Raw genomic sequence first — 56,491 nt, forward strand, 5'->3', positions numbered from 1 at the left:
CTGGTGGGTGCTGAGGGGCTCGAACCCCCGACCTACGCCTTGTAAGGGCGCCGCTCTACCAACTGAGCTAAGCACCCGGCTGTAGTTGCCTGACGATACTGCTTTCTTCAAAACTGGTGTTTGTCTTCACACCTGAAGCGCCCGAAGTCTACAACAGTTTATTTCTTTTGCCTAGCTTGTCCGCAAAAAGACTTCAGGAAGACAGATTGCGATGATGGAAAGCCAGATGGTCGGCAATGAAACTGGCGATGAAGTAGTAACTATGGTCATAGCCGGCATGCCGGCGCAAGATTAATGGTTGCCCTGCATGGCGACACGCCGCCTCGAAGACTTCCGGCAGCAACTGCTGCGCTTCGAGGAATTGGTCGGCCAGGCCCTGGTCGATCAGGATGCCGTTCGGGAATGGCGTCTCCAGGCTTTTGGCCATCAACGTGCTGGCATCGTGCGCATCCCAGGTGCTCTGGTCTGCACCCAGATACTGACCAAACGCTTTCACGCCCCACGGACATTGCGACGGTGCTGCAATTGGCGCGAATGCCGACACCGAACGAAACACGTCCGGATGACGCAACGCCAGCGTCAGCGCACCATGCCCACCCATCGAATGGCCAAAGATACCGACCGCATCGGCACATGCCGGGAACTCCTGCACGATCAGGGGCAGCAGTTCGTCGACCAGATACGACTCCATCCGGAAATGGCTGGCCCACGGTGCTTCGGTGGCATCCAGATAAAACCCGGCACCATTACCAAAGTCCCAGCTGTCGGCGACACCGGCAATGCCGGTATCCCGCGGGCTGGTGTCTGGTGCGACCAGCATCATCCCGTGCTCGGCGGCGTAACGCTGCGCGCCGGCTTTCATCATGAAGGTCTCTTCGGTACAGGTCAGGCCCGCCAGGAAAAACAGCACCGGGACCGGCCCTTCCTTGGCTTGCGGTGGCTGGTACACCGAGAACTTCATCGGCAAGCCAATCGTCGTTGAGGCGTGCTGGTAAGACCCCTGCACGCCGTCAAAGCAGGCGTGTTCGCCCAGGCGTTCCATCAGTACAGCACCACTGAGCGGATCGACTCGCCGGCTTTCATCAGGTCGAAGCCTTCGTTGATACGGTCCAGCGGCAAGCGGTGCGTGATCAGGTCATCGATGTTGAGCTTGCCGTCCATGTACATGTCGACGATTTTCGGCACGTCGGTACGACCGCGTGCGCCGCCGAAGGCCGAACCTTTCCATTCGCGGCCAGTGACCAGCTGGAACGGACGGGTGCTGATCTCGGCACCGGCGTCGGCTACGCCGATGACGATGGCCTGGCCCCAACCCTTGTGGGTGCATTCCAGCGCCTGACGCATGACCTTGGTGTTACCGATGCATTCGAACGAATAATCCGCGCCGCCATCGGTCAGTTCGACAATGCGGTCAACCACGTTTTCGACATCCTTTGGATTGATGAAGTCAGTCATGCCGAACTTGCGCGCCATCGCTTCACGGGCCGGATTCAAATCGATACCGATGATCTTGCTGGCACCGACCATCTTGGCGGCTTGAATTACGTTAAGGCCAATGCCGCCGAGTCCGAATACGACCACGGTGGCACCGAACTCGACTTTGGCGGTAAAGATCACTGCACCCACGCCGGTGGTGACGCCGCAACCGATGTAACAGACCTTGTCGAACGGCGCGTCTTCGCGAATCTTGGCCAGCGCGATTTCCGGTACCACGATGTAGTTCGAGAAGGTCGAGGTGCCCATGTAATGGAACAGCGGCTTGCCGTCGATCGAGAAGCGGCTGGTTGAATCCGGCATCAGACCCTGGCCCTGCGTTGAGCGGATCGACTGGCACAAATTGGTTTTTCGCGAGAGGCAGAATTTGCACTGACGGCATTCCGGCGTGTACAGCGGAATGACGTGATCATCCTTGCGGATCGACTTTACGTCCGGGCCAACATCGACCACGATACCGGCACCTTCGTGGCCAAGGATGGCCGGGAAAAGGCCTTCCGGATCGGCACCCGAGAGCGTGTAGTAATCGGTATGGCAAATGCCGGTAGCCTTGAGTTCGACCAGCACTTCACCGGCGCGGGGACCGCCTAATTCAACGTCTTCGATGGTCAGGGGACGGCCGGCTTGCCATGCTACTGCTGCTTTGGTTTTCATTTGGTAACTCGCTTTTTGTCTGGTCTATCATGGATGGGCAATGCCTATTTCGAGACCATTATTACCGCAAAACCGGATCCTCTTCTCACCGTTCTTTTTTCCTGACACTTGGCCATGACCCTTTCTTCCGTAGTCACTCAACTGTTTCCACCACTAGTTCCATTTCGCAGTGGCCGCCTTGCCGTCGATACACGTCATGATTTGTACTGGGAAGAATGCGGCAATCCGGCAGGCATGCCGGTGCTGTTTCTGCACGGTGGACCGGGCGGTGGTATCTCGCCGCAGCACCGGCGATTTTTTGATCCGACGTTTTACCGCATCGTTCTGTTCGATCAGCGCGGTGCCGGTCAGTCGACGCCGCTGGGCGAATACCGCGACAACACGACACCCTTGCTGGTGGCAGATATCGAACAGTTGCGCACTTCGCTAGGCATCGCACGATGGCTGGTGTTTGGCGGTTCATGGGGTTCGACACTGGCGCTGGCCTATGGCCAGGCGCATCCGCAAGCCTGCCTTGGTTTTATCCTGCGCGGCATATTCTTGGGCTCGCAAACCGAGATCGACTGGTTCATTAATGGCATCAAATGGTTTTATCCGGAGGCGCATCAGCGCTTCGCCGAATTCATTCCGCCGGACGAACGCGACGACCTGATCCACGCCTACGGAAAGCGCCTGTTTAGCGACGATCCGGAATCCTATCTGCCGGCGGCGCGCAGCTGGAATCGTTACGAAAGCAGTTGCGTGTTCCTGTTGCCGCAAGACGATCAACCTGATTCGGATACGGTCAGTCTTGGTATCGGCCGGCTCGAGGCGCACTACATGCTCAATGCGTGTTTCCTGGCACCGAACCAGCTGCTCGATGGCATCGATGCGATACGGCACTTGCCGGCAGTAATCGTGCAGGGACGTTACGACGTGGTGTGCCCGCCGGTGTCGGCACATCGCTTGCATGCGGCGTGGCCGCAAGCACAACTAAAGATGATTGCCGATGCCGGTCATGCTGCGCTGGAGCCGGGAACGGCCAGCGCGCTGGTGGCGGCAACCGAAGCCTTCCGCTTGCGCGGGCATTTCAACTAAGCGACAGCACTACTTCATGCGCTTGTTCGCATCGGCGATGATGGTCGGGCAAGGTGATTGACTGTTGTCGCTTGGGGCGACCATCGCCAGCAAGGCGGCAAACGGATTGAGTAAACCCAGCCCGACGACGGCTGCACCGCGTACGGCCAGTGCACCCATGGCGACGCCGACCTGCGGGTTCTTGAAGGTGCCTTTCACGTACAGCGGCGAGCGCAAGGAAAATACCCGGAAGCCCTTGGTCTGCGGATGCACGTTCAGGTCCAGATGCTCGGTGCCGAGGTTGACGGTGCCATCGACATTGATCAGCGCATCGGTCGTGTCTAGCGCAAACACGCGTGAATCGAGCACGCCCTTCCTGACGATGAATTCGGCGGCGGCGCAATTGATCTTCACCGGCGTGTCGCCAAACAGTTTTCCAACGACGATGTTGGCGACGTTTAGCCCGGCCTGCTCGAGCAAGGTGCCGCTCATCACGCCATCGTTGAGCAACATGCGCAGCTCGCCGTCCAGTGTCGCGGCCAGCGCGGCCGGGGTGTTGCCGGTCGCCGCCAGTGACGCATCGCCATTGACCTGACCGAAACTCGTCTTCATTGGCTCGAAGCTCGGGAACAATTGTTTGAGCCGCAGGCCGCGTGCCGAAATGGTGAACTTGCCGCGCAGCGGATCAGCACTGCCATCGAGGGCGATCTTGCCAGTCAGTGTGCCGCCGGCGACGCCGAAGGCTAGCGGATCCAGCGTGAGCACGCCGTCATTCATGATGACGTGCGCCGACACATCATTGACCGGCAAGGCAGCATCACGAATGATCTGCTTGCCGACAAACTTGACATCGGCATCCATGGCTTTCCAGCGGTCGGTACGAAATGGCGTGACCGGAATCGCGCGGCCGGGTACCAGCCTGACGTCGGCTGAGGGCGCAGCGGTCTTGCTGGCACCCACCAGCGGTGCCAGGTCGGCGAACAGCAAGCGTTCCGAACGCACCGCGCCGGCCAGTTTCGGGCGCGCTCCTGCGGTGCTGTAGGTGAGCGTACCAGCCAGGTCCGAACCACCGACTTTTCCCGTGAATTGTTCATAGCGGAACACGCTGTCGGACTTGCGCAGCCGTCCGGTCAAATGACCGCTGGTCGAAAATGGCGGGGTGTCCGGTAACGCCACGCCGGTTAGCGGGTACAGGTGCGCCATGCTGCCTGACGCCAGCTGCAATTGCAGATCGAGTGCGGCCAAGTTGCCCGGGTCGGTGATGGTGCCATCAAGAACGATATGACTGTCGCCAACACGCAGGTCGGTCTGCAATGGAAATGGCCGGCTGGTATCAGTGAGCGACAGCACGCCGCCGAACTTGCCGCTGCCTTTGACGGCAGCCTTGTTGTACGTGCCGCTGACATCGAAGGCGAAGCCATAAGTGGATGCCGCGACCGCCGGCGCGTCCTTGTCGAGCAAGGCTCCGACCTCGACGGCATTGCCGGCAGGCCGGATCGTGGCGACGGCGTCGATCTTCTTGAGTTGATCCGTGAGGGCGACGGTGCCACTGGCAAAGCGGATCTGGTCGAGCGTCAGTGTCCATGCCGATGGCGTGTCCGCCGGGGGGGTGAGGATCCAGTTGACGCTGCCGTCGGCGCGTCGCTCCAGATCGACGGCCGGATTGACCAGCGTGATCGACGGGATGGCAATTTGCTGGCGCAACAGGGGCAGCAAGGCGATGTCGACATCGATCTGCTCGAGTGCGGCAAAATTCGGCTGGCGCGCCCAGTCAGGATTGGTGATCACCACATCGCTGGCGGTGAAGCGCGGCCACGGCAAGGTGCTGCGCCAGCCGGTGTCGCCGGGTGGACGATGCCAGCTGAGGTTGAGGTGGCCGCGGATCGCAAAGTCGCGTCCGATCGCTTGCGAGACCTTGTCATTGAGCCACGGGCGGCTGCGGTCCCAGTCCCACGTCAGCAGGACCGTTAGCATCAATGCCATCACGGCAGCGACGATGGCCGCACCGATCACGGCGATTCTGGCGGGCTTGTTCATTGTGATCATGCGACATTCCTGGAGGGGTAAGGTGAGGGCGCGGGTCAGTGAAGCCCGGCGCGCCGCTACGGTTTTCGCAGACGACTTATTTTTCAAGTTCGATAATGACGGCTTCGAGCATCTTGCGGATATCGGTCTGGACGATGGCATTGCCCACCAGCGGCGGCACGAAAAAATCCGGCTCGATAGCACCGGTGTAGTCGAGGCGGGTACCACTGACGCCCGCCTGTTCGGCCGGACTCATCGACCAGCGCGCACTGTACCGCTTCATGTCGCCCGAGACCAGGGCGACTTCGATGGATGAGGGGGGCTTTTCGGTGATCCGCACCTGCAAATGGATCGCGTGATGGAAGACAAAAAGTCCGCCTCGACCGTCCTGCTCCAGCAGTACTTCCGTGCCGTTGCGCGACAGGATGCGGGCGCGCAGCAGGTTCGGAACGTAGTCCGGCTGCCGTTCGTAATCGGTCAGAACTTGCCAGACCCGTTCCGGCGTTGCATTGGCAAACCCGCTGGCCCGGATGTCAAAGTAAGGCTGCTCTGCAGTATGGTTGCGCGTAACGGCGATATCAATGGGGGAAGCGGACACCGCCGGCGATGCCAGCATGGCGGCGGTAGCAACGAGCAGGGAACAGAGAGCGGCGATGGTCATGGTGGTCTTACCCGTTGGCATCAGAGGGACAACCTTAGCAGAAAAGAACTCCTGCTCGCCGTCTTGTTGCAGGGCAGGGAGAATGGCAACCGGATTGGTCGTGCCAAAGCGGATCGTCGAGGATGCGCGAGCCGTGTGCTCAGTGTGGCCTGGCGGATAACCGGATGACCGTTCATTAGCGCACCTCTTTTTTGCTACTGGCATCGCAGGATGGCGGTGTATCTTGTCTGTCCTCGATCACGTCGACGGCAATGCCAACGACAATTTATTTCAGGATTCCCATCATGAAAAAACGGTTTGCAATCTTCATGGCCGCGCTGGGTGCGGCACTCGCAGCCTGTACGCCGACCCGACTGCCTGGCCCCCGCAGCGACACGCTCGGCCAGCCAGCGAGTCCGCTGACTACCAGCACGCTGGAGGGATACAAGGAAGTGCTGGCGGAGCATATTTCAAATGCCAATGCCAGCCAGGTGTACGGCGGTCGGCCGCAGGCATTCCTGCGCTCGGTGATCGTGGTCAAGTTCTCTGTCGATGCTAGCGGCAAGCTGCTGCAGAGCGACATTATTCGCAGCAACCATGACAGCACGACCGATGCGATTGCGCTCGGCAGTTTGCGCGCCAGCGCACCGTTTCCGCGTCCGGCGCAGCAACTGCTTAGCCATGGTCGGCTCGAACTGTCAGAAACCTGGTTGTTCAATGCCGATGGCCGTTTCCAGATACGCAGCATCGCCCAGCCACAAATGAGCGAATAGCCGCTGAGGGTACTTGCGCCGGATATGTGTTCCAGCACATGTCGCCGTCGTCGCGCAAGACGGTAGAATCCGAGCTTACGCAGCGGGCACCCTGTCAACGGGGCGGCCTGCCAGATCAAACCAGATTCAGGAGCACCATGTCTGCCACCCCACGTGTTGAAACAGGTCGTCCGGCCAAGCTGTATTTTTATGCCGACCGGCACACGGCAGAGCGCGCCTTGCAGGTTGGGGAGTTTCGCCTGCGCTCCAGCGGCCAGGGCGACCCTGCTTCAGGGGCATCGCCGGCCAGCCAAATCCTGCCATTCGGTGCAACAAAGACGGTGGCAACGGTCGGATTCCTGACGCTGAGCCTGTCCACCGCTCTCAGCGAAAAACTGACCCGCAAGGATACGGCAGGACTGTGCTGCGTCGTCATCCACAACACGGAAGAATTCGGCGAGCGCTTGCACCGTGCCGTGCACAAGGCACTGCCGCAATGGGCCGGCATCGACGCGGCAGTGGCCTATGGAGCCCCAAGCGCATTGGGAGCGGCGTTCACCAGAGGACGTCATCTGGCGGGACAAAAAGAATGGCTGTTTGCCTGGCGTCCGATGCAGCCTGCGTTGTCGCTGAACCCGATCGTGATCCAGATTGGCAGCCTCGCTTCCTTCGCCGAATTGCGCGAACCTGAACAAGAAAGCAACCCATGAAAATTCTTGATGTCGATGTCGCGGTTATCGGAGCAGGCAGTGCCGGTTTGACGGCTTATCGTGCTGCCAGATCCCACGGCGGCAAGGTCCTGCTGATCGAACGTGGTCCCAACGGCACCACTTGCGCACGGGTTGGTTGCATGCCGAGCAAATTGCTCATTGCTGCTGCCGATGCCGCTTACCACGCCGCGGATGCCGCTGGATTTGGCGTGCATGCTGGTCCGGTACGCATCGATGGCGAGGCGGTGATGGCACGGGTGCGGGCCGAACGCGACCGTTTTGTCGGGTTTGTGCTGGAAGGCGTCGAAGCCATCGCGCCGCTTGATCGATTGACCGGCAGTGTCCGTTTTCTCGGTCCGCAGCAGTTGCAAGTGGACGAGCACACCGTTGTCAACGCGGCGCGTATCGTCATCGCGACCGGATCAAGTCCGCGTCGGCCGCCAGAGTTGCAGATGCTGGGCGATCGACTCATCGACAACGAGCAGGTGTTCGACTGGACCAGCCTGCCCGAATCGGTCGCCGTACTGGGCGCTGGCGTGGTCGGTCTCGAACTGGGGCAGGCGCTGCATCGGCTTGGTGTGCGGGTGGCATTGTTCGGGCGCGGCGACAAGCTGGGTCCATTGAGCGATCCGGAAGTGCGTCGCAGCGCGCTTGACTGCATTGGTGGCGAACTCGATTTGCGACTCGATAACCAGCGCTTCGATGCGCAACGCGACAACGATGGCGTGCTGGTGCAATCGGCTGGCAAGGATGGCGTTGTGCGGTGCGAGCATTTTGCGCTGGTCCTGTCGGCTGCAGGGCGTGTGCCTAACCTGGCCGGATTGCAACTTGAGTACGCTGGTCTGGAGCTCGACAAGCGTGGGGTACCGCACTTCGACCGCACCACCATGCAATGCGGTAGCAGCACGATATTCATTGCCGGCGATGCCGATGCCGAGTTGCCGTTGCTGCATGAAGCCGTTGACCAGGGGCGCATTGCCGGCAACAACGCCGGCGGCTTCCCGGATATCCAGGCCGGGCTGCGTCGCACGCCGCTCAGCGTGGTGTTTTGCGATCCGCAAATCGCGCTGGTTGGACAACGTTTCAGCGACCTTGTGCCGCGCCGCTATGCGACAGGCAGTGTGTCCTTCGTCGATCAGGGGCGCAGCCGGGTGATACGACAGAACCGCGGCGTGTTGCGACTGTATGCCGAGCTTGGCAGCGGCCGCTTTTTAGGTGCCGAAATGGTGGGTCCGCGGGCCGAACATCTCGCGCATCTGCTGGCGTGGGCTTGCCAGAATGCGATGACCGTGGCGCAGATGCTGGAGATGCCGTTTTATCATCCGGTGGTCGAAGAGGGCGTGCGCACGGCGCTGCGCCGCTTGCAAGTTGAGCTTGAACAGGACATTCCCGAGATCGAGCACTGTGCTGACTGCACGCCGGGTATGTAATTTGCCCGGGCTCAAATGATGGCGAGTGATCCGGTTCATGATGGGGCAGCTATCCTTGCGGTATCTGCCAATTAAGCGAGTTAGCGTACTGTGTTGCCTGCGGTTCCGGGTTATGGTGTGAACTGCCAAGAACTGTGTACCCTGCAGAAACGTTATTTTTACCTACAAGGAGTTTCATTATGCTGACATCCCATCTCAGAACTGGCCGTACCGATATGAAGACCCTGGTCCAGGATGCGCAAGACCTGTTTCGTGAAGCGACTTCCGCAACCGGTGTCAAAGCCGAAGAACTGCGTGGCAGAGGCATGGAATTGCTTGAAACCGCAAAGGTCCGGGCACATGACGCCCAAGTTGCTGCGGTCGAAACCGGCAAGGAAATCGCCACGAGCGCTGACGACTATGTGCATGAGAACCCTTGGCGCGCTGTCGCCGTATCCGCGACGGTTGGTTTGCTGGTTGGCTTGCTCATCGCGCGCAAGTAAGCCGGTTTTTTGCACCACATGGAAAACAAATCTCCCGGCACGGCCGTCCCGCCCCCTGGCCTGATCGTCGGCATGGCGGGCATGGCACGCAATTTTTTTGCGCTGATGGTCAATCGGATCGAGCTGGCATCGGTCGAGCTTGCCGAAGTGCGAACAAACCTGCTCAAGCTGATCCTGGTAGCCGCTGCTGGCGTCATCGCAGCATGCTTCGCGCTGGCTTTCTGGACCGGCTTGCTGGTCTATCTGAGCTGGGACGCGCTGGGCTGGAAAATCCTGCTGATCGTTGCAGCTGCCTTCACAGTCGTTGCCGTCGGAATTTTGTTCTACGCGAAATCGATGCTCAGCCAGGGCAGTCTGTCGATGCCTGCCACGCTGGCAGAGCTGCGTAACGACCGCGATGCATTGCTGTAATTACCGGAGCCCAGATGAACGATGAATCGCCTATCTCCAAGGTACTCACCCCGGCCCAGCGCAAGGAAAAGCTGATCCGCGAGGGGGCTAATTTCCGCGCAGGCATTCGCAGTTCGATCGAATTGGTCGGCAATAACTTGCAAACCGATACGCTGGCACGCAGCATCATTACCCAGTTGACGGGTACTGCCTATGCGGCTGTCGGGAGCCTGTTGCGTGTCAAGGGAGCGAATTTGCAGACGTTGTTGCCGATCGTTGTCAGCGGCATTTCGTTTGTGGTCAAAGCGCGCTTGCTGCTTCCGTTGTTGCGCACCACCGCCGTCGCTGGCGTGGTCGGTGCCGGTGCGTATTTCCTGTTGCGCCGTCGCAGTCGAACCAGCGAAGACGATAGCGTGTGAAAAGATAAGCAGCCAAAAAAAATGCCGACATGACGTCGGCATTTTTTTTTGACAGAAATAGTCTACTTGGCGGCTGCAATCATGTAGTCAACGGCAGCCTTGACTTCGTCATCGCTGGCGGACGATCCACCTTTGGCCGGCATCATCCCTGCCTTGCCCTGATAGCCCTTGATGGCATGCTCATGCAGCACGGCTGGGCCCTGCTTGATGCGCTCAGCCCAGGCCAGCTTGTCACCGAACTTCGGTGAACCAGCAATCCCTGCGGCGTGGCAAGCCATGCAAACACTGTCATAGATTTTTTTACCGGTATCAGCAGCCAGTTTGACTGGTTCTGCCGGTGTGGCCGGTGTTGCAGCAGGGGCCGCCATGGCCGCAGGTGCTGGTGCAGCGGCGTCTGCAGTCGGCGTCGCTGCAGCGGCAGGCGCGTCCGGTTCCTTGAACGTGGCACCAGCCTGGTTCGCCATGTAAGCAACGGCGCGAGCAACTTCAATGTTGTCGAGGTCGGCGTTACCGCCTTTCGCAGGCATACCGCGAATGCCATTGACTGCATGGGTCACCAGCGTGTCGTAACCTTGAGCAATACGTGCTGACCAGGCGGCAGTATCGCCGACTTTAGGAGCACCAGCGACGCCAGCGGCATGGCAAGCCATGCAGGCACCCTTGTAGACGGCTTCGCCGCTTTGCAGCACCTTGATGGCGTTCACATCCTTGAAGGTAAAGCCTTCGTCGGCGACGGGTCTGATCCGTGCCGAGATGGCCTGTGGCGTCAGTGCTTCGGAGCCGTCACCGACCTTGTTGGCATTGGAAACATACTGCACCAGCAAAACGATACCAATTATCGGAACAATAAAGCCGGCAACGACGGCTGCAATCAGTTGTTTCGGAGTTTTGATACCGCTTGAATGTTCGTCGTGTGAATCGCTCATGTTTACCTCAATGCAAATTTCGAAGCCGGTGGACGGTCTGGCGCATTGCTTGCAGCGCTAGACTTCGCAAAGGTCTGGATTATAGATGAGTTGGTATGTGTTTGGAACGAACAACGCTGCTATCCATGGACGGACGCGGCGAAAAACGGTATCCTTCAGCCCTCTTGAGGGTTCTCCTTATGCGGCTGTAGCTCAGTGGATAGAGTATTGGCCTCCGAAGCCAAGGGTCGCTGGTCCGATTCCAGCCAGCCGCACCACTTTCAAGAAATTGCATTATCTGCATTCACTGTCAAAGCACTAGCCCAGACGTATCTACTTCCTACCTAAAAAACGCTGCCAGCTTGAATCGCCAGCGGTGTTGTAGTGCCAATTTTGCATTTCTCTCTGCCATTAGTGAACGTGAATAGGGCACCATCAAATTAGCTGACCCTACTCAGGACGACAACGTTGTGAGTCAAGCGTTCGTGCAGCACGTTTTTCCAGTCCTGGTCGAGCCAATGTGCGACCTCGTCAAAGCCCGCCGTAATCCGCGCCAGCAGGCCATCAAGGTAGATTGCTGCCTCCTCCGCACCCGTAAAGCCAAACCGATGTGCGTCAGCCAGCACCGCGTTCCGAGAAATGTCGAAACGCCCCTGAGATAACTGCATGTGAAGACGAACTGGTGTTTCCACCGGGTTCGGCACGACGTCGAAAGCCGGCGCGAGCCGCCAGCAGCGGCCTTCCGCGCTGAAGACAATGGCATGATTGCGCAGATGGTCATCATCGTTGCCGCATACCGCATTGAACACCATGCGCCCAAACAGTTCGATACGGTCTTCAATTGGACCACCCGCCAACCGCAACTCTTCGGCTAAACGCGGATAGCTCCAGCGGTCTGTCTGGAAGAGCCCAGGATAGTCGGCCTGCAGCAACGATGCGGCGCTCACGCACATGTGGCGCTGCTGGCCGGTTCGGTCAAACCGTAGAACCCGTACCGCATTCCTGCCATCTGTGGCAGGGTGAAAGACAGTACTGGCAAAATTTAATCCACTTGCCGCGCCCCACTGCTGACCGACGTGCTCGAGCAGAGGAATGTTGGCAAGGTCTGATGCAATCTCCGGTTTAACCAGCCAAAACTGACCGTTGTCTCCTTGTACCGTGGTTTTCGGCCGCGCACCACCCACACTGGCCGTCTGGACCAACCTTGCACGAATTTTTGCGCGTATCGCAGGACGGCGCTCCGCAAGTGCCGTCAATTCTTCTATCACCTCACCGAGTTTAGGCAGTCCGGTGGTGCTCACTTTCGAGTCAGGGGGCCTGGCGCTTGGACCAATGGCAAGTGCACCCCAGCGATCAAGGTTGCTGGCTTTGAGCAAGTATCGTAGTGGCGGAGCATCTTCCGGCAGATTATGTTCCCGGCGCAGTAAAGCCTGGCCCCATGCGTCCGGGCAGGCATCGCGTAAAACGTCATGCAGGCCTTGATATCGTGGTGCCGAGACATCCGTTCCCGGCAAAAACGGCAAGTTTCGCGGGTCGATGGCCCAGGCAAGCCCTGCATCAATGTAAGAGGGGGCGTACTTGAAAAAACCTTCTCCGGGTTGGCCTGTCTTGTACCTGCCAACCGTGACCCATTCGCCATTATCTGGCCGCTGCAGATAGACGTATGTCGGCTTAGAAATACTCAGCATCGTCAGCTCCCTTGTCCTGCTGGCGCAACTTGACGCGCTGGCCGTAGTCGCCCTGCCAAAGTTTGGCAGGCAGTGCGGGTGCCGCCTGGTCGAGGATGCCTAGCGCAAGAAGCGCGGTCAAATAAGCACCTGCACCTGCACCTGGGTCCCCTTTTTCCAGCCGAAGCAGCGTCGTCCGGGAGATACCCAGTCGGGCCGACAAATCAGCGACAGCAATGCGCTGACGCAGGCGCTGCGTGGTAATACACTTGCCCCACATTGTGAGCCGGTCCTGCACCAGGGTTGGCCAACTTTCAGCCTTGGAGAGCTTCTTTGGCATGACTTACTCCGTTCATAGATAGGTCTTTATAACATGTAACGCTTTATCTACGAACAGTATTGCATGCCGGGTTGCACCATAGTTAAGGCGTTATGCCATATAGCGCCATATCTATGATGCCTGTCCGCAGACTTTTTGGCTGGTACCTTTTTGTTTGGCGGAAGGTTTAATGTGCCGTTTAGCCATATTCGTAAAAGAGAGTAAGCGTTATCCAGATCATCCTTCCTACACGCATCGGAGCACTACGGCGAATTTCTGGCCACAGGCTTTCCCTGGCAATGATGCCGCAAGGTGTGCTGCATTTCACCCTTCTGCGCAATGTGCTGAATTGTGGCAAAGTTTCTATAAAGAAAATTTGTCCTAATAATGAAACTTCGCAGAATGGCCCTGAATGAAAATGCAAAAGAAATCCGATCTTCCCACCAAGCTATGCGTTCGTTGCGGCTTGCCATTCACTTGGCGCAAGAAATGGGAACGGGTATGGGAAGACGTCAAATACTGCTCCGATCGCTGCCGTGAAAACAAAGGTGGCAAAGCATGAGCGCCGTTATCTACTGGTTCAGGAACGACTTGCGGCTGCTGGATAACCCGGCTTTTCTGTTGGCGTGCCGTGAAAGTAGCCAAGTATTGCCGGTGTTTTGCCATGATCCAGGGGACCGGGCCCTGACGCACTGGGGTTTTGAGCGAGTCGGTGCACATCGGCGTACTTTTGTCGCGGCAACATTGGCGGATCTGGGCGCGCAGCTCACAGCGCGGGGTAGTGCTTTGATAGAACTTGCCGGGCGACCCGAAGACGTGTTGTCGACCCTGGCGCGGGATCTGGGGATTACCCGGATCGTCTGCGAAGCGATCGCTGCGCCCGATGAGCAGGATGCCGTTCAGGCCCTGCGGGCAGCGGGTCTGACTGTCGATACGGTCTGGCAGTCCAGTTTGCTTGATCCGGATGCGCTACCGTTTTCTGCCCGGCAGTTGCCTGACATGTTCACGCTGTTCCGGCAAGCCATAGAAAAAGCCAACGTGGCACCCCCGGCACCGATGGATTTTCCGGAGACGATTCCACCGTTGCCGGTATGGATTGCTCCGCTTTCGCACCGCCACGATGCCATGCCGCCATCGCCGCCAGACGTCGATGCGCGAACGTCATTTCCTTACCAGTTAGCGGCGTGCGCCGGCGGAACAACCGCAGCGTTGGCGCACCTGCATCAATATATGGACCGCAAACTCGCACACACCTACAAGGACACACGCAACGGACTCACTGGTCTGGACTATTCCAGCAAGTTCTCGCCGTGGCTGGCCACGGGAGCCTTGTCGGCGCGCACGATCAACGCGGCGCTCGAACAATTCGAAAATGACTTCGGTGCCAACGACAGCACTTACTGGCTCTGGTTCGAGTTGATGTGGCGCGATTATTTTCGCTTCCTGCATCTGAAATATGGCCGCAAGCTGTACCGTTACCACGGCCTTGCCGAGGTCGGCAGCGCCAGACCGGTGCATGACGCCGCGCTATTTGCACGCTGGTGTCGGGGTGTGACCGGCGAGCCCATTGTCGACGCCGGCATGCGCGAACTGGCAGCCACCGGTTACCTGTCGAACCGGTTGCGCCAGATTGTGGCGAGTTACCTGATTCACGATCTGGACGGCGACTGGCGTGCCGGAGCCGCCTGGTTCGAGTCGCAACTGGTCGATTTTGATGTCTACAGCAATCAAGGCAACTGGCTCTACCTGGCCGGTCGCGGTACGGACCCGCGCGGCGGTCGCCGCTTCAATCCGCAAAAGCAAGCCAGGGACTACGATGCTGATGGCGCATATCGGGCATTATGGGAAACCGTCTGATCGGGACAAATCTCGGTTAGCGGGCGCAGGTGCATAATTTGCTTATGACAAGACACCGCCATTGATGCACCCGCCCGGTGCGCTCCTGGATGGTTTAAACGGGAGATAGCGTGCGCAAGCGATCATAGCAATAAGGCATCTGCGCATACACTATCGCCCGGAACACCCGCTCCGTCGCGACGAGGACCGATCTCTCCCCAGCCCTCTCATCGAAAGGTTTCACCATGGCGATTCGAGTCGCATTGCATCACAAGACCAGTTACCGCTACGATCGTCTCGTGAGTTTGTCGCCGCATGAGGTCAGGCTGCGTCCCGCCGCCCATGCGCGCACGCCGATCCTGTCGTACTCGCTCAATATCCTGCCAGATGAACATTTCCTGAACTGGCAGCAAGACCCGTACGGCAATTACATTGCCCGTGTGGTATTCCCGGAGCGCACCGCTGAACTGTCGTTCACGGTCGATCTGGTGGCAGACATGACCGTAATCAATCCGTTCGACTTTTTTGTCGAGCAGTATGCGGAAAGTTTTCCGTTCGATTACACCGAGCAGCTCAGCTTCGAGCTTGGTGCCTACCTGAAGATCGATGAGGCCGGTCCGCTGTTGCTGGCCTGGGTGGCGGAAGCCCGCCGCGCACTGGCCGCCAAGCCGATCGGGATTGCCGATTTTCTGGTTGCCTTGAATCAGCGTCTGCAAGGCGATATCGGCTACCTGGTACGGATGGAGCCGGGCGTGCAATTACCCGAAGATACGCTGACATTGCGCTCGGGCTCGTGTCGTGACAGTGGCTGGCTGCTGGTGCAGATACTGCGCCATCTCGGACTGGCCGCGCGCTTTGTCTCCGGCTACCTGATTCAGTTGACTGCTGACGTCAAATCGCTCGATGGTCCAAGCGGCACCGCAGTCGACTTCACCGATCTGCATGCGTGGGCCGAAGTGTATGTGCCGGGTGCTGGCTGGATCGGGCTGGATCCGACCTCCGGCATGCTTACCGGCGAGGGGCACATCCCGCTGGCTTGCACGGCCGTGCCGTCATCGGCCGCACCAGTGACCGGCCTGGCCGATTGGGCCAATGTCGAGTTCGACCATGTGATGACGATTACCCGCATTCACGAAGATCCGCGTGTCACCAAGCCCTACAGCGAAGCCGACTGGCAGCGCATCGACAAGCTTGGTGCCAAGGTGGATGCCGACCTGAAGAAGCAGGACGTTCGCCTCACGCAAGGGGGCGAACCGACGTTCGTCTCGATCGACGACATGGATGGTCCCGAGTGGAACACGCTGGCCCATGGCGACCACAAGCGCGCACTCGCCGGTGACCTGTCCCGGCGTCTGAAAAAACAGTTTGCTCCCGACGGCATGCTGCATTACGGGCAGGGTAAATGGTATCCGGGCGAGCCCTTGCCGCGCTGGGCGCTGAACCTGTTCTGGCGTATCGATGGTCAGCCGATCTGGCGCAATCAGGCGCTGTTCGCGACCGAAGACCACGACGATGGCTACACCGCCACCGAAGCCGGTACCTTCGCCCACGCACTGGCCGAGCGCCTTGCGCTGCATCCCGCTGCGCTGATTCCTGCCTACGAAGACGTCTGGCAGCAAGCCCAGTTTGAACAGCGCTTGCCGGACAATCTTGACCCGCTCAAGGCCGACCTGAAAGCACCGGAAGGACGTCGCCGGTTGGCCCGTCTGCTCGAAGAGGGCCTCGGTGAAATCGTCGGTTACGTGCTGCCGCTGGCACCGGCCAAGCAGGCCGGCCGCAAGCCGCGCGGCAAGGCGTTGACGGCCAGTACCGCTGCCTGGCTGACCAGCAAATGGCCGCTCAGACGCGAACACTTGTATCTGATCGGTGGCGAGTCACCGCTCGGCCTGCGTCTGCCGCTCGACACCTTGCCGTGGGAATTGCCCGACGAGATGGAGCCGGAATTCGATGTCGATCCGTTTGATGCCCGTGCCGATCTCGATAGCGCACCGGTTGTCGGTCACGCTGCCGTCAAGGTCAAACCGAAAGACAAGCCTTTACCGCGAGAAGTCATCCACACCGCGTTGTGCGTGCAGGTACGTACTGGCCGGTTGCATGTGTTCATGCCGCCGGTCAAGCGCATCGAAGACTATCTGGCGCTGGTCGCCATCGTCGAAGATACCGCCGCGCAGCTCGACATGCGGCTCTGGCTCGAAGGCTACACGCCGCCGCGTGACCCCCGCGTGAAGATGCTCAGTGTGACGCCAGATCCGGGCGTCATCGAAGTCAATATCGATCCATCGTCAAGCTGGAAGGAACTTGTCCACAAGACCACGATTCTGTATGCCGAAGCGCGCCAAAGCCGGCTCGGTACCGAAAAATTCATGCTCGATGGCCGTCACACGGGTACCGGCGGCGGTAACCACGCCACGCTCGGTGGTGCGACAGTCGAAGACAGCCCGATGCTGCGCCGTCCCGACGTGCTCAAAAGCTTGATCACTTATTGGCAAAACCATCCGGCGCTGTCCTACCTGTTCTCCGGGACGTTCATTGGCCCGACCAGTCAGGCGCCACGCATTGATGAAGCGCGGGACGACAATCTCTATGAGCTGGCCATCGCGTTCCAGCAAATGGAGAAGGTCTTGCCGACCACTGCCGAGAGCGATCGCCCGTGGCTGGTTGACCGCTTGCTGCGCAATTTGCTGGTCGATTTGACCGGCAACACGCACCGTTCGGAATTCTCGATCGACAAGTTGTACTCGCCGGATGGCCCGACCGGTCGGCTCGGACTGGTCGAATTCCGCGCCTTCGAAATGCCGCCGCACGAACGCATGAGCCTGCTGCAAATGCTGCTGTTGCGTGCGCTGGTGGCGCGTTTCTGGCGCGAGCCCTACCAGGGAAAACTGATTCACTGGGGCACGCAATTGCATGACCGCTGGATGTTGCCGCACTTCGTAGCCCAGGATATTCGCGACGTGGTGCAGGACTTGCGCGCCTCTGGCTATGCGTTTGAAGAGCGCTGGTTCGATCCGTTCGTCGAATTCCGTTTCCCGCGCTACGGCACGGTCGCATACCACGGCATCGAGCTCGAGTTGCGGCAAGCCATCGAGCCATGGAATGTGCTCGGCGAAGAAGTCAGCAGTGGCAGCACCGCGCGCTATGTCGACTCGTCGGTCGAGCGGATGCAGTTGCGGGTGCGCGGCATGGTCGATGGCCGGCATGTCGTGACCTGCAACGGCCGGCCGCTGCCGCTGTCAGCGACGGGTGTGCCAGGCGAATATGTGGCGGGTATCCGTTTCCGCGCATGGAGCCCGTGGTCGGCGCTGCATCCGTCGATAGGCGTGCAGGCTCCGCTGGTGTTTGACCTCGTCGATACCTGGAGCAGCCGTTCGATCGGTGGTTGCCAGTACCACGTCGTGCATCCGGGTGGCCGCAATTACGAAGGCTTTCCGGTCAACGGCAACGAAGCGGAAGCACGACGTTTTGCGCGCTTTGTCGGACACGGTCACACGCCAGGACCGATGACCGTGACGCCGGAACCGCTCAATCCGGCCTTCCCGTTCACGCTGGATTTGCGCTGGCAGTCATGATCAGGTCGGCTGCCTGGGCTTGTTAAGCCAAGCGGAGCAAGGATGCGCCACCCGGGACAGGCATGAAGCCGTCAGTTCCGGGTGACGCAGGGTGGTCTCGTTCACTGTGCTTTTGAAATACCTCGCCCTTGACGGCAATTTCTAGCGCAATAAACCGCGAACAGCCGCAGCGCTCCGTGTCTGCGCCAGCTGTGGCCGTAGCAATGGCTGTGCTTGTTCATCGAGCCTGAAGATGCTGACCACCTCGACCAAACTGGCGGCTTGCTGTTGCAGGATTTCGGATGCCGCTGCGGACTCTTCGACTAATGCGGCATTCTGTTGGGTCACCTGATCCATCTGGCCGATGGCCTGATTGACTTGCTCGATGCTGAGACTCTGTTCCTGACTGGCGGTGCTGATGTCGATCATGATCGTATTGACCTTCTGGATACTGGTCACAATGTCGGTCATGGTGGTACCTGCTTCGCTGGCCAGCGTGCTACCAGCGTCGATACTGGTGACCGACTCATTAATCAGTGACGAAATATCTTTTGCGGCCGCAGCGGAGCGCTGAGCGAGGTTGCGCACTTCGGCCGCAACCACGGCAAATCCACGGCCCTGTTCTCCCGCACGGGCTGCTTCTACTGCGGCATTCAATGCCAGGATATTGGTCTGGAAAGCGATGCTGTCGACCACACTGGTGATGTCCGAGATCTTGCGCGACGAGGCCGAAATCGATTGCATCGTCAGTACCACCCGACTGACCACTTCGCCGCCTTTGACGGCAATCGCTGACGAGTCCAGTGCCATCTGGTTGGCTTCTCTGGCACGCTCGACATTCTGCTTGACGGTCGTTGTCATGTTGAGCATCGAGGTAGCTGTTTGACTCAGCGCGCTGGCTTGATGCTCGGTACGGGCAGACAGGTCGATGATGCCGGTAGCGATTTCACGCGACGCCACTGCCATGGTGTCAATGCCGCTGCGCACGCTGGTGACCGCGTTATGCAGAATCGCGACGGCACCCTGCAGTGCCAGACCGCTGTCGCTCTTCGCTGCAATTTTTTCGGCACTCAGGTTGATGACGCCGCTAGCTTTTCCTGTCAGCGCTTCGACGCTGACGTTCAGTTCGGCGCTCTGCACGGCGTCCTTGTGCAGCATGACGGCCAGATACGCCAGCACACCGGATTCGACCACGACATAAGCAGCATGCGTTATCACCTTTCCCAGACCCGGATCGGTGAAGCACAGCACGCCGTAGCCCCATTGTTGCAAGTAATTAAAGCTCAAGTGGTGGACAGCGATGACCACGGCAGCCACCAAAATTACCGCCCAGTCGCGGTAGCACAGCAATACGGCCAGCAGCACAAAAATGCCAAAGTGGAGTTCGGTCATGCCTGCAGCTTGATGAATATGTAGTGCGGAAAATATCATCAGCGCAGCAGCAACGACGAGGCGTGTCATCAAGCTACCACCAGCAGCAAGGATTAGCGCAGTCGGTATCAGCACGGCCGGCAAACCGATCAGTAAGGCCCAGATCAGCGTGTCATGCATCCCTGACAGCCCCAGACTCATGACGAAAAGACCCCACAACACGCACAGCATCAAGCGGTCTGCCTGAACGTAATTTTTATTAAGAAAGGTGCTGATGTCAGACATGGGCGGATTCCTCAGCGTTGTCGATAAGAATGAGTGTTTGGATTGAAATGCCAAAGACATACTATTACATTACTAAAATACTCAAAGACAACAGTTCATCGAAGGTAATTTCTTTATATTGAGCGCCATTCTAGTGGGTCAAAAATTGACTTGACAGCAAAAACGAGCAGCAACTGAACGTTTTCTTTTGCCCCGCACGCAGGAAGAAATAGCCATCTGCCGAGCAAGCCTGCAGCACCGATGGCATCGAAAAATGCACGCGAAGTAAAAAGCCAGATCGATGATCTGGCTTTTTTTATTACAAGTAGTCGGGAGTCGGGGTGGCTCAATCAGCGCAACCCGACGACCGACTCGTTGATCAGGGCCGAGATGTTCTTGGCCGCGGCTGCCGAGCGCTGGGCGAGGTTGCGCACGTCGGCGCTCTGGATGGCATCGCCCTGCAGTACGACCGCGATGAAGATCAGTACCCCGGTTTCGACGACGACATACGCGGCATGCGAGATCACCATGCCCAGGCTCCGTAAAACAACTGACACCGTAGCCTTATTGCTGCAAATAGTTAAAACTCAGGTGGTGCAGGGCGATGACTACGGCCGCGACCAGAATCACCGATCACGAAAAATTGTTTATCAAAAGCAATCTCGCTGGCGAGAATAATAAGCGGGAATTGACTGCAAAGTGACAAGCCCGCGGCGACTGCCGTCATTTCGACTACCGTCATGTACGCTGGCGGCAAGTCGGAGTGCATGGTCATCGCTATTGGCCGGCGCGTTGCAGAACCTAATTATCAAGAGCAAGTGTGTCGTGCCGCGCTGTGCACAATGGAATTATTGATTGCAGGAGTTCACTCATCATCATTACAACTTGTTGCGGGTGGAGTCATGACTTTTTTTGCGCGTTTTAATGGACAGATCCGGTCATTATTCAGAGGGGTGGCCACAGAATCTGCAGGAAAAAAAAGTGACAGGTCGCCGTTGAAAGACCATCGCGCCGAAGCGGTACGCGAGGAAAAATATCGTGGCAGTGATGCGTCAGGTGAGTGTGGCGTGCGTGATTCGGCGATCCGCAACAGGTTGCTCGGACAGACCGGTATCGAAGGGGAAAGACGGTTAGCAAGTCCTTCCAGAGGTGCGCAAAGTGGCAGGGCGGCTGGAAAATCCGACGACACCGTCGGGGCAATTTTTCACTCGCTGATTAGCGCACAGAATGTACTTGGTACCGAGGCGCTGTCACTGCGAATGGATGAATTGGAAAACCGGTCCGATCCGGCCAAGCGAGCCAGACTCCTCGCCAATCGGAAACAGCAGGCCCGAAACATGGCAGTTCTTGACGGTTTGATTCTTGTTGGACAACAAAAAATTGAGAAGCTCAATTCTATTCAGGCGAGCGGTCGCCCTCTCAGTGTTCAGCAAGATGTGGAGCTTGCTGACCATAGACGCCTTGTCATCGAGATGCGGATGATGCGATGCACCCCGCATTAAAGCGCTGTCCGGTGGTTGTCAACGACGCTGTAGCAAACCGCTGATAGCAGTGCCGTTTCGTCATGCAACGGCGCATCCGGGTAGTAGCAGCACTACCAGTTCGGGCGTGGCCGGTCCTGGTTTGGTCGTGACATCCCCTTTCGTGAGGTGTGACTTCGGCGACGATCGCGGACGGATGAACTGGCTATGGCCCGATATCAACAGCAGGTCGGGGGCTCGAAAGATTTATATCGCATAACCAATTATTTCTTTGCGTCTACTATTGGTTTAGCCTAGCATGAATTACTAAAGCGCCAGGTGGTCGGCTTCCCGGCGGACATTCGTCACAAACCTGCGCTTCTATCAGAGCGTTATTTCGCGTGAGATTTTGCTGAATATGCTAGGAAAATCATGAAAAACCTACTTCGTTTGCTGGTCATCATCCTGTGCATGATGAGGACAGGCTCCACGATGGCCCAAGGGCAACAAGCCGAAGTGCGCGGTGCCGGTTCGACTTTTGCGGCCGGTGCCTACACTTCGTGGGGGAGTATTTATAGTAAGGAAAAAGGGGTGACAGTCAATTACCGTGCCACCAGTTCGGGCGATGGCATCAAACAGATACTTGCCCATGCAGTCGATTTTGGAGCGACTGATTTCGCGCTGTCTCCTGCAGATCTCAAGAAAAACGACCTGATCCAGATTCCTACTCTGGTCAGTGGTGTCGTTCCCGTCCTTAATTTAAGCGGCGTCAAAGCCGGTCAGCTGAAATTGACAGGGCCGTTGCTGGCGGCGATTTTTTCACGTCGCATCAGCAATTGGAATGACCGTGAAATCCAGCTTCTTAATCCAGCCATCAAATTGCCTGACGTACCAATCCGATGCATTGTCCGCTCCGACGAGTCCGGCACTACGGCAGGTTTCACCGATTATCTCAGCAAGGCCGATACCGATTGGGCGTTACGGTTTGGTACTGGCTTGCGAGTCAACTGGCCGGCCGGTGTGGTGCCGGCCAAGGGTAACGATGGCATGGCCACCACGGTGAGTGAAACCGCCGGCGCGATCGGCTATGTGGCGGCCAACCAAGCGGCCAAAAAAAAATTGGTGTACTCACTGTTGCAGAACCGTAGCAAAAATTATGTCGCCCCTACCGAAGAAACGCTGCTGGCAGCAGTCAAGTCGAGCCCCGCCCCACGTGATGGCGAAGCGCTGAATTTCGTTGATATGCCGGCTAGTAACGCCTGGCCGATCACCGACGCGACCTATGTACTCATCGAGCGCACACCTAAAAACTCGGCGCGGGTTGCCGGCGTATTGCGATTCTTTTACTGGTCATTCTTGCGCGGCGATAACATGGCCAGCGAGACAGGTTACGTGCCGTTGCCGGCGATGGTTCAGGCTCGCGCTGTCGGCAAATTAGGCCAAGTGCGCGACGCACAGGGGCATCCGCTGGATTTCATGAGCAGTGTTTGGAATACCACTCTGGTTCGCGCAAGCGGCAGTCCAGTCATCTCGGGAAAATTGGGCGGCTGAGAGGCGGTAAGACTCTCCCGCAGTATTATTTTTCCGTTGCTAGTGGTGCGCTACCAGGGCGGGCTCCCGGCACTGGTGAAGATGGACGTGCCAATCAGTCACCCGCGACCAGCAATCCGAGTTCCTCCGCGTCCAGATAACACCATTCCCCTTCTTCCAGTCCCAATCCTTCCAGCGTCAACTGGCCGATCGCCACGCGCTGCAGCGCCGCACAATGATTACCGGCAGCGGCCAGCATGCGCTTGACCTGGTGATATTTGCCTTGTTCGAGCACGATCTCGATGCGGTGGCTGTCGACCATGCTGCAACGAACGGCAGCCAGCGGTGCCGGCTCATCGTGCAATTGCACACCGGCCAGCAACAGTGCCACCAGCTCCGGCGTGACCGGTTCGGCGGTGGTCGCGACATACACTTTCGGGATATGGGATTTCGGTGACGATTGCGCATGGATGAACGGGCCGTGATCCGACATCAGCAGCAGGCCGGTAGTGTCGTGGTCGAGCCGGCCGACGGGTTGTACATCGCGCCAGGTAAAGTTTTCCGGCAGGATGCTCAGCACGCCGGGATGATGGCTGGGCTTGCGCGAGCACTCGAAATTGGGTGGTTTGTGCAGCGCCACGAAGACGTGTTCGTGGAAATCCCAGTCTTCGTCGAACAGGCGGAAGGTCAGGCCATCGGTATCGAACGTGGTGCGGTAGTCGGTTACGACGGTGCCGGCGACAGACACTTCGCCATCGTCGATCAGTTGGCGGCACCATTTTCGGGTGCCGAATCCCTGCGATTGCAGGAGTCGGTCGAGCGTCAGTTTTTTCATGGCGGGACTGTAGCAGAAGCCCGAAAATCAAGGCGAAAAAAAACCCGTCCGCAGACGGGCCGGGCGGGACGCAGTAACTTAACCTTGCTTGCGACGACGTGCCATGAAGCCCATCAAGCCGAGGCCACCGAGCATCAGTGCGTAGGTCGATGGCTCTGGTACGGCCGAGACCGAGACGTTGTCGAGGACGGCACCGCCGTAACCGCTAGCGGCACTAGTAAACGACAGCGTCGTTGATGTAGTGAGCGCCTGGAATTGCTGAGTAAAAGAGGTGTAAGTCGGGAACGTACCTGAGAATACGGGGCCTTGCTGAACACCGTTGACTGCCACAGTCATTGTTGGAGCTTGGTTGCTGTTTTGTGAAAGATCAAAACTCAGCGAGTAGAAACCGCCTGCAGTGGTGGCAAATGTCTGGGACAGCGAACCAGGACCAGGCGTACCCAACATGTCGATGCTGTTGCCGGAAATGGCACCATATTGGTTATTGTTGATGACGTCGACGGAGGTGCCGCCAATGGTCCAGCCTGTCAGTGTCGAAGCTCCTGCACCGAGTGTCGTAAAGCCGGTGAATGGGCTTCCGGTAAATGCTTCAAAGTCACCATTGGAAATCAGGTTTGGTGCTGCATGGGCGCTACCAAACGCGGCAACAGCGGCGAAGGTGCCGGCTTGGATCAGTTGGGATAATTTCATGGGAAACTCCAATAAATTTTAAACGAGGAAAATTCAGGGGGGCTGTCCCATCAAATAAGGAACTTAAGCCTTTGTTGTAACGCAGGCTGATAATAGTCGAGCATTAATTCAACGACAACATTGTTTGATGTTAAAAATGTCAACGATTGTTAATAAATTGTCTACTGGAAACAATTGCTTTAAACCAATTCGCCGCAACCGAACGCGGGCAAAAATGCTTCGATTTCCCACCATCACCGCTGGTCGAATTGCTGCCAGTATCGATGTCAAGGCGAAAAAAAACCCGTCCGCAGAGGGGCCGGGCGGTACGCAGTCGCTTAACCTTGCTTGCGGCGGCGTGCCATGAAGCCCATCAGGCCGAGACCACCGAGCATCAGTGCATAGGTTGATGGCTCCGGTACGGCCGAGACGGAGACGTTGTCGAGGACGGCACCGGAGTATCCGGCTACCGCGCTGTTAAAGGTCAGTGTGGTCGAGTCGGTGAGAGCCGCGAACGATTGCGTGTAACGCGTCGTTATACCTGTCCCAGAGTACGCAAAAGTATTGCCCGCGACATTGACGGTCATCGATGAATCGGCCGAGCCGCCCGGATTGCGCGACAGGTCGAAGACCAGCGAGTACAAGCTGCCAGCCGTGGTGGCAAATTGCTGTGACAGTGTGCCAGGACCCGGGGTGCCCAGCACGTCGATACTGTTGCCCAGGATCGCGCCATAGTTGCCGTTGATGACATCAATTGATGTGCCACCAATGGTCCAGCCAGTGAGCGACTTGTCACCCGCCAGGACTGTCACGAAGGGGGTGCTGAACGGGGCAAAGGTTTCAAAATCGCCGTTGATAATCAGTTCAGATGCGGCGTTGGCGCTACCAAAAACAGCAATGGTGGAGAAGGCGCCAGCTTGGATAAGTCGGGACAATTTCATGAGAAACTCCGATCAATTTCAAACGGGAAAGTTCAGGAGGCTGTCCCAACAAATGTGGAACTTAAGCCTTAACATTATTGCAACTTGATAGTAGGCTGATAATAATTAAATAGATACAATTTAAATACCAGTAATGTCAGGTGTTGTTAATAAGTTAATTAAAGATAAGGAGCCTATTCTGTCGGAGCAAAACGTCGTACCCAAACACCCGCGACCTCGACTAGTTCGTTGAACACGGCTGCCGGTCTGACCCACAGCGAGCCGTCAGGCGCACGGTAGACAATCATTGGCGTCAGGTCCGATTCCAGCGTCGCGGGACCAACCAGTTCGTAAACGCCGCCTTTGTAATGTCGATAGTGCATGGCACATCTCCTGAAATGAAGGACGTCAGACGCCGGTTTGCAGCAGGAAATCCGTCAGTAGAATTTGTTCAACCTTGTCGGTCTTCATCTCCCTGTTGACGGCTGCAGTCAGGGCAACCTGCAAGGCGGCCAGGCCACCTGGAAGATGTACTTGCTGGGCATCGAGCGAACGCAGCGTCGTTTCGATGACTGCGCGAATGGCGGGTTGGTTCTTGCTGGCCCACCCGGCATTTTCAGCACTGGTTTCCAGCGCCATGGTGGTGCCTACCGAATACTCATCGGTACTTACGACCATCGGTCCGACCACCGTGTAGTTCTGGCGCAGGACGATCCTGGCTTGCTCGTGCCGATAGAACCAGACGGCGGCAAAGGATGCCACCAGAAAGAAAATGATCAGCCCGATGGCGATGAGGGTAACTTTGTCGCGGGACTTGGGAGTGGCCATAAGTGTAGTCAGAAAGTGATGCGCGTATCGGAAAGACAGCCGCAAATCAGCGCCGAGTGTAGCGCACGCCCGGGGACGCTAGTGCACTGGTACGGTATCGGTTCGCGTCGCGTCGAGCTAACGCAGTATGTGGGGCAACGTACAGATTGGTTTTAATGCGTCCCGTATTGTTGTAATCGCAGATGCGACGCTGCAAACGCAGCTGTGCAAACTGTCTTTTTACCCATTTCAGGAGAATTCGCATGAACAAAAATCAAGTGACTGGTGAAATCAAAGACATAGCAGGCAAGCTTCAGGAAGAAGCGGGCAAGCTGGTCGGCAACAAGGAACAGCAAGCGAAGGGACTCGGCAAGCAGGTCGAAGGCAAGGCGCAAAAAGGCCTTGGCGATGCCGAAGAATTCATCAAGGACAAGACCAAGTAACTCTCATCGGCTAGCTCGGTGACCACTCCGAGTGCCCGCCCTGCGCGCTAAGCGCCGGGCGGGCACTTGCTATTTGACATGCATCATTCTTGTCGGCTCGGGTAGACTCGGCCATTCCTTTGCAACGAAAAACATTCATGCGCTTACCTGGAATCTCTGCCGACATTCCCCGCTACGCGGTTATCTGTGCGCTTCTTGTGCTGTTAGTGCTCGGGGGGTGGACGTTCGCCTCGCAGGTGGTGTTCGATCAGTCGCGCTGGATTCACTGGCTGGAGCAGCGCGCCACGGTGGCGTTGGGGCGCACCGTGCACATTGGCGCGCTATCTGTCCATGCGCTGCCGCTACCCGGGATCGACGTGTATCGCGTGCAGGTCGCCAATCCGGCTGGAGCGCAAGCGGCAATGTTGTTGCAGGCCGAGCAGGTCTCGATCCAACTGGCGCTGTGGCCGCTGCTGATCGGGCAGGTACAGTTGTCCGCACTGACGGTGCAAGGTGCGCATCTGGAGCTCGAGCAAAGTCATGCCGGCGCGGCCAGTTGGAGTGCCGCGTCGCTGGACCTGGACCAGCTGACCGCAGTCGAGGTGCGTCAGTCCAGCGTGCGTTATCGTCGCCCGCAATTCGACAGCGGCATCACGCACATCACGAATCTGAGCGTGCACAGCAAACCGGGCTGGCGTGAGATCGAGGTCGAGGCGCTGTTGCGCCGCGAAACGCGTGAGCTGATCGCCAGTGCGCGGCTCGACGAGCTGTCGGTACTACCCAGCGGCAGCATCACGCTCAGTACCGGATCGGCGCGCGTGACAATGGCAGGCCGTTTGCCGCTGCAGGCGGTGCTGACCAATGCCGCTGTCAAGTTACAGATTGATGCCCAGCGACCCACTGATTTACTGGCGTTCATCCATAGCGATGCGGACCTGCGCACCATTGCGCCGTTCTCGCTGCACGCCGACCTGCGCGAAGCGGGCGGCAAACTGAGTGCCAGCGCAATCGATGCTCGCCTCGGCAATCTGCATGTGACAGGCACTGCCCAACTTGATCCCGGCGGCAGCCGGCCGACCGTCAATGCACAGTTGTCGGCACCGCGGCTGGACTGGGTGGAACTGCTGGCTGATGCCGGGCGTACGCCATTTCCGCCAAAACCTGCCGGTGAGCTGTTCCGGAAGCAACCATTCGCCTGGCGTGCGCTGGCGGCAATGCAGGGCATGCAGGGCAGCGTCGCTCTGCGGATTGGTAGTGTGAGGACCCGGCCGGGCATCGAGTTGACCGATGTCAGCAGCAACTTGCTGATCGATGGCGACCGGCTGCAGCTCAGCGAGTTCAAGGCCGGCCTGCTCGGTGGCAAAGCCAGTGGCGACCTTAAATTGACGGCAACCGGCAAGCAGGCACACATGGTGCTGCATCTGGAAGACGTCTCGCTGCAAAAATGGCTGGTCGCCACCAGTGGCAGTGCGCCACTGACAGGCGGCCAGATGCAGATCGATGCACGGGTAGATGCCCATGGTGACAACATGAAAGAGATGGCGGCATCACTGACCGGCCCGGTCCGCATCCGGCTCGGGCCAGCCACGATCACCAGCCGCTCCGGTGCGACCGCCGAAGCATTGCTGACCGGTCTGATGCCGATTTTGTCGACCCGTAACGCCGACGGAATCGCGCTGGAATGCGCCGCTGCCAAGCTGGCATTCGTTGATGGCCGAGCTGTGGCCAGCCCGCTGGTCGGTGTACGCAGCCAGGCCAGCCAGCTGCTGACCAGTGGCATCGTCGACCTGCGCGAAGAAACACTCGACCTCAGTGGTCGCGTGCGGGCCCGTTCCGGTATCGCACTCGGTCTGGCGACACTGAGCGGTGACGTCCGCATCGCCGGTTCGCTGGTCAATCCGCTGGTCCGGCTTGATCCGACCGGCTCGCCGTCGGCGTTGCTGCGTCTCGGTGCGGCGATTGCCACGGGCGGTCTCAGTATTGTTGGCACTGCATTGTGGGATGGTGCCAATCCGGGCACCGATCCTTGCCAGGCGGTATTGCGTGATGCGGTTCACCGCACCGACCACGCTGCGTCTTGACCGGCGATACGGATACCTTTTCAAACTTCACCTTTCGACCGACGATGAAAAATTTTCTGCTACTGATTACTTTTACGTTGATACAGTGCGGTTGCGCCACATTGCCCGAACAGGTCCGCAGGCCAGCGTCGGTGGCCTTGACCACGCCACAGGACACCCGGCTCGGACGTGTCGTGCGCGACTCCATGCCGGCGGGTGCACAGTCCGGTTTCCGATTGCTGCCGAGCGGCAATTTCGCTTTTGATACCCGCATCGCGCTGGCGCGCCGCGCCGAGCGCACGCTCGATGTGCAGTATTACCTGTTTCATGGCGATGAAAGCGGCCGCGCGATCGGGCGCGAATTGCTGGCCGCGGCGTTACGTGGCGTGCGTGTGCGCATACTGCTCGACGATATCGCGACCCAGGGGCAGGACGAGTTGCTGGCCCGGCTGTCGACCCATCCGAACTTTGAAGTGCGCGTATTTAATCCGTTTGCCGGCGGGCGCTCGTCGATTTTTACGCGTGTGGTGGCGTCACTGGGCGATCTTGATCGGGTCAATCACCGCATGCACAACAAGCTGTTCGTGGCCGACAACGCAATGGCGATCACCGGTGGTCGCAACATCGGCAACGAATATTTCATGCAGAGTACGACCAGCAATTTCATCGATCTGGATGTGTTTGCCGTTGGTGCTGTCGTGGCACCGCTATCGGCAGTCTTCGACGAGTTCTGGAACAGCAACTACGCCTACCCGGCAAGCGCCTTTGCCACGTTCCGGCTTGAGGAAGATGCTGCGCCGACAGCGCGCCCTGTCGCCGTCTTGCCGGTGTCTGCGGAGCTGCGTGACCCGCTCGGTCATGCCGCGCTAGCCACCGAAATTGATGCTGGCAAACTGAAACTCGTCTGGGCCAATGCCCGCGTGGTGGCCGACTCGCCGGATAAAGTCGCCGGTCTGACCGAGCGCGGTGTGGACAAGACCGCCGGTGGCCGTATCTTGCGCCTGATGGAAAGTGCGCAATCGGACGTCACGGTGATTTCGCCGTACTTCGTCCCTGGCGAGGTCGGCATGGCGGCGATGCAGCAACTGGCGGCCCGCGGCGTGCGCATGCTGGTGCTGACCAATTCGCTGGCGGCCAACGATTCGGCGCTGGTGCATCTCGGCTACGCACCCTATCGCCGGCCGATGGTGGAGCTGGGCGTGCACTTGTACGAGTTGAGGGCAACCAAAAAACGCAAGCGTCCGGGCCTGTTCGGTTCCTCGAACGCCAGTTTGCATGCGAAGCTGGTGGTGGTTGACCAGCGTCGGGTGTTCATTGGTTCGCTCAATCTGGATGCGCGTTCGATGCGCACCAATACCGAAATGGGACTGCTTATCGACAGCCCGGAACTGGCCGAAGAACTGGATGGCTTGCTCAGGGCAGATCACGACGAAAGCGTCTATCGGTTACGCCTGTCGGCACGCACCGGCGCGCTCGAATGGGTGGCCACCGAGGAGGGTGTCGAAGTGATTTATACCAGCGAACCCGATGTCAGCGGCCTGTTCAAATTCGGTCTCTGGCTGCTCTCGCCGCTGGCTCCGGAGGAACTGCTGTAATCGGTGCTCCTACGTCCGGCGACAGTTCCCTGTAGACTTTGAGTCCCATCCATTGGAGCTCAAAAATGAAAATTTACGATTTCAAAGGGTTCCCGAACCCTGCCCGCGTGCGCATTGCACTGGCCGAAAAAGGATTGACCGATCGCGTTGAATTCATTGCAGTCAATGTCCCGGCTGGCGAGCACAGATTACCTGCCTTCGTGGCTAAAAATCCAGCGGCAGCCGTACCGGTACTCGAGCTTGACGACGGCACCATGATTTCCGAGTGCACAGCGATCACCGAATATCTTGACCATCTTGATGGCGAGCCGACACTTACCGGCAGCAGCCCGAAACAGCGCGCCGTAATCCACATGATGCAGCGCCGCGCAGAAGCCGAACTGATGGACGCAGTTGCCACCTATTTCCATCACGCGACCCCTGGTCTGGGCGCGAAGATCGAGCTGTACCAGAACCGTGAATGGGGCGAAAAAAGCCGTGACCGTGCGCTCGCCGGCATGGCGTACTTTGACCGCTTGCTGGGCAACCAGCCCTATCTCGCCGGCGACGCATTCTCGATGGCGGACATCACTGCCTTCGTTGGCCTGGGCTTTGCTGATTTCGCCAAAATCGCGATTCCGGCTGACCTGGCTAACTTGCACGCCTGGCGTGCGCGCATCGCCGCGCGTCCTGGCGTCAAGGCGTCCTGATCATGATGCAGCTCAATGCCGATTTCAGTCGCCGTGTTGTCGTGCATGCGGCGCGATTGCCGTGGGTTGCGTCGCCGGTGGCCGGTATCGAGCGGCGCATGCTCGACCGCATCGGTGACGAAGTGGCCCGCGCCACGTCGATCGTGCGCTACGCAGCGGGCAGTCAATTTACTCCCCACGTGCACGGCGGTGGCGAGGAATTTCTCGTGCTCGACGGCGTGTTCAGTGATGAGCATGGGGATTGTCCGGCGGGCACCTATGTGCGTAATCCGCCGACGTCCCGGCACACGCCGCATTCCGCTCCAGGCTGCACGATTCTTGTCAAGCTGAGGCAGTTTGATCCGGCTGACCGGACCGAAGTCCGCTTGCCTGCCGGGCACCATGATTTCCAGCCGGCACCGGACCGGGTCGGGGTCACTATTCGGCCGTTATTTGCGGATCAGCATGAAGTCGTGCAGATGGAACGCTGGGCTGCCGGCGCGACGGTAGAGCAGTCTTTTCCGGAGGGTGCCGAATTACTGGTGCTCGAAGGCAGTTTCGAAGAGTGTGGGGACATTTTCGACGTGCAGTCCTGGTTGCGTTTGCCCGCGCCGGCAAGTCTGCAGGCACGGGCTGGTGCGCAGGGATGCACAGTCTGGATCAAGCAAGGGGGAATTCGGCCTGACCTCAGCGCAGCTGATTCTTGATGCGGTAGAGCGCCTTGTCGGCGCGTGCTAACAAAAATTGCGCCGAGGTCACATCGCTCGTGTAGGGCGCTATCCCGACTGATATCCCCAATGTGACCAGGTCGCCGCTTGTCAGGCGGATCGGTTGCCGAACCGTGTCCATGAGCCGATCCGCCAATATCGCGACCGCATCGCTGTCGGCATCGCGCGTGACGATGGCGAATTCATCACCGCCAAGGCGGGCCAGCGTATCGCCCAGACGCACATGGCGCTGCAACCGCCGCGCAACTTCACAGAGTACTTCGTCGCCGGCCGCATGGCCGAATTCATCATTGACACCCTTGAAGCCGTCAAGGTCGAGGCAGAGCAGGCTGAACGGTTGAGCGGTACGCCGCGCGTGGTTCATTTCCGTTGCCATTGCCTGATCAAACTGAGCCCGGTTGGGTAACCCGGTCAGGTAATCTGTCATCGCCAGCTGCTCCAGCACCAATGCCCGGCGACGTGCCTGCATCGCCGTCATGACCAGCCTCGAGCAATCCATCAGGACGTGCTGTTGCGTCTGGCTGAACGCGCGCGGACGGCTATCGATAACCGCGATCGTGCCAAGTGCGAGACCGCTATCATCGACCAGCGGAGCGCCGGCATAAAAGCGTAAGTGCGGATTGTGGCTGACCAGCGGGTTGATGGCAAAGCGTGGGTCAGCCGTCAGGTCTTCGATCACCAGTGGCGCATCGGGCGTCATGATGGCGTGGGCACAAAAAGCGATCTTCCGGTCGAGCTGGGGTACGTCCAGCCCAAGTTTGGATTTGAACCAGAGCCGGTCGCTGTCCATCATGGCAATGACGGCAATCGGCGCATTGAACGCGTGGGCGACGACACGCGTGAGCGCATCGAACTCGATTTCCGGTGGGGTATCGAGAATAGAGAAGGAATCCAAGTGTGCGAGACGTTCTGATTCGTTCACAGGAATGGGGCAAGATGGTTGAGCTAGCATGGTGCTTCTATCCTTTCGTTGGACACGGGTCAGTCAGATGCCCGTGCCTGCTTCGGAGAAGTTGCTCCCCGGAATTTGATCTAATTTTATAGCACAAGTCACTTTTTTTATTTACCGACAATCCTGCGTTGCATTGCGTGATGACAGACGGTTGATCAGCGTCCGCGGTGTCCACTTCGACCTCGATGATTGCCACCTGGACCGCCACGATGAGAGGCACCAGAGCGATGATGGTATCCGCCCCGATAGCCGTGGCTGCGTCGGCTACCGCCGTAATATTGCAATCCGATACCAACGCCGGGCGAACCGAAAGTACTGTACGGGGAGCCGTAGTAATTGCCGTAAGGGTTATTGTTGCTATAGCCGGTCGGCGTTTGGTAATAAGTGCCGCCGGTGCCAACATATCCCGAGGATTGATACGGTACGACGGCGCAGCCGGTGAGTGACAGGGCGAACAGGGCAGCGAGGAGAAATTTCCGTTTTGCTATGAATTTCAGCATGATTGATTTCCAGTAATGTTTCCATTTGGATCATTTTTCATACCTTAGGTTCAACTTTGTTTGCTACAGATCAAATCATGGTTTTGCTGGCGTAGTGATCGCGTAACTCCCGCTTCAGTACTTTGCCGATGGCGCTGCGCGGCAATTCCGACACGCGTTCCACGGCCGCCAGTCGCTGCATCTTGCCGACGCGCGCATTGAGCCACGCCAGCAATTGTTCTGCCGAATCGGTCGCTGCAGCCCGAAGCACCACAAACGCCACCGGTGTCTCGCCCCAGCGTTCCGATGGCACGCCGACGACGGCAACGTCGGCGATGCCCGGATGCTGGCGCAACACGCTTTCGAGATCGCTCGGATAAAGATTGAATCCACCCGAAATGATCATGTCCTTCTTGCGGTCCAGCAGCGTCAGGAAACCCTCCTCGTCGAACCGTCCAAGGTCGCCCGTGCGAATGAAACGGCGGCCATCCGGTGCGAACCATTCGGCTTCGGCAGTCTTTTGTGGCTGACCAAAATAGCCGGTCATCATGGCCGGTGAATGGCCGACCACTTCTCCGGTCTCGCCGCGTGCGATCTCGATACCTTCGTCGTCGATCAGGCGAATATCGTGATCCGGTGCGGGCTGGCCGACCGTGTGCAGCTTGTCCGGGTGCTCGTGTGCAGCCAGCATGCACGTCCCGCCGCCCTCGGTCATGCCGTAGTACTCGACCAGTCCGCCCGGCCAGCGCCGCAGGATATCGGCCTTCAGTGCGGCGGCGAACGGCGCGCTGGTGCAGAACTTCATGTGAAAGGCGCTCAGATCGACCTGGTCGAAACCAGGGTGCGCCATGATGCGCTGATATTGCACCGGCACCAGCATCGTGTGCGTGACGTGATACCGCGCGGCCAATGCCAGATAGGTGGCGACATCGAATTTCGGCATCAGTACGACGCAGCCACCGAGTGCCAGCGACGGCAGGAAGCAGACCAGCGTGGTGTTTGAATACAGCGGCGTGGAGAGCAGCGTGGTTGCCTGCGGTCCGTAACCTGACAGCGTGGCCCGATGCACATGGGACCAGCGCATCGCATTGGACTGGACGATGCCTTTCGGCGTGCCGGTCGTGCCGGACGAATAAATGATGTTGAAGGCCCAGTCCGGTTGCGCGGCAACCGGACTGGGCACGCTGCCGGCCGGTGCCGCCCAGTCGACCAGCCGGTCCAGCGCGATGCGCGGCAGGGTGGCTGGGGTGGCGGCCTGATCCAGCGCAATGCCGGCGTCGGCATCGATGAAAACCAGCTGCGCACCGGCATCCTGCAGCATCGCCGTCAGTGCGTCGGCTCCCGCACTCGGTGCCAGTGGCGCGACCGCAATGCCGGCGCGCAGGCAGCCCAGAAAGACCAGCGCATACTCGATCGAATTGGCAGCACAGAGTGCAACCACCTGACGCGGCGCGATGCCGTCACGCTGCAAGGCCGCAGCAATCCGGTCCATCCAGCCGTCGACGGTAGCGTAATCCAGCGCACGCTCTGCGTCGCGCAAGGCGATCTGTTGCGGTTGCGCGCTCGCGTGATAGCGGATTAGTACCGGGATGGTGTCGAAATCCTGGTCCAGCAATGCGGTGATGGTCATGGAGGTTCTTTCCGTTGGAGTCAGTGACGCAATGGATCGGTCAGCGAGGTGTGCTCGCAAGTACGCTGGCAGATAAGTCGTCCTAACTTAACACGGCCATGAGGGGGCGATGGTGCATCCGTTCGGCCGGTCGCGTGACCGGCCGCTGCGGGTTCTTCGGGTTTAGCGTCCTTCGGGCGGTGCCGGATCGAACTCGCCGAGGTTGTCGCTCGGGTCATCCTTGTCGAGTGAACTCCAGCGCTCGGAATCCGGCTCCAGTTGCTGGCGGGTTTCGAACTCGGCAAGCACTTCGTCGTCGCCATCGAGTTCGAGTTCGTCGGGTGGCGGGGTCTTGGATTTGGGCATGTTGCTACTCCAGGGTGAACGATGCCGCTGGCGTGTGCCCGCAGGTCATCATTTGATGCTGATCGGCGCCGGTGTCGAATGGTCCCCCGCCTGTCCCGGCAATGGCATGGTGGCGGATTCCTGTGCGGGCTCCAGCTTACTCGGATTGGCCTGCGACGGACCGTTTGCATTGCCGCTATCGGCGGCGATCTCCGGCTTCGGCTTGACCGGTTGCGGCGTCATGCTGGCTGGCTGCGGTGGTATTTCCGACACCGGCAGCGCCACCGATCCGGAAGATTTTTTATTGAGTAGTTCTGGTACCTTGTCATTGCTGCAGCCAGCGAGCGCCACGGCGAGCAGGGCTACCAGTACGGCAGGACGTACGACGGCGGTGATGTTCATGTGGGTGCTTTCGGTTGACTAGTTTATGAGACAGGGTAAAGGGTTCGTGTTTTCTTCTGAATAGGACAGCATCTGAATCGGATGTAGGACGGCGCGAAGCACGCGGGTCTTCGGCCACCACCAATCAAATCCGCCATGACACGATGACGCTGCGGCCATCGGCCGGTATAGTCAAGGTCGCGCACGCACCTTGCCCGTCAGCCGGCAGGCAAGGTGTCGCTGCCGATTACCGCACAGGACCCGTCATGAACGACATTGCCGCAGCAAGCAGCCACCACGTCCTCAAACCGGTACCGGGTACGTTGCAGTTATTGGGTATGGCGGTCGGTTTCGTGATCTCCGGCGGGCCGTTCGCCTACCGCAAACGGACATCCGGGCCTAGCGGCGGCGATCTGGCCGGAGAGTACTGATGGCGCACACCCATCGCTACTCGCACAGCGCTGGCAGCGTCACGGCCAGCTTTCGCGACCTCAAGGACCTGATGGCCAAGGCGACACCGGCACGTTCCGGCGACACGCTCGCTGGGGTCGCCGCCGGCAGCGCCGAAGAGCGCGTGCTGGCACAGATGGCGCTGGCCGATTTGCCGCTCTCGACCTTCCTCAACGAGGTGCTGATTCCTTACGAAGATGATGCGGTTACGCGCCTGATCATCGACAGCCATGACGTGGTGGCCTTTGCGCCGGTCAGCCATCTGACGGTTGGCGACTTGCGTAACTGGCTGCTGGGCGATGCCGCCGACAGCGTCACGCTGGCCGCACTGGCCCCCGGCATCACGCCCGAAATGGCGGCTGCGGTGTCGAAGCTGATGCGCAATCAGGACTTGATCCTGGTCGCGCAAAAGTGCCGTGTCGTGACGGCCTTTCGCAACACGCTCGGCTTGCCCGGCCGGCTATCGACGCGCCTGCAACCGAACCATCCGACCGACGACGCCAGCGGCATCGCTGCCAGCCTGCTCGACGGCCTGCTGTACGGCAGCGGCGATGCGGTCATCGGCATCAACCCGGCGTCCGACAACGTGCCGCAAGTGATCCGGCTGGTGACCATGATGGACGAGATCATCCGGCAGTACGCGATCCCGACCCAGTCCTGCGTGCTCACGCATGTGACCAACACGCTCGCCGCCATCGAGCGCGGCGCACCGGTCGATCTGGTATTCCAGTCGATCGCCGGGACCGAAGCGGCCAATCACAGCTTCGGTATCACGCTCGACTTGTTGGCCGAGGCACGCAGTGCCGCGCTGTCGCTGCAACGCGGGAGCGTCGGCGACAACGTCATGTATTTCGAGACCGGGCAGGGCAGTGCGTTATCGGCCGGTGCGCATCACGGCATCGACCAGCAAACTTGCGAAGCGCGCGCTTATGGAGTCGCGCGTCACTTCAAGCCGCTGCTGGTCAACAGCGTGGTCGGTTTCATCGGTCCCGAATATCTGTATGACGGCAAGCAGATCATCCGCGCCGGACTGGAAGACCACTTCTGCGCCAAGCTGCTCGGGTTGCCGATGGGCTGCGATGTCTGCTATACCAATCACGCCGAAGCGGACCAGAACGACATGGATGTGCTGCTGACCTTGCTCGGCGTCGCCGGCTGTAACTTCGTCATGGGGATACCCGGCTCCGACGACATCATGCTCAACTACCAGAGCACGTCGTTTCATGATGCGCTGTACTTGCGCCGCACGCAGGGATTGCTGCCGGCACCCGAATTCGCCGTCTGGCTGGAGCACATGCAGATCACCCGCGACGGCCAGCCGTTAGCAACGCTTCCTGCGGCATTCGGGCAGGCGCTGGCCAGACTGACGCGATGAGCGACCGCGCCGATCTCGTGATTGCCAATCCGTGGCAAGCGCTGCGCCAGTTCACCGATGCCCGTATCGCGCTGGGCAGAGTTGGCGCAAGCCTGCCGACCAACGCCCATCTGGCTTTCCAGCTCGCCCATGCGCAGGCGCGCGACGCCGTCCATCTGGCACTGGATGCACCCCGGCTGGCGCAGGACATCGGTCAGCCCTGCCTGCGATTGCACAGTGCGGCGGCCGATCGCATCACGTATTTGCAGCGCCCGGACCTGGGCCGCCAGCTCGATGCCGCTTCGCGCGCCTTGCTCGCGCCGGGACCGTATGACCTCGCGTTCGTGATCGCCGATGGCTTGTCAGCACACGCGATCATGCAGAACGCCGCACCGTTTCTTGCGCTGGTACTCGCGCAGACCGCCGCCGAAAACTGGTCGGTCGCGCCGCTGTGCCTGGTCGAACAGGGCCGCGTAGCCATCGGTGACGAAATCGCCGAACGGCTGGGCGCGCAGATGGTGGTCGTGCTGATTGGCGAACGGCCCGGGCTGAGTGCGCCGGACAGCATGGGCTTGTATCTGACCTGGCAGCCCCATGTGGGACTGACCGATGCGAGTCGCAATTGCATTTCAAACGTCCGGCCAGCTGGCTTGCGCCATGCCGAGGCAGCGGACAAGTTGCACTATCTGCTGAAGGAAGCCTTCCGGCGAAGGCTGACGGGCGTCGCCTTGAAAGACGAAACCGGTGCTGCTGTCGCGCTGCCGGGAACACGTTCGACGAACTTCCTGATCGGCTAGCATAAGCGCTAGAGTTCCTGGACAGTATCGTAGGGTGCAATAACCGAAGGGCATTGCACCGAATGCACCGCTTGCGGTTGATAAAACCGTATGCGCTCCGCCGCTCCCGGCTTGTCGTGGCGGAGTGATAACCGATCAGGTAACAGCACTGCGTGGGCACAATACGGGCGCGGAACCTTAGCGTTGACGAGGCAGGCACACAACATCTTGCAGCAGTTTTTATCCCAAGCAATCAGCGCCAATGGTGGCCAGGACTAACGCTACCGGAAGTCATTGTGCGGACACTGGATGACGTGGCAAATGGAGCTTTCTGTCCATGCGTCGAGTGCGTCGTCTGCCATGCCCTTTTCTTTTTGTTCTGCTTCCCACCAGCACCAGCGCGGCCTGTCGATGGTCGAGTTCACCGTGATCGGGCCGCTGATCACCTTGCTTGGTCTGGCTATCCTGCAATACGGCATGGTGTATTTCGCCCGCAACCAGATGCACCATGCGGCCTTCATGGCCGCGCGTGCCGGCAGCATGCAGCACGCCGATCTGAGCCTTGTCCGTCGCGCGTATGCGCAGGCGATGGTGCCGTTGTACGGTGGCGGCACCAACGCTGACCAGCTCGCTGCCGCGCTCGCCAAAGCCAACGGTGACGTCGATGCCAATGTCCGCATCACGCTGCAAAACCCGACCCGCGAGAGCTTCGCCGACTGGCATGACGATCGCCTTGCCGGGTCCAATCCGAACGGCAAGCGCGTCATTCCCAACAGTGGTCAGGCCTTCAAGGGCGCAGCCATCGGCAGCGCTTCCGGCCAGAGCATTCAGGATGCCAACCTCATCAAGTTGCAGATCACGCATGGCTATTTGCCAACCATCCCGCTGGTGCGCTCGCTCTATGCGGCGTATCTGGCCGTGCAGGATCCCGGTACCGACACCTTTGCCAGCCAGCTGATCGCCGCGGGCCGTATCCCGATGGTCAGCCAGATCACTCTGCAGATGCAATCCGATGCGTTCGAGCAGGACCCGGTTTCGTTGCCCGGTGCCGGCAACAACGGCCGTCCGGTCGATCCGGCCGCGCCGCCCACCAACTCGCCACCGGATTGTCCGGCTGCCGGCTGCACTAGCGTCACGCCGGGAACCGGCACTGGCAGCGGTGGGGGCGTTGACTGTACCGATGCGCATTGCCCGGTACGTGATTGCCCGGTCGCGACCCGCACGACCTTGCCGGCCGACGTGCTGTTTGCCTTCGGCAGCAGCAACTTGTCCGCGGCTGGCATGGCCAGTCTCGATGCGCTGGTGGTCTATGCCCGCGATGCCGGCGTCAGCGCGATTAATGTGCTCGGCTATACCGACCAGATCGGTTCGGATCGGATCAATCAGGCGCTGTCGTAAGACCGTGCCGATGCGGTGCGCAGGTATTTTCTGGTGCACGGACTGGCTGGCGTTGCCATCAAGGCGGTGGGCCTTGGAGCCAGTAACCCGGTCACCGATCCGACCCGTTGCGCCGGCATGGTGTTGGCGGCGCAGCAAGACTGCTTGAAAGCGAACCGCCGTGTCGTCGTGGAGTTTCCGCAATGAAGCGCATTACTGCCATTCTCTTGCTGCTGTGCGTCGTGTTCTCCGGTGCTGTTCATGCCGCACCCGCCAGCCCCCAATGCACCAACCTCGCCGGCACCACCGGCGACCCCGGCACAGGCTGCGCCGGCAATCCGATCAACCTCACCACCGGCAACAAGTTCCAGCGCGAAGTCGACATGCCGGCCTTGCCCGGCGTGCTCGGTCTTGAACTGGTCCGTTATTACAACAGCGATTTCAGCAGCCCGCGCATCCCCAACGGCATCCTCGGTCGCGGCTGGAAACTGTCGTATGAAACCGAGCTGTACGTCGCTGGCAAGACGCTGCAGATCATCCTGGCCGACGGCACCCACCTGACCTTCAGCCGCGACCCGCTCGACCCGAGCCGCTGCAGCACCGGCAATCCGGCGCATGGCACCGTCGTCATCCGGCGCGGCGCGCGCGGTAACGACTATCTGTGGACGCAAGTTGATGGCCGTCAGCTCACCTTCACGGCGCGCGGACGGCTGGAAATGATCCGGGTTCCCGGCGGGCAGTTTGTCAGCATGACCCACGACGACGACGGCCTGCTGCAAACGGTGACGGACCCGCAAGGGCGGCAATTGCGGCTGGGGTATCCCGACCGGCAAACGCTGCGCAAGGATGGACGTCGATTCCGCGGAGTACAGACCATCGTCAGCCCGGTCGGTACCTTCGCCTATGGCTACGGCAGCGCACTGCCGGCGGGAGCCACCGTCGATCCTTCCGTCACGTTGGCCAATCTCACTGGCGTCACCGGTCCCGACCACCAACGCTTCTATCACTACGAAGACCCGCAGCATCCGACCCTGCTGACCGGCATCAGCATCGGCGGCGAACGGTTCTCGACCTATGCCTACAACGCCGACGGCAAGGCCATCCTGAGCACCCATGCCAGCGACGTCGACAAGGTCACGCTCGACTACCGCAGCAGCACAGAAACGGTCTTGACCAACAGCCTCGGCCAGGTCACCACCTACCGTCACGCGGTCGTCGGCGACCGGCATCAGGTGCTGGAAGTGCGCGGTCCGGGCTGCCGCCTTTGCAGCGAAGGCAACGTGCGTTATGCCACCAACGCGCTTGGCCAGCTGACCGAGACGACGCGCCTCAATGCCGCCGGCCAGCCGCTGTCCGGCGTGCGCCTGACGCTAGACCATGTCGGCCGCACGCTGGCGATCGACCGGATCTTCTACGTGAATGGCCAGCCGCAACCGGCCCAACGGCAAGCGCGGTTCCAGTACCACAGCGATAGCGGTTTCGGCCCGACGCTGGTGGCAAGACCCAGCGTGGTACCGGGGCAGGAAGTCGTCACGCAACTCCGCTACAACGCCGCCGGCCAGCCGCTTGCCGTGACTGAAACCGGTTGGGAACCCGGATCTCCTGCCACGGCGATCAGTCGCACGACCAGTTATCGCTACACCACCATCAATGGCAGCAGCCTGCTCACCACCATCGATGGTCCGTTGCCGAATGGTCCCACCGGCAGCCCGGCCGATTCGGATGTCACGCAACTGCGCTATGACGCGCGCGGCGATTTTCTGATCGAGACGATCGCACCGGGCAATCGCCGTACCACTCTCCAGAACGCTGCCACCGGCTATCCCGATCAGGTCACCGTCAGCGATGGGTTCCATCGGCCCGTCGTCACCAGTTTCGCCCGCAATGCCCGCGGCCAGCTGACCCGACTGACGCAATTCCTGCATCCCGCGCCGCAGCGCTGGTTCGACGCGGCCGTGTCGCCGGTCGCGCTCGTCACGCAGATCAGCTACAACGCGGCCGGGCTGCCGCAACGGCTAATCCGCCCCGATGGTTCCTGGATCGACGCCTTGCAGGATGCCGCCGGTCGCCAGCGCGGACTGCGCGATCAGGACGGCAACACCGCCAGCGAAGTCAGCGATACCGAAAGCCAGTTGCTGCAAACGCGCTTGCACACCACCGCCACCGACATCGTCAGCAGCTACCGCTACGACGACCAGCATCGCCTCGCACAACTGACCGATCCCGCACAGGCGGTCACGCAATTCGCCTATGACACGGTCACCGGCCAGCTGGCCAGCCACACCGATGCACTCGGTCGCCGCACGGCGTATCAGGTCGATGCAGCCGGCCGGATCGCGGCGGTGCTGCAGAACGCTGAAGGATCCACACCAGCGGTGACCCGCCCAGGTTACTTGCCCGGCACGTCGCTGGTCGACCGGCTCACCGACGCGAACGGCGCAACCACTCAGCGCATCGTCGATGATTTCGGCCGCACGGTACGCGTCGACAGTCCTGACAGCGGCATCCGCACCGCCCGTTACGACGCCGCCGACCAACTGATTCTGCGTATCGACGCCAACGGCAACCCGACCCGCTACCAGTACGATGCCGCCGGTCGGCTCATCCTGCAGGTCAGCACCGGGTCTGCCGGAGTCGTGCGTACCGAATACCGTTATCGTGGCGACCGCCTGATAGAGATCGCCCATCCGCAGCAAAGCACCCGGTTCCAGCATGACGACAATGGCCGCGTCACCGGTCGCACCGACTGGCTCACGCGCGAGGGCGCTGCGCCACTGCGGTTTAGCACCAGCTATCACTACGACAGCCTCAACCGTCTCGACCGCGCGACGCTGCCATCGGGCGAAACGCTGGCGCTGACGTTTGACCACGCCAGCCGTCCGCAACGCCTCGACCTCGTCAGTGCCGATGGTCGCCGGACGCGCGCATTGGTTACCGGTATCGGCCTCAACCCGTTCACCGGGCTGACCGGTTTTACGCACGGCAACGGCGTGATGACGCGCTACCAGAGCGCCCCGGCGACTGGTCAGCGCACCGGCGTGACGGTAGCCGGCACGCATCCGCTGTATGCGCAGCAGGTGCGCTACGACCGCGTCGGCCGGATCACCGGCATCACACGCAGCACACGCAGCACACCGGGCGAAGCGATACAGGACGACGAACGTTACGGTTACGACGCCCTTGATCGGTTGTCCCGGGTCGGTACCCCGCACGAAAATGTCAGCTGGACTTACGATACCGTCGGCAACCGCCTCACCGGCGCGGACCGGCAAACGCTCGCCTACCAGCCCGCGAGCAACCGTCTCGCGTCGATTCGCGATGGCGACCGGAACACCCGTTACGCCTACGACGCCGCCGGCAATCCGTTGACCATCGGTTTGCAGCACCTGCGCTATGACGTCACCGGACGCTTGCGTGATGTGGGTACGGCTACCGGACCGGTGGCCCGCTACGCCTACAACGCCACCGGCGAGCGCGTCAGCAAGACCACGTTCGATGCCCACGGCAAAGCGCGCACCACCTACTTCCTCTATCAGGGCAACCAGCTCGCCAGCGAGATCGACGACAGCGGCCGCGTCACAACGCACTTCGTCTACCTGAACCAGATGCCGGTCGCGCAACTGGCTTACGCCCCCGCCCCGACCGGAGTACTGCCCACATTGCGTGGCTGGATCGGCTGGCACGATGAGGCCACCGACAGCCAGCTGTACGCGCTCCACACCGACCATCTCGGCATTCCGCAACTGGCCACTGACGAACGCCAGCAGGTCGTCTGGAAAGCTCGCTACAGCGCCTTCGGACAAGCCACCATCACGACGCAAAAAATCACGCTGAACCTGCGCTTGCCAGGCCATTACGCCGATGCCGAAACCGGCCGTCACTACAACATGTTCAGGGACTACGACCCGGCTACCGGACGCTATCTGCAATCCGACCCGATCGGGCTGGATGGCGGTTTCAACACGTACGGCTACGTCAACGGCAACCCGCTAGGCGCGATCGATCCGCTCGGACTGGCAGCGCAATGCCCGGCCAGCTGCACTCCCGCACAAAGTTCGGCGGCGTTGCGCGAACTCTCGAGGCAAGCACGTGTCGATGGCGATGTTGATGCGGCGTATTCGTACCTGCGCCGTGCGCTCGACGTGCAAAATGCGGTGGCAGCCTGTACGCTACAGGGAACCGCAGCCGGGATGTCGGATGAGGATGCGGCCATTCTTGGCGGGATGGTGTTGAATCCGTCGGGGACGACGCCGGTCGGGATGGCGGGGAGTGCGGGGGGTGGTGAAAGGCGCAATGGTGGGATTACGAATGGGGTGGCTAGCAGGTTAAAAAGTGTAGGGGCCACAGAATATGAGCCCACTGGGTTCTTAGGTAAAAGCGGCTTTGAAATGAAGAACGCGCCATGGCAGAAGGTGCGAAATGAACCAGCGGTGATTGGAAATCGAAAGTTCTCTGGACATGCGCTTGATCAGATGCAGAATCGAGGACTAATGCCATCGGTAATTGAAAATGCGCTTACCAACGGAATAACCTTTCCGACAAGGGTGGGAACTACCGGATTTTACGATGCAACAAATAACGTGCGGGTTATTATAAATTCAGGAACAGGTCGCGTAGTAACAGCAATCAAAGGAGCTCCATAATGAACGAGATAGCCTATCGTGCACGATCACTACATCAACAAATTCACGAGGTGCTTCAAAAGGAATGGGATCCGATCGGGATACAGTCTATTGATGACGCCGAAGACGAATACGATGCCTATGTTCCTACTATTTATTCAATGCTGATTGCTCGTAAGCCTATTAGTACGGTGCTTGAGTACCTGCTTTGGCTCGAGACTGAACATATGGGACTTACGGCTGATCGTCAGCGAACACAGGACATTGCTGAAAAAATTGTTGGTCTTGTTAAATCGTAGGGTGCAATAACCGAAGGGCATTGCACCAGTTGCCCAAGCGAAGAACCGTCAAGCCTAAAGTGGTCAAGTAAATTAAGACACAGCGATAGGTTTTTTGCTGCCATGTTTCGCTAAATACTTTCAGGGGTTACGACCCAGCCACCGGACGCTATCTGTAATTCGACCTGCTCCGACTGGCAAAGCAATGTCCTACCAGTTACACCCCGGCGATAAGTTCGGCGGTGAGCGAACTGTCGGCGCGGCGTATGATCCGACAGCAACCAGTACCGTTAGTCTCGTTGAGAATCACTCCGCAAATGGCACCCCCGCCAACCCCTCCATCACCCGATACCCCACCTCCACCCGCGCCGCCACCGGATAATTCTTATTCGCCAGCATCACAATCCCGATCTTCGCAGCCGGTATAAAGGCCACGTACGCAGCAAACCCGTTCGTCGATCCGGTCTTGTTAATCCAGCTTGCTGCCTGAGGTGGCAGCGGCGGATCGATGGCAGTAGCGCTCACTGATTCGTAAGCCATTGCATTTGAATTTCCCGCCAGCAGCGTCTTCAGCGCAACCGGATACGCGTACTGTTCCCAGACCAAATCCTGCGTAAGCGCACCGGCCTTGAAATAGCCGATGTGTGTGCGCGCCAGCGCGCGCTGCAATGCCGTGTCGGTCACGCCAGTCTGCAGGTTGGCGTCGATAAACCGCAGCATGTCGGCGCTGGTCGATTTCACGCCGTAGGCTTCTGCATCCAGCATGCCCGGTGAAACACGGATCGGTGCGTCCTGTTTCGTATAGCCCTGCGCGTAATCCGGCAGGCGTGCGGCGGGTACGTCGAGAAAGCTGTGCGTCATGCCCAGCAGCGGAAACAGTCGCGTTTGCAGCGCATCAGCGAACGACATGTCCATGCTCTTCGCCGCAATCATGCCAAGCAGGCCGATACCGGGATTCGAGTACTCCCGATACGTTCCTGCAGCATGGGCCGGTTGCCAGTTCCTGAAATACGTCATCAGCTGATCGGTCGTGGCGATTGCGTCAGGTACTTGCAGCGGCAGACCGCCGGAGGTGTGGGTGGCGAGGTCGAGCAGGCGGATCTTGTCGAAGGCACTTCCGCGCAGTGACGGGTAGTACTTGCTGGCGCTATCGGACAACGCAAGATGGCCCTGATCTTCGGCATACGCCGCCAGCGTCGCCGTCAGCGTCTTGCTGATCGAGCCGATCTCGAACAGCGTGTCGCCGGTGACAGGCCGCTGCGTCTGCCGCGATGCGATGCCGTAATTGAAAAAATAGTGTCGCCCGGCGATGGTCACGCCAACCGCCATGCCGGGAATATCGTACTGCTGCATCACTGGCGTGATCGCGCGGTCGATGTGCGATTGCAGCGCCGCAGGCGGTGCATCGGCGATGGCATTGCCAGCGCTGGCCAGCAACAGAGGGCAAACGGAAAACAGAGTCAGCAGGCGCATGGGACGGGAACTTTCGATACATGGCATCCGCTACGGGCATGCACTGAAGTGACGCCGGACCATTCCGGCAGGCGTCACCCTAGCATGCCTCCCAATCGATCCCCTCAAGCAATCCGCTCCTCACGCACCGGATCAAACAACACCGCCTTCGACAAATCAAACGCCAGCGTGATCTCCCCGCCTGGCACTCCACCTGCGCGCGGATGGGTGCGGCAGGTGGCGCGGGTCTGGTTGAACCAGGCGAAGACCATGGTGTCCGGCCCGGTCGGTTCGACCATTTCCGCCGTGCAGTCGTAGGGTGCCATAACCTAAGGGCATTGCACGGGTTGCTCAAGCGACGAGCCGTCAAGCCCTTCGAGAGTCCCTCTGGCTAGATGCAATCAATAACTGCAACAGAGATGCGCTAGTTGAGAATTTTTTGTTAAGAAATGATCCTGAAAATTGGTAGTCGTGGATACTTACTAATAAGTCGACTTGATAACTTGTGAGGCTGATATGGGGAATTTTTTTAAAGATCTGATCAAAAGTGTTTTTAGGGATATTTTTAAACTTTTCATTGCATTCGCTATGGGTACAGGAGCTAGTGGCATTGTTTGTTGGTACTACAACTTCCCTTTGGGTTTTTCTATTTTAGGAGGGATCGTTGTGTTGGGCCTGGCCCTGGCACTGGTTTCCGATTCGACGTTTTCTTGATGCCATAGAAACTGTAAATATCGACCAGGGACTCAGGTAGTACAGGGCATTGCACCACTTTCCAAGCGAAGAACTTCGAAACCCTCGCGGCCGTCCCCGCCGCACGCCATGCCCCCATCAGGCAATCCGCTCCTCACTCACCGGATCAAACAACACCGCCTTCGACAAATCAAACGCCAGCGTGATCACTCCGCGTGGCATCGCCCCGGCGCGTGGATGGGTGCGGCAGGTGGCGCGGGTCTGGTTGAACCAGACGAAGACCATGGTGTCCGGTCCGGTCGGCTCGACCATCTCGACCGTACAGCTGACTTCGGTCGGACAGTACGCGTTGCTGGCCAGGTTGTTGCGGGCGCTATCGGCATCGGTGATGTGTTCAGGACGGATGCCTAGAATAACTTCCTGGCCAATACGGGCGGTCAGTCCGGACGATTGCAGCAGGCTGTCCGGCAAGGGTAGCGCAGTGATGGTGCCGTCATGCTCGAGTTCAAAGGCCGCACCGCCACCCTGCGTGGTCAGTTTGCCGCGCAGGAAGTTCATCGATGGCGAGCCGATGAAGCCGGCCACGAACAGGTTGTGCGGCTGGTCGTAAATCTCTTGCGGGCTGCCGTACTGCTGGACTACGCCATCCTTCATCACGGCGATGCGGTCGCCCAGCGTCATTGCTTCGATCTGATCATGCGTGACGTAGACGATGGTGGTGCCCAGACGCTGGTGCATCAGCTTGATTTCGGCGCGCATCTCGACGCGCAATTTGGCATCGAGATTCGACAGCGGTTCGTCGAACAAGAACAGCGCTGGGTCACGTGCAATGGCGCGGCCCATCGCCACGCGCTGGCGCTGGCCGCCCGACAACAAGGCTGGTTTGCGATCCAGCAAATGCGTCATCTGCAGGGTTTCGGCGACGCGCTCGACGATCTTTTTCTGCTCGTCTTTTGGCACCTTGCGGATACCCAGGCCGAACGAAATATTCTCGCGCACCGTCATGGTCGGATACAGCGCATACGACTGGAACACCATCGCGATATCGCGCGACTTCGGCGGGACATCATTGACCACCTTGTTGGCAATCAGGATTTCGCCTTCGGAAACGCTTTCCAGACCGGCGATCATGTTGAGCAGCGTCGACTTGCCACAGCCGGAACCACCGACCAGGATGACAAACTGGCCATCCTCAATATCGAGGTTGATACCCTTCAATACTTCAGCGCCATTCGGATACACCTTGCGCACATTGCGAATCGATAAACTGGCCATGTTGTCCCTTAACCTTTGACTGCGCCGGCCGTCAGGCCGCGCACGAAATATTTACCGGCGATCAGATAGATCACCAGGGTTGGCAGCGCAGCGATGATGGCTGCCGCCATATTGACGTTGTGTTCCTGTATCCCGGTCGAGGTATTGACCAGATTGTTCAGTGCCACCGTGACCGGCTGCGCATCCGACCCGCCGAACACCACGCCGAACAGGAAGTCGTTCCAGATCTGCGTGAATTGCCAGATAAAGCAGACCATGAAAATCGGCAGCGACAGCGGAAAAATGATGCGGCGGTAAATCATGAAGAATCCCGCGCCATCGATGCGCGCCGCCTTGACCAGTTCTTCCGGTACCGACACGTAGTAATTGCGGAAGAACAGCGTCGTGAATGCCACGCCGTAAATGATGTGGACCATCACCAGCCCCATCGTCGTATTCGACAAACCGAAGAGGCCGAGCAGGCGTGCCATCGGCAGGATCACCACCTGAAACGGAATGAAGCAACCGACCATCAGCGCCGTGAATACGATCTCCGAATAGCGGAAGCGCCAGTGCGCCAGCACATAGCCGTTGAGCGAGCCGATCAGTGTTGATAGCAGGACGGCGGGCACCACCATCCGCACCGAATTCCAGAAAAACGGCTGCAGGCCTTCGCAGCGCACGCCGGTGCAGGCACCGCTCCAGGCTTTGGCCCAGGCTGCGCCGGACGGCGACATCGGCAGGTCGAGTAAATTGCCGCTGCGGATTTCAGCGAGTGATTTCACTGAGGTGGTCAGCATCACATACAGCGGAATCAGGTAATACAGCGCCACGAGGACGAGCAGCACGTAGATCACGAGGCGGCCGATGCCGGGAAACCCTTTTTGTTCAGCGTGCATGGCGTGCTCCTTTGGTTTCCATGTACATCAGCGGTACCAGCACAGCCAGTACGGTGGCCAGCATCATCATCGCCGAAGCCGCACCGAGACCCAGCTGGCCGCGCGTAAACGAAAACTGATACATGAAGATCGCCGGTACATCCGACGCATTGCCGGGACCGCCGGAAGTCAGTGCCATGACCAGGTCGAAGCTCTTGATGGCGATGTGCGCGAGTACCAGCAACACGCTGAAAAACACCGGCCGCAAGGCCGGGATCACGATGCGCAGGTAGATCGTCGGCAAGCTCGCACCATCGACCATCGCCGCCTTGATGATGCTGTCATCGACACCGCGCAGGCCCGCCAGAAACAGCGCCATCACGAAGCCCGACGACTGCCAGACGCCGGCAATGACGATGGTGTAAATCGCCATCTCGGAGTTGACCAGCCAGTCGAACGTAAAGTTGGTGAAGCCCCAGTCGCGGACCATTTTTTCGAGGCCGAGGCCGGGGTTCAGAATCCATTTCCAGGCGGTACCGGTGACGATGAACGACAGCGCCATCGGGTACATGTAGATCGCGCGCAAGGCTCCTTCGGCGCGGATTTTCTGGTCCAGCAGGACGGCCATGCCCAGACCGATAGCCAGACAGAACACGATGAACAGGCCGCCGAAAATACCGAGGTTGGCCGCCGACACCCACCAGCGATCGATCTCGAACAGCGCGACGTACTGGTCGAAGCCGGCGTACTCGAAGTTGGGCATCAGGCGCGATTCGGTCAGCGACAGATATCCGGTCAGGAAAATGAAGCCGTAGACAAACACCAGTGAGGCCAGCACGGTCGGCCCCAGAACGAGTCGCGGCAACCACGCATCGGCAATGACCGCAAGGCGGCTGCTACCGCTGCGGCGGGGTCGGGAGGGCGCTTGCCTGAGCGCGGCGGTGGTGGTCATAGAGGCTCCTGCATGGTGGTGTCTGGTAAAAATGGGGAAATCCGTGGAAATGCTTGCCAGCGCGGACACGACCTCATCGTGCCCGCAGCGGGTGTTACCTTGTTTTAGCAGCTTTGGCCAGCGCGGCCACGGCGTCTTGCGAGCTCATGGTCGAATTCATGAAACGGGCAATCACGTCGGTGATCGCGCCTTGCTTGGCAGCGTTCACGGCCATGCCATGCGCGATGCTCGGTACCAGTCCACCGGCCTTGTTGGCGGTGTCCAGATCCGCCATCGATTTGACCGCACAGGTATCGAACTTGGCCGGCGAGACACCGGCACGGGCCGGGATCGAACCCTTGTTCAGGTTGAAGACTTCCTGGAACTCCGGGCTCATGATCGTGCTGGCCAAGACCAGCTGGGCCTTCTGGGTCGCCGGATCATTGACCTTGAACATTGCCAGCGAGTCGATATTGAAGGTGAAGGCTTTCTCGGTACCCGGTGCAGCGACACAGAGGTAATCTTTGCCAGCAACCTTGCCCGCCGCGGTGAATTCGCCTTTGGCCCAGTCCCCCATGAACTGCATGCCAGCCTGGCCGTTGATGATCATCGCGGTGGCCAGATTCCAGTCGCGGCCCGGGGAATTCTTGTCGATATAGGTCTTGATCTTGCCGAGCGTGTCGAAGGTCTTGATCATGGTCGGGCCGGTCAGTGCTGCCTGATCCATATTGACCAGCGCCTTCTTGTAGAAATCGGCTCCGCCGACGCCAAGCGCAACGGATTCGAATACGGTGGCATCCTGCCAGGGCTGACCACCGTGAGCGACGGCGATCAAGCCGGCGGCCTTGATCTTGTCGGCAGCAACAAAGAATTCATCGAAGTTGGTCGGTGTCGTGGCACCGGCTTTTTTGAGCACTTCCGGATTGATCCAGAGCCAGTTGACCCGATGCACGTTAATCGGCGCAGCAACATAATGACCTTTATATTTCATCACATCGGAGACGACTTTCGGCAGCAAGGCATCCCATTTTTCGTTGACGGCGACGGCATCAATATTGGCCAGCACGTTTTCACGGCCCCACTCCTGGATCGATGGTCCCTTGATCTGCGCAGCGGTCGGGGAGCTGCCGGCGATGACGCGGGCTTTCAGTGCGGTCGTGGCGTTTTCACCGCCGCCGCCAGCTACGGCAAAATCTTTCCAGCTGATGCCTTTGGCCTCCATCATTTTTTTCAGTTCGGCGACTGACTTGGCTTCGCCGCCGGACGTCCAGTAATGGAGTACTTCGACTTCGGCAGCCTGCACGACGGTGGTGGCGGACAATAAGGCGGTGGCAGCAAAAAGGGATGTGACGAGGTGGTTCAGTTTCATGCAGTGTCTCCTGGGTGATGATGCAAATGCGGTCTGAATGCCGCTATCCTGAAAGCCTGGAATTACATTTCTACTGGTTATGGCAAATTATGGTGATGTGGTTTTAAGCTAGTAAAACTACAGGGCTTATTGAATTTTATTTCAAACTGGGCCGCAAAGACCTGGTTGTGCCTTGTAATTGTAGTAATGCTACATTAAGATTGCAATATAAGTTTTTATTTATTACAGCAAACTGGAGCCGAACTGATGCAAAACGATCCTGCCTTTACCTTTATCTTGTTTGGTGGCACCGGCGACTTGTCGATGCGCAAGTTGTTGCCGGCGCTGTTGACTGCGCATCGCGGCGGCAAGTTGCATGCCGACGGCAAGATCCTGTGCGTGGCGCAGCAACAGATGGATCGCGCCACCTTCATCGACAGTGTGCGTGAGCGCGTCGGTGCGCACGCGCCGGCACAAGACGCGGTCTGGGAGGGCTTTCTTGACCGGCTCGATTACCTCGTCATGGATGCCTTCGATGCCACTTCTTACCAGCTACTGGCAGAGCGCCTGCAGCAAGCCAGCGGCGTGCGGGTGTTCTATCTGGCTACCGCACCGGCACTGTTTGAACCCATTTGCGTCCATCTTGCCGCCAGCGGCATTGATCTGACGCATGCCCGTGTAGTGCTTGAAAAACCGCTTGGCACCGATCTGGCGTCCTCGCGCATGATCAACGATGCGGTTGCCCGCGTGTTCACCGAAAACCAGACCTACCGGATCGATCACTATCTCGGCAAGGAATCGGTCCAGAACCTGATGGCGCTGCGCTTCGCCAATTCGCTGTTTGAACCGCTGTGGCGGCGCGAGTCGATCGCCCACGTACAACTGACGATTGCCGAAGAACTTGGTGTCGAAGAGCGTGGCGGGTTTTACGATGACACCGGCGCACTGCGCGACATGGTGCAAAACCATTTGCTGCAATTACTGTGCATCGTCGCGATGGAGCCGCCGACGTCATTTGATGCCGATGCGGTGCGCGATGAAAAGCTGCGTGTGTTGCGCGCGCTCAAGCCGCTCTCGGCCATCGATGTCGAGCAAAAGGCGGTGCGTGGACAATACGGTTCCGGTGCGATCCGGGGCAATGCAGTCCGGGCCTATGTGGACGAAGCCGGCATCGATGCCGGTTCCTGCGCCGAAACCTTTGTCGCGCTCCAGGCCGAAATCAACAACTGGCGCTGGGCCGGTGTGCCGTTCTTTTTGCGGACAGGCAAACGGCTACCACAGCGCATGGCGGAAATCGTCATCACATTCCGGCCGGTACCGCATGCCATCCTGCCCGTGCCAGCCGGCCTTGCCAGCGAAGAATCGAACCGGCTGGTCATCAAGTTGCAACCGGACGAATCGATCCAGTTGCACTGCCTCGGCAAGCAGCCCGGCGATGGCATGCACCTGCAACCGGTGGTGCTGGACCTTGCACTGGACAAGGCCTCGACGCGCCCGCGCGCCGAAGCGTACGAACGCCTGTTGCTCGACGCGATTCGCGGCAATCTCGCGCTGTTCGTGCGGCGCGATGAACAGGAAGCCGCCTGGAAATGGGTCGAACCCTTGCTCACCGCGTGGGACAACAGCAGCCAGCCGCCGAAGTCGTATGCGGCCGGCACCTGGGGGCCGGCGTCGTCGAGTGCTTTGCTCTATCGTGCCGGCTTTGCCTGGCCGGAGGAACGCTAATGACCGTGCAATTCCATTTTTTTGAAGAAGCGGGCGTTGCCGCGCAGGCTTTGGCTGATGCAGTCCGTGGCGATCTGCAGCAGGCGCTGGAGAGTGCACCGCGCGCGCTGCTGCTGGTGTCTGGCGGGCGCAGTCCGTTGCCGCTGTTTGCGCTGCTGGCCAGCCAGCCATTGCCGTGGGCGCAGATTGATGTGTCGCTAGTCGATGAACGCTGCGTGCCGCTGGCCGATGCGGATTCCAACTCGGCACTGGTGGCGCGCCATTTGCTGGTCGGGTCGGCTGCGGCTGCACGCTGGGTGCCGCTAGTCGATGAGGCACTGGCCAGCCACGCCAGCGATGAATGGGCGGTGGCGCAGCAGGCGGGCATGGCGGCGAATCACAACGCGGCGCTGGCGCAAGCGGCAGTGGTCATTCTTGGCCTTGGCAACGACGGTCATACTGCTTCGCTATTCGTCGATGCCCCGCAGTGGGACGAGGCGCGTCAGACCAGCGCACGTTATGTCGCCTTGCAACCGCAAGCCGCGCCGCATGCGCGCGTCGGCCTGTCGTTGCAGGCACTCATTGGCCAGCGTCATTGTTATGTCTGGTCCTGCGGGGCCGACAAGCTGGCCACTCTCGAACGTCTCGTCGCGCTGGTGCGTGATGCGCCTACTCAACCCACCGATCACCTTACCGACCACCTTGCCGACGCAGGCCCGCTTGCCCTGCTGATCGCTCATCCGAAAGTGACCCTTCATGTCTTCCACAGTGCCCGCTAATTCCCGTGATGCGCAAAGCGCGCTCTATCTTGACGGTCCGCGACTGCTGGCCGATATCGGCGGCACCAATGCCCGCTTCGCGCTGGAACGGGCACCTGGCCAGATCGAGGCGATCCGCGTGTTGCGTTGCGCCGACCATGCCGAATTTGTCATCGCCGTGGAGTCCTATCTCGTCGAAGTTGGCCAGCCCGTGGTGCGCCATGCCGCGATCGCGATTGCCAATCCGGTACAGGGTGACGAGATCAAGATGACCAATCACCACTGGGCTTTTTCGATCGACTCGACGCGCCGCCGGCTCAACTTCGACACGCTGTTGATCGTCAATGATTTCACTGCGCTGGCAATGTCGCTGCCGCATCTGGAACCTACCCATCTGGCTCAGGTCGGACCGGGCGAAAGCCGGCCGGGCGGCGTGATTGGTCTGGTTGGCGCTGGCACCGGACTGGGCGTTGGCGGCCTCATCCCGACGGCCGGACGCTGGATCGCGCTGGGCAGCGAAGGCGGTCATGTGACTTTTTCACCGGCCGACGAGCGCGAGATCGCCGTGTTGCAGTATTGCTGGAAGACCTGGCCGCACGTCTCTGCCGAACGGCTGGTTTCCGGCCCCGGCATCGAACTGATCTATCAGGCATTGGCTGCGCGCAGCGGCATTGCTGCTGATCAACTCGCTACGCCGGAAATTATCCAGCGCGCGCTTGCCGGCTCCGACCCGTTGTGCATCGACGTGGTCGACTGTTTTTGCGGCATGCTCGGTACCGTCGCGTCCAATGTTGCCGTCACACTGGGTACGCTGGGTGGCATCTACATCGGCGGGGGCGTGGTGCCGCACCTGGGCGAGTATTTTGCGCGCTCGTCGTTTCGCCGTCGCTTCGAGGACAAGGGCCGTTTCGGCGACTACCTCGGCAATATCCCGACCTTTGTCATTACCGCGCCGTATCCGGCCTTTGTCGGTGTGGCCGCGATCCTGTCCGAGCACCTCGGTGGTGGCAATGCAATCCCTATCCTCGAACGTATCCGCAAGTCGCGCTCGAGTTTTTCGCCGGCCGAGCAAAAAGTCGCCAGCCTGATCCTCGCCCATCCGCGTGCCGTGATGAACGAACCGATCTCGGAAATCGCCCGGCGTGCCGAAGTCAGTCAGCCGACCGTGATTCGCTTTTGCCGCTCGCTGGGTTGCCAGGGCCTGGCGGATTTCAAGCTCAAGCTGGCCTCCGGCGTGACGGGCACCGTGCCCGTGGCGCACAGCCAGGTACATGTCGGCGATTCATCGCTGGACCTTGGCGTGAAGGTCGTCGACAACACGATCACGGCGATGCTCGAAGTGCGCGACAACCTCAATGCGGAGTCCCTGAGCGCCGTCATCGAAGCCCTCAGCCAGGCTAGCCGGATCGAATTTTACGGCTTTGGTAGCTGCGGACTGGTGGCCGAGGATGCACAGCAAAAGTTTTTCCGGCTCGGTATCCCGACCTCGGCGTCGACCGATCCGCAAGTCCAGGAAGTTTCGGCCGCCATGCTGGGACCACGCGACGTGGCGGTGATTATTTCCAATTCGGGAAAATTGCGCCATCTCGCCGCCGCCGTCGAAGCGGCGATGGCCAGCGGTGCGACCGTGATTGCGCTGGCACCGGCCAATTCGCAACTGGCAAGGCGGGCGCATCTGACGCTGGCGGTCGAACATGACGAAGGCAGTGCCGCGCATATCCCGATGGTCTCGCGCATCCTGCTGTTGGTGCTGATCGACATGCTGGCCGTCGGCGTGTCATTGAACCGCACCAGCCCGTTTGCAGAATTGCAGCGTCAGGCCAAACGCGGCATCCTCAACCACATTGCCTCGTCGACCAACCACGAACTGGATCGACTCAATGAAGACGGCGGTCCGATCGGGCCGGTGATTTCGCATACGGTGTAAGGCTTAGTGACGCAGGTTGGCGGCAAGGCCGAGTATTTGCTCCGGGATGCCGCTGGCCAGCGCATGGTCTTGCAACAAGGTCGCCATGCGGCCGTCGCCGGTACGCATCTCGTGCGCCAGCGCCATGCTGTACGGTGTGTCGCCAGCGTGAATGCCATCGATGACATTGGCTCCGCTTTCCAGCAGTACTTCGGCCGCCGCCAGGCTATTGGCGTGGACGGCCAGATGCAGTGCCGTGTAATTGCCATCGCCGGTGTCGTCGATATCGGCGTCGCTATCGGCGAGCAGCAGGCGAATCGCTTCAGCGTGACCGTTGTAAGCAGCCAGCATCAGCGGGGTGATGCCGCCCTGGCTGGTCGGCGGGTGCTCGGGCAATCCGGCGGCGCGCCAGCTGCGGATCAGGTGCAGCTGATTGGTACTGGCGGCACGATGCAGCATCGTGAGACCATCGCTGCCTTCCTTGAGCGGATTGGCACCGGCGAGGAGCAACGCGCGTGCCGCTTCGTCGCCTTCAACGGTGGCATTGCGCCAGGCCACTTCCAGCGGCAGGGCACCGCTGAAATGGGGATGGTCGGGATCGGCCCCGAGCGCCACCATCGTTGCTATACGAGAACTCACCGAGATGAATTCGCTGGCTGGGTAGTCGATCCCGCTGCGCGATGCAGCGGGTTTGTTGATGACCTCGAGCAGCATGCTGGCCTGAGTCGTGGTCAACAGCGGGTTATTGAGGTTGATGATCTGATGCCGTGCCAAGGTCATGACGGCAGCGAATTTTGATGCCTGTCCGTCGATGAGCGCCCGCGCGAACAAGCGCCCCGTGTCATCGTGATTCTGTGTCGGTGGTCCCAGTCGCGCTAGTGCGTTTTGAATGTCGTGGGCTACAGCGGCGCTGTAGCCGGTCCGGGAAGCCGGTGCCGGCAAGCCATAGGCTGCAACCAGTCTGGTGGTCGGGCTGCGCCAGTCACAGCAGAACCGGGCACGGGCCGCGTTCTGCCCCGTTGCCGGTGGTCGACCGTTGGCGGTCGCTGCTGCTGTTGCTGTCAGCTGCGCAGAGGCGGGTGTTGCTGTGGTGGCAGCAGATCTGCTGGCCGACCGTGGACGAGTGGATTGAGATCGATCAATTTGTGGAAGCACACAACACCTCTTTCAGTGGTGGCCGGCCCATGCCGGAACTGATCGTGAGTGCGCTATTTTGGTAATCGGTTCCGTACTGCCCTGATGCTGTTTTCAATTTCACTGACGCGAGACCCTGATTCGTTCGTGCCGG

Annotated in this window: 55 protein-coding genes and 2 tRNA genes (1 of these 57 cut by a window edge); 28 read left to right on the top strand and 29 right to left on the bottom strand. The window is 59.6% G+C overall.

The features are described from left to right. Position 1: 1 nt before the first annotated feature. The 3 genes from QN370_RS10025 to QN370_RS10035 all read right to left on the bottom strand — a co-directional run bounded on the left by QN370_RS10025 (position 2) and on the right by QN370_RS10035 (position 2,148). A tRNA-Val gene (locus QN370_RS10025) sits at positions 2-77 on the bottom strand. 116 nt (positions 78-193) lie between these two features. Next, entirely contained in the window at positions 194-1,042 is an 849-nt protein-coding gene (gene fghA / locus QN370_RS10030; RefSeq protein ID WP_416172103.1) for an S-formylglutathione hydrolase, read from the bottom strand. Beyond that, positions 1,042-2,148, bottom strand: coding sequence for an S-(hydroxymethyl)glutathione dehydrogenase/class III alcohol dehydrogenase (locus tag QN370_RS10035; RefSeq protein WP_322125904.1), 1,107 nt, complete (start codon positions 2,146-2,148; stop codon positions 1,042-1,044). Before QN370_RS10035 ends, fghA begins: the two co-directional genes overlap by 1 nt. A 114-nt stretch (positions 2,149-2,262) precedes the next feature. Between QN370_RS10035 and pip the strand changes: the two genes are divergently transcribed. Continuing rightward, a complete protein-coding gene (gene pip, locus QN370_RS10040) occupies positions 2,263-3,225 on the top strand; it encodes a prolyl aminopeptidase (RefSeq protein ID WP_322125905.1) in 963 nt (320 codons plus the stop codon). Positions 3,226-3,234: 9 nt separating this feature from the next. Here the strand turns inward: pip and QN370_RS10045 are convergent, their stop codons facing one another. Both QN370_RS10045 and QN370_RS10050 read right to left on the bottom strand, forming a co-directional pair. Then, positions 3,235-5,250 (bottom strand): AsmA family protein, encoded by a 2,016-nt coding sequence (locus QN370_RS10045; RefSeq protein ID WP_322125906.1) that lies wholly within the window; start codon positions 5,248-5,250, stop codon positions 3,235-3,237. Between the two features lie 76 nt (positions 5,251-5,326). Beyond that, the gene (locus QN370_RS10050; protein WP_322125907.1) at positions 5,327-5,911 is read right to left on the bottom strand and encodes an SRPBCC family protein; all 585 of its coding nucleotides are present in this window, start codon (positions 5,909-5,911) and stop codon (positions 5,327-5,329) included. Between the two features lie 263 nt (positions 5,912-6,174). Here QN370_RS10050 and QN370_RS10055 point away from each other — a divergent pair, with 263 nt between their 5' ends. The 6 genes from QN370_RS10055 (at position 6,175) to QN370_RS10080 (ending at position 10,052) form a co-directional block, all read left to right on the top strand. Then, complete coding sequence (locus tag QN370_RS10055; protein WP_322125908.1) at positions 6,175-6,642, top strand: hypothetical protein; 468 nt, start codon at positions 6,175-6,177, stop codon at positions 6,640-6,642. A 137-nt stretch (positions 6,643-6,779) separates the two neighbouring features. Next, complete coding sequence (locus tag QN370_RS10060; RefSeq protein ID WP_322125909.1) at positions 6,780-7,331, top strand: hypothetical protein; 552 nt, start codon at positions 6,780-6,782, stop codon at positions 7,329-7,331. Further along, positions 7,328-8,761, top strand: coding sequence for a dihydrolipoyl dehydrogenase (locus QN370_RS10065; protein WP_322125910.1), 1,434 nt, complete (start codon positions 7,328-7,330; stop codon positions 8,759-8,761). The genes QN370_RS10060 and QN370_RS10065 overlap by 4 nt, the downstream gene beginning before the upstream one ends. A 179-nt stretch (positions 8,762-8,940) precedes the next feature. Beyond that, positions 8,941-9,243: a DUF883 family protein gene (locus QN370_RS10070; RefSeq protein ID WP_322125911.1), complete on the top strand. Its 303-nt coding sequence runs from the start codon at positions 8,941-8,943 to the stop codon at positions 9,241-9,243. Positions 9,244-9,261: 18 nt separating this feature from the next. Continuing rightward, positions 9,262-9,654, top strand: coding sequence for a phage holin family protein (locus tag QN370_RS10075; RefSeq protein ID WP_322125912.1), 393 nt, complete (start codon positions 9,262-9,264; stop codon positions 9,652-9,654). Between the two features lie 14 nt (positions 9,655-9,668). Continuing rightward, positions 9,669-10,052 (top strand): hypothetical protein, encoded by a 384-nt coding sequence (locus QN370_RS10080; protein WP_322125913.1) that lies wholly within the window; start codon positions 9,669-9,671, stop codon positions 10,050-10,052. A 62-nt stretch (positions 10,053-10,114) separates the two neighbouring features. On the opposite strand, the gene QN370_RS10085 is transcribed toward QN370_RS10080, so the two are convergent. Continuing rightward, positions 10,115-10,978, bottom strand: a complete 864-nt coding sequence (locus QN370_RS10085) for a c-type cytochrome (RefSeq protein WP_322125914.1) — start codon at positions 10,976-10,978, stop codon at positions 10,115-10,117. Positions 10,979-11,159: 181 nt separating this feature from the next. Between QN370_RS10085 and QN370_RS10090 the strand changes: the two genes are divergently transcribed. Further along, positions 11,160-11,235, top strand: a tRNA-Arg gene (locus tag QN370_RS10090). A 162-nt stretch (positions 11,236-11,397) separates the two neighbouring features. Here QN370_RS10090 and QN370_RS10095 read toward each other — a convergent pair. Together QN370_RS10095 and QN370_RS10100 are read right to left on the bottom strand one after the other, a co-directional pair. Beyond that, positions 11,398-12,645, bottom strand: a complete 1,248-nt coding sequence (locus QN370_RS10095) for a HipA domain-containing protein (RefSeq protein WP_322125915.1) — start codon at positions 12,643-12,645, stop codon at positions 11,398-11,400. After that, positions 12,629-12,964 (bottom strand): hypothetical protein, encoded by a 336-nt coding sequence (locus QN370_RS10100; RefSeq protein WP_322125916.1) that lies wholly within the window; start codon positions 12,962-12,964, stop codon positions 12,629-12,631. The genes QN370_RS10095 and QN370_RS10100 overlap by 17 nt, the downstream gene beginning before the upstream one ends. Before the next feature lie 397 nt (positions 12,965-13,361). Between QN370_RS10100 and QN370_RS10105 the strand changes: the two genes are divergently transcribed. From QN370_RS10105 to QN370_RS10115, 3 genes are all read left to right on the top strand, one after another. Further along, positions 13,362-13,505, top strand: coding sequence for a DUF2256 domain-containing protein (locus tag QN370_RS10105; RefSeq protein ID WP_416172125.1), 144 nt, complete (start codon positions 13,362-13,364; stop codon positions 13,503-13,505). Beyond that, positions 13,502-14,800, top strand: coding sequence for a DASH family cryptochrome (locus tag QN370_RS10110; RefSeq protein ID WP_322125918.1), 1,299 nt, complete (start codon positions 13,502-13,504; stop codon positions 14,798-14,800). Before QN370_RS10105 ends, QN370_RS10110 begins: the two co-directional genes overlap by 4 nt. Positions 14,801-15,024: 224 nt before the next feature. After that, entirely contained in the window at positions 15,025-18,348 is a 3,324-nt protein-coding gene (locus tag QN370_RS10115; protein WP_322125919.1) for a transglutaminase family protein, read from the top strand. 141 nt (positions 18,349-18,489) lie between these two features. On the opposite strand, the gene QN370_RS10120 is transcribed toward QN370_RS10115, so the two are convergent. From QN370_RS10120 to QN370_RS10130, 3 genes are all read right to left on the bottom strand, one after another. Beyond that, positions 18,490-19,983, bottom strand: coding sequence for a methyl-accepting chemotaxis protein (locus QN370_RS10120; protein ID WP_322125920.1), 1,494 nt, complete (start codon positions 19,981-19,983; stop codon positions 18,490-18,492). A gap of 329 nt (positions 19,984-20,312) precedes the next feature. Then, entirely contained in the window at positions 20,313-20,492 is a 180-nt protein-coding gene (locus tag QN370_RS10125; RefSeq protein ID WP_322125921.1) for a hypothetical protein, read from the bottom strand. A gap of 50 nt (positions 20,493-20,542) precedes the next feature. Next, entirely contained in the window at positions 20,543-20,737 is a 195-nt protein-coding gene (locus QN370_RS10130) for a hypothetical protein (protein ID WP_322125922.1), read from the bottom strand. On the opposite strand from QN370_RS10130, the gene QN370_RS10135 reads away from it, so the two are divergent. Then, entirely contained in the window at positions 20,730-21,464 is a 735-nt protein-coding gene (locus QN370_RS10135; protein WP_322125923.1) for a hypothetical protein, read from the top strand. The genes QN370_RS10130 and QN370_RS10135 overlap by 8 nt on opposite strands. A gap of 390 nt (positions 21,465-21,854) precedes the next feature. Continuing rightward, complete coding sequence (gene pstS, locus QN370_RS10140; protein ID WP_322125924.1) at positions 21,855-22,973, top strand: phosphate ABC transporter substrate-binding protein PstS; 1,119 nt, start codon at positions 21,855-21,857, stop codon at positions 22,971-22,973. 94 nt (positions 22,974-23,067) lie between these two features. Here the strand turns inward: pstS and QN370_RS10145 are convergent, their stop codons facing one another. From QN370_RS10145 to QN370_RS10165, 5 genes are all read right to left on the bottom strand, one after another. After that, a complete protein-coding gene (locus tag QN370_RS10145) occupies positions 23,068-23,787 on the bottom strand; it encodes a pseudouridine synthase (RefSeq protein WP_322125925.1) in 720 nt (239 codons plus the stop codon). Between the two features lie 78 nt (positions 23,788-23,865). Continuing rightward, the gene (locus QN370_RS10150) at positions 23,866-24,477 is read right to left on the bottom strand and encodes a choice-of-anchor C family PEP-CTERM protein (RefSeq protein WP_322125926.1); all 612 of its coding nucleotides are present in this window, start codon (positions 24,475-24,477) and stop codon (positions 23,866-23,868) included. A 317-nt stretch (positions 24,478-24,794) separates the two neighbouring features. Next, positions 24,795-25,397, bottom strand: coding sequence for a choice-of-anchor C family PEP-CTERM protein (locus tag QN370_RS10155; protein WP_322125927.1), 603 nt, complete (start codon positions 25,395-25,397; stop codon positions 24,795-24,797). Positions 25,398-25,570: 173 nt separating this feature from the next. Then, complete coding sequence (locus QN370_RS10160) at positions 25,571-25,759, bottom strand: DUF1653 domain-containing protein (RefSeq protein ID WP_322125928.1); 189 nt, start codon at positions 25,757-25,759, stop codon at positions 25,571-25,573. Positions 25,760-25,784: 25 nt separating this feature from the next. After that, positions 25,785-26,204 carry a flagellar basal body-associated FliL family protein gene (locus tag QN370_RS10165; RefSeq protein ID WP_322125929.1) on the bottom strand — a complete coding sequence of 140 codons (420 nt, stop codon included), beginning with the start codon at positions 26,202-26,204 and terminating at the stop codon, positions 25,785-25,787. A 242-nt stretch (positions 26,205-26,446) separates the two neighbouring features. Between QN370_RS10165 and QN370_RS10170 the strand changes: the two genes are divergently transcribed. The 5 genes from QN370_RS10170 (at position 26,447) to QN370_RS10190 (ending at position 31,635) form a co-directional block, all read left to right on the top strand. Beyond that, positions 26,447-26,626, top strand: a complete 180-nt coding sequence (locus QN370_RS10170) for a CsbD family protein (protein WP_322125930.1) — start codon at positions 26,447-26,449, stop codon at positions 26,624-26,626. Between the two features lie 137 nt (positions 26,627-26,763). Continuing rightward, positions 26,764-28,686, top strand: a complete 1,923-nt coding sequence (locus QN370_RS10175; RefSeq protein ID WP_322125931.1) for an AsmA family protein — start codon at positions 26,764-26,766, stop codon at positions 28,684-28,686. Positions 28,687-28,730: 44 nt separating this feature from the next. Then, positions 28,731-30,260, top strand: coding sequence for a phospholipase D family protein (locus QN370_RS10180; protein WP_322125932.1), 1,530 nt, complete (start codon positions 28,731-28,733; stop codon positions 30,258-30,260). A gap of 65 nt (positions 30,261-30,325) precedes the next feature. Beyond that, positions 30,326-30,949: a glutathione S-transferase gene (locus tag QN370_RS10185; protein WP_322125933.1), complete on the top strand. Its 624-nt coding sequence runs from the start codon at positions 30,326-30,328 to the stop codon at positions 30,947-30,949. Positions 30,950-30,951: 2 nt separating this feature from the next. Beyond that, positions 30,952-31,635 carry a cupin domain-containing protein gene (locus tag QN370_RS10190; protein ID WP_322125934.1) on the top strand — a complete coding sequence of 228 codons (684 nt, stop codon included), beginning with the start codon at positions 30,952-30,954 and terminating at the stop codon, positions 31,633-31,635. On the opposite strand, the gene QN370_RS10195 is transcribed toward QN370_RS10190, so the two are convergent. The 5 genes from QN370_RS10195 to QN370_RS10215 all read right to left on the bottom strand — a co-directional run bounded on the left by QN370_RS10195 (position 31,616) and on the right by QN370_RS10215 (position 35,443). Beyond that, positions 31,616-32,551 carry a sensor domain-containing diguanylate cyclase gene (locus QN370_RS10195; RefSeq protein ID WP_322125935.1) on the bottom strand — a complete coding sequence of 312 codons (936 nt, stop codon included), beginning with the start codon at positions 32,549-32,551 and terminating at the stop codon, positions 31,616-31,618. The genes QN370_RS10190 and QN370_RS10195 overlap by 20 nt on opposite strands. A 212-nt stretch (positions 32,552-32,763) precedes the next feature. After that, a complete protein-coding gene (locus tag QN370_RS10200) occupies positions 32,764-33,108 on the bottom strand; it encodes a hypothetical protein (protein ID WP_322125936.1) in 345 nt (114 codons plus the stop codon). A 70-nt stretch (positions 33,109-33,178) separates the two neighbouring features. Beyond that, on the bottom strand, positions 33,179-34,717 hold the full coding sequence (locus tag QN370_RS10205) for a class I adenylate-forming enzyme family protein (protein WP_322125937.1): 1,539 nt from the start codon (positions 34,715-34,717) through the stop codon (positions 33,179-33,181). Between the two features lie 162 nt (positions 34,718-34,879). Next, positions 34,880-35,062, bottom strand: a complete 183-nt coding sequence (locus QN370_RS10210; protein ID WP_322125938.1) for a hypothetical protein — start codon at positions 35,060-35,062, stop codon at positions 34,880-34,882. A gap of 48 nt (positions 35,063-35,110) precedes the next feature. Then, a complete protein-coding gene (locus QN370_RS10215; RefSeq protein ID WP_322125939.1) occupies positions 35,111-35,443 on the bottom strand; it encodes a hypothetical protein in 333 nt (110 codons plus the stop codon). A 143-nt stretch (positions 35,444-35,586) separates the two neighbouring features. On the opposite strand from QN370_RS10215, the gene QN370_RS10220 reads away from it, so the two are divergent. From QN370_RS10220 to QN370_RS10250, 7 genes are all read left to right on the top strand, one after another. Further along, positions 35,587-35,853, top strand: coding sequence for a hypothetical protein (locus QN370_RS10220; RefSeq protein WP_323581717.1), 267 nt, complete (start codon positions 35,587-35,589; stop codon positions 35,851-35,853). Further along, the gene (locus QN370_RS10225; RefSeq protein WP_322125941.1) at positions 35,853-37,247 is read left to right on the top strand and encodes an ethanolamine ammonia-lyase subunit EutB; all 1,395 of its coding nucleotides are present in this window, start codon (positions 35,853-35,855) and stop codon (positions 37,245-37,247) included. Before QN370_RS10220 ends, QN370_RS10225 begins: the two co-directional genes overlap by 1 nt. After that, positions 37,244-38,023: an ethanolamine ammonia-lyase subunit EutC gene (gene eutC / locus QN370_RS10230; RefSeq protein ID WP_322125942.1), complete on the top strand. Its 780-nt coding sequence runs from the start codon at positions 37,244-37,246 to the stop codon at positions 38,021-38,023. The genes QN370_RS10225 and eutC overlap by 4 nt, the downstream gene beginning before the upstream one ends. A gap of 300 nt (positions 38,024-38,323) precedes the next feature. Then, positions 38,324-39,400: a TadE/TadG family type IV pilus assembly protein gene (locus QN370_RS10235; RefSeq protein ID WP_322125943.1), complete on the top strand. Its 1,077-nt coding sequence runs from the start codon at positions 38,324-38,326 to the stop codon at positions 39,398-39,400. A gap of 15 nt (positions 39,401-39,415) precedes the next feature. Beyond that, the gene (locus QN370_RS10240) at positions 39,416-39,586 is read left to right on the top strand and encodes a hypothetical protein (protein WP_322125944.1); all 171 of its coding nucleotides are present in this window, start codon (positions 39,416-39,418) and stop codon (positions 39,584-39,586) included. Next, positions 39,583-44,022, top strand: a complete 4,440-nt coding sequence (locus QN370_RS10245) for an RHS repeat-associated core domain-containing protein (RefSeq protein WP_322125945.1) — start codon at positions 39,583-39,585, stop codon at positions 44,020-44,022. The genes QN370_RS10240 and QN370_RS10245 overlap by 4 nt, the downstream gene beginning before the upstream one ends. After that, positions 44,022-44,300: a hypothetical protein gene (locus tag QN370_RS10250; protein ID WP_322125946.1), complete on the top strand. Its 279-nt coding sequence runs from the start codon at positions 44,022-44,024 to the stop codon at positions 44,298-44,300. The genes QN370_RS10245 and QN370_RS10250 overlap by 1 nt, the downstream gene beginning before the upstream one ends. 285 nt (positions 44,301-44,585) lie before the next feature. Here the strand turns inward: QN370_RS10250 and ampC are convergent, their stop codons facing one another. The 6 genes from ampC to QN370_RS10280 all read right to left on the bottom strand — a co-directional run bounded on the left by ampC (position 44,586) and on the right by QN370_RS10280 (position 50,856). Further along, the gene (gene ampC, locus QN370_RS10255) at positions 44,586-45,752 is read right to left on the bottom strand and encodes a class C beta-lactamase (RefSeq protein ID WP_322125947.1); all 1,167 of its coding nucleotides are present in this window, start codon (positions 45,750-45,752) and stop codon (positions 44,586-44,588) included. A gap of 104 nt (positions 45,753-45,856) precedes the next feature. Beyond that, the gene (locus QN370_RS10260) at positions 45,857-46,057 is read right to left on the bottom strand and encodes a hypothetical protein (protein WP_322125948.1); all 201 of its coding nucleotides are present in this window, start codon (positions 46,055-46,057) and stop codon (positions 45,857-45,859) included. A gap of 505 nt (positions 46,058-46,562) precedes the next feature. Beyond that, the gene (locus QN370_RS10265; RefSeq protein ID WP_322125949.1) at positions 46,563-47,699 is read right to left on the bottom strand and encodes a sn-glycerol-3-phosphate ABC transporter ATP-binding protein UgpC; all 1,137 of its coding nucleotides are present in this window, start codon (positions 47,697-47,699) and stop codon (positions 46,563-46,565) included. 8 nt (positions 47,700-47,707) lie between these two features. Continuing rightward, positions 47,708-48,577, bottom strand: a complete 870-nt coding sequence (locus tag QN370_RS10270) for a carbohydrate ABC transporter permease (RefSeq protein WP_322125950.1) — start codon at positions 48,575-48,577, stop codon at positions 47,708-47,710. Next, complete coding sequence (locus QN370_RS10275) at positions 48,567-49,508, bottom strand: sugar ABC transporter permease (RefSeq protein WP_322125951.1); 942 nt, start codon at positions 49,506-49,508, stop codon at positions 48,567-48,569. The genes QN370_RS10270 and QN370_RS10275 overlap by 11 nt, the downstream gene beginning before the upstream one ends. A 94-nt stretch (positions 49,509-49,602) precedes the next feature. Then, a complete protein-coding gene (locus QN370_RS10280) occupies positions 49,603-50,856 on the bottom strand; it encodes an ABC transporter substrate-binding protein (RefSeq protein WP_322125952.1) in 1,254 nt (417 codons plus the stop codon). Between the two features lie 246 nt (positions 50,857-51,102). Between QN370_RS10280 and zwf the strand changes: the two genes are divergently transcribed. From zwf to QN370_RS10295, 3 genes are read left to right on the top strand one after another with little or no spacing between them, the layout of a single operon-like run. Beyond that, positions 51,103-52,560 (top strand): glucose-6-phosphate dehydrogenase, encoded by a 1,458-nt coding sequence (zwf, locus tag QN370_RS10285; protein WP_322125953.1) that lies wholly within the window; start codon positions 51,103-51,105, stop codon positions 52,558-52,560. Beyond that, positions 52,560-53,318: a 6-phosphogluconolactonase gene (gene pgl / locus QN370_RS10290; protein WP_322125954.1), complete on the top strand. Its 759-nt coding sequence runs from the start codon at positions 52,560-52,562 to the stop codon at positions 53,316-53,318. The genes zwf and pgl overlap by 1 nt, the downstream gene beginning before the upstream one ends. After that, positions 53,296-55,224, top strand: coding sequence for a glucokinase (locus QN370_RS10295; protein ID WP_322125955.1), 1,929 nt, complete (start codon positions 53,296-53,298; stop codon positions 55,222-55,224). Before pgl ends, QN370_RS10295 begins: the two co-directional genes overlap by 23 nt. A 3-nt stretch (positions 55,225-55,227) precedes the next feature. Here the strand turns inward: QN370_RS10295 and QN370_RS10300 are convergent, their stop codons facing one another. After that, a complete protein-coding gene (locus QN370_RS10300) occupies positions 55,228-56,358 on the bottom strand; it encodes an ankyrin repeat domain-containing protein (protein ID WP_322125956.1) in 1,131 nt (376 codons plus the stop codon). Next, positions 56,342-56,491, bottom strand: partial view of a hypothetical protein gene (locus QN370_RS10305; protein ID WP_322125957.1) — the 3' portion only. It continues 261 nt past the right edge of the window; only the last 150 of its 411 coding nucleotides appear in the window; its start codon lies off the right edge, out of view; the stop codon is at positions 56,342-56,344. Before QN370_RS10305 ends, QN370_RS10300 begins: the two co-directional genes overlap by 17 nt.

Origin of the sequence: Actimicrobium sp. CCI2.3 (assembly GCF_035019065.1) — a bacterium.
Classification (GTDB): domain Bacteria; phylum Pseudomonadota; class Gammaproteobacteria; order Burkholderiales; family Burkholderiaceae_D; genus Actimicrobium.

Bases quoted from the DNA above. Each gene is read 5' to 3' on its own strand.
- QN370_RS10155 (WP_322125927.1), bottom strand. From the start codon at position 25,397: ATGAAATTGTCCCGACTTATCCAAGCTGGCGCCTTCTCCACCATTGCT.
- QN370_RS10100 (WP_322125916.1), bottom strand. From the start codon at position 12,964: ATGCCAAAGAAGCTCTCCAAGGCTGAAAGTTGGCCAACCCTGGTGCAG.
- QN370_RS10215 (WP_322125939.1), bottom strand. From the start codon at position 35,443: ATGAACATCACCGCCGTCGTACGTCCTGCCGTACTGGTAGCCCTGCTC.
- eutC (WP_322125942.1), top strand. From the start codon at position 37,244: ATGAGCGACCGCGCCGATCTCGTGATTGCCAATCCGTGGCAAGCGCTG.
- QN370_RS10055 (WP_322125908.1), top strand. From the start codon at position 6,175: ATGAAAAAACGGTTTGCAATCTTCATGGCCGCGCTGGGTGCGGCACTC.
- QN370_RS10190 (WP_322125934.1), top strand. From the start codon at position 30,952: ATGATGCAGCTCAATGCCGATTTCAGTCGCCGTGTTGTCGTGCATGCG.
- QN370_RS10185 (WP_322125933.1), top strand. From the start codon at position 30,326: ATGAAAATTTACGATTTCAAAGGGTTCCCGAACCCTGCCCGCGTGCGC.
- QN370_RS10135 (WP_322125923.1), top strand. From the start codon at position 20,730: ATGGTCATCGCTATTGGCCGGCGCGTTGCAGAACCTAATTATCAAGAG.
- QN370_RS10120 (WP_322125920.1), bottom strand. From the start codon at position 19,983: ATGTCTGACATCAGCACCTTTCTTAATAAAAATTACGTTCAGGCAGAC.
- QN370_RS10110 (WP_322125918.1), top strand. From the start codon at position 13,502: ATGAGCGCCGTTATCTACTGGTTCAGGAACGACTTGCGGCTGCTGGAT.
- QN370_RS10250 (WP_322125946.1), top strand. From the start codon at position 44,022: ATGAACGAGATAGCCTATCGTGCACGATCACTACATCAACAAATTCAC.
- QN370_RS10200 (WP_322125936.1), bottom strand. From the start codon at position 33,108: ATGCTGAAATTCATAGCAAAACGGAAATTTCTCCTCGCTGCCCTGTTC.
- QN370_RS10115 (WP_322125919.1), top strand. From the start codon at position 15,025: ATGGCGATTCGAGTCGCATTGCATCACAAGACCAGTTACCGCTACGAT.
- QN370_RS10265 (WP_322125949.1), bottom strand. From the start codon at position 47,699: ATGGCCAGTTTATCGATTCGCAATGTGCGCAAGGTGTATCCGAATGGC.
- QN370_RS10295 (WP_322125955.1), top strand. From the start codon at position 53,296: ATGTCTTCCACAGTGCCCGCTAATTCCCGTGATGCGCAAAGCGCGCTC.
- QN370_RS10075 (WP_322125912.1), top strand. From the start codon at position 9,262: ATGGAAAACAAATCTCCCGGCACGGCCGTCCCGCCCCCTGGCCTGATC.
- QN370_RS10210 (WP_322125938.1), bottom strand. From the start codon at position 35,062: ATGCCCAAATCCAAGACCCCGCCACCCGACGAACTCGAACTCGATGGC.
- QN370_RS10235 (WP_322125943.1), top strand. From the start codon at position 38,324: ATGGAGCTTTCTGTCCATGCGTCGAGTGCGTCGTCTGCCATGCCCTTT.
- pgl (WP_322125954.1), top strand. From the start codon at position 52,560: ATGACCGTGCAATTCCATTTTTTTGAAGAAGCGGGCGTTGCCGCGCAG.
- QN370_RS10095 (WP_322125915.1), bottom strand. From the start codon at position 12,645: ATGCTGAGTATTTCTAAGCCGACATACGTCTATCTGCAGCGGCCAGAT.
- QN370_RS10225 (WP_322125941.1), top strand. From the start codon at position 35,853: ATGGCGCACACCCATCGCTACTCGCACAGCGCTGGCAGCGTCACGGCC.
- QN370_RS10275 (WP_322125951.1), bottom strand. From the start codon at position 49,508: ATGACCACCACCGCCGCGCTCAGGCAAGCGCCCTCCCGACCCCGCCGC.
- ampC (WP_322125947.1), bottom strand. From the start codon at position 45,752: ATGCGCCTGCTGACTCTGTTTTCCGTTTGCCCTCTGTTGCTGGCCAGC.
- QN370_RS10280 (WP_322125952.1), bottom strand. From the start codon at position 50,856: ATGAAACTGAACCACCTCGTCACATCCCTTTTTGCTGCCACCGCCTTA.
- QN370_RS10105 (WP_416172125.1), top strand. From the start codon at position 13,362: ATGCAAAAGAAATCCGATCTTCCCACCAAGCTATGCGTTCGTTGCGGC.
- QN370_RS10060 (WP_322125909.1), top strand. From the start codon at position 6,780: ATGTCTGCCACCCCACGTGTTGAAACAGGTCGTCCGGCCAAGCTGTAT.
- QN370_RS10145 (WP_322125925.1), bottom strand. From the start codon at position 23,787: ATGAAAAAACTGACGCTCGACCGACTCCTGCAATCGCAGGGATTCGGC.
- QN370_RS10065 (WP_322125910.1), top strand. From the start codon at position 7,328: ATGAAAATTCTTGATGTCGATGTCGCGGTTATCGGAGCAGGCAGTGCC.
- QN370_RS10245 (WP_322125945.1), top strand. From the start codon at position 39,583: ATGAAGCGCATTACTGCCATTCTCTTGCTGCTGTGCGTCGTGTTCTCC.
- QN370_RS10180 (WP_322125932.1), top strand. From the start codon at position 28,731: ATGAAAAATTTTCTGCTACTGATTACTTTTACGTTGATACAGTGCGGT.
- QN370_RS10130 (WP_322125922.1), bottom strand. From the start codon at position 20,737: ATGACCATGCACTCCGACTTGCCGCCAGCGTACATGACGGTAGTCGAA.
- QN370_RS10045 (WP_322125906.1), bottom strand. From the start codon at position 5,250: ATGATCACAATGAACAAGCCCGCCAGAATCGCCGTGATCGGTGCGGCC.
- QN370_RS10175 (WP_322125931.1), top strand. From the start codon at position 26,764: ATGCGCTTACCTGGAATCTCTGCCGACATTCCCCGCTACGCGGTTATC.
- QN370_RS10150 (WP_322125926.1), bottom strand. From the start codon at position 24,477: ATGAAATTATCCCAACTGATCCAAGCCGGCACCTTCGCCGCTGTTGCC.
- pip (WP_322125905.1), top strand. From the start codon at position 2,263: ATGACCCTTTCTTCCGTAGTCACTCAACTGTTTCCACCACTAGTTCCA.
- QN370_RS10070 (WP_322125911.1), top strand. From the start codon at position 8,941: ATGCTGACATCCCATCTCAGAACTGGCCGTACCGATATGAAGACCCTG.
- QN370_RS10160 (WP_322125928.1), bottom strand. From the start codon at position 25,759: ATGCACTATCGACATTACAAAGGCGGCGTTTACGAACTGGTTGGTCCC.
- QN370_RS10165 (WP_322125929.1), bottom strand. From the start codon at position 26,204: ATGGCCACTCCCAAGTCCCGCGACAAAGTTACCCTCATCGCCATCGGG.
- QN370_RS10085 (WP_322125914.1), bottom strand. From the start codon at position 10,978: ATGAGCGATTCACACGACGAACATTCAAGCGGTATCAAAACTCCGAAA.
- QN370_RS10220 (WP_323581717.1), top strand. From the start codon at position 35,587: ATGACGCTGCGGCCATCGGCCGGTATAGTCAAGGTCGCGCACGCACCT.
- QN370_RS10080 (WP_322125913.1), top strand. From the start codon at position 9,669: ATGAACGATGAATCGCCTATCTCCAAGGTACTCACCCCGGCCCAGCGC.
- QN370_RS10125 (WP_322125921.1), bottom strand. From the start codon at position 20,492: ATGGTGATCTCGCATGCCGCGTATGTCGTCGTCGAAACCGGGGTACTG.
- fghA (WP_416172103.1), bottom strand. From the start codon at position 1,042: ATGGAACGCCTGGGCGAACACGCCTGCTTTGACGGCGTGCAGGGGTCT.
- QN370_RS10270 (WP_322125950.1), bottom strand. From the start codon at position 48,577: ATGCACGCTGAACAAAAAGGGTTTCCCGGCATCGGCCGCCTCGTGATC.
- zwf (WP_322125953.1), top strand. From the start codon at position 51,103: ATGCAAAACGATCCTGCCTTTACCTTTATCTTGTTTGGTGGCACCGGC.
- QN370_RS10170 (WP_322125930.1), top strand. From the start codon at position 26,447: ATGAACAAAAATCAAGTGACTGGTGAAATCAAAGACATAGCAGGCAAG.
- pstS (WP_322125924.1), top strand. From the start codon at position 21,855: ATGAAAAACCTACTTCGTTTGCTGGTCATCATCCTGTGCATGATGAGG.
- QN370_RS10205 (WP_322125937.1), bottom strand. From the start codon at position 34,717: ATGACCATCACCGCATTGCTGGACCAGGATTTCGACACCATCCCGGTA.
- QN370_RS10035 (WP_322125904.1), bottom strand. From the start codon at position 2,148: ATGAAAACCAAAGCAGCAGTAGCATGGCAAGCCGGCCGTCCCCTGACC.
- QN370_RS10050 (WP_322125907.1), bottom strand. From the start codon at position 5,911: ATGCCAACGGGTAAGACCACCATGACCATCGCCGCTCTCTGTTCCCTG.
- QN370_RS10260 (WP_322125948.1), bottom strand. From the start codon at position 46,057: ATGGCACCCTACGACTGCACGGCGGAAATGGTCGAACCGACCGGGCCG.